This is a genomic window from Methanosarcina sp. KYL-1 (assembly GCF_024372725.1).
Classification (GTDB): Archaea; Halobacteriota; Methanosarcinia; order Methanosarcinales; family Methanosarcinaceae; genus Methanosarcina.
Genome location: NZ_VOUA01000013.1, coordinates 1 through 57,671, shown reverse-complemented (window position 1 = coordinate 57,671; position 57,671 = coordinate 1). Strand labels below are relative to the sequence as shown.

Annotated in this window: 49 protein-coding genes and 1 tRNA gene; 25 read left to right on the top strand and 25 right to left on the bottom strand. The window is 46.9% G+C overall.

All coding sequences use genetic code 11. The features are described 5' to 3' along the window. Nucleotides 1-693 precede the first annotated feature (693 nt). A complete protein-coding gene (locus FTO70_RS10270) occupies nucleotides 694-1,794 on the top strand; it encodes an inositol-3-phosphate synthase (RefSeq protein WP_255335664.1) in 1,101 nt (366 codons plus the stop codon). A 218-nt stretch (nucleotides 1,795-2,012) separates the two neighbouring features. On the opposite strand, the gene radB is transcribed toward FTO70_RS10270, so the two are convergent. Further along, nucleotides 2,013-2,669, bottom strand: a complete 657-nt coding sequence (gene radB / locus FTO70_RS10265; RefSeq protein ID WP_255335663.1) for a DNA repair and recombination protein RadB — start codon at nucleotides 2,667-2,669, stop codon at nucleotides 2,013-2,015. An 804-nt stretch (nucleotides 2,670-3,473) separates the two neighbouring features. Here radB and FTO70_RS10260 point away from each other — a divergent pair. From FTO70_RS10260 to FTO70_RS10240, 5 genes are all read left to right on the top strand, one after another. Beyond that, a complete protein-coding gene (locus FTO70_RS10260) occupies nucleotides 3,474-3,725 on the top strand; it encodes a glutaredoxin domain-containing protein (RefSeq protein WP_255335662.1) in 252 nt (83 codons plus the stop codon). Between the two features lie 95 nt (nucleotides 3,726-3,820). After that, nucleotides 3,821-6,142 carry an anaerobic ribonucleoside-triphosphate reductase gene (gene nrdD / locus FTO70_RS10255; protein ID WP_255335661.1) on the top strand — a complete coding sequence of 774 codons (2,322 nt, stop codon included), beginning with the start codon at nucleotides 3,821-3,823 and terminating at the stop codon, nucleotides 6,140-6,142. 234 nt (nucleotides 6,143-6,376) lie between these two features. Continuing rightward, entirely contained in the window at nucleotides 6,377-7,156 is a 780-nt protein-coding gene (locus FTO70_RS10250; protein WP_255335660.1) for an anaerobic ribonucleoside-triphosphate reductase activating protein, read from the top strand. 475 nt (nucleotides 7,157-7,631) lie between these two features. Further along, nucleotides 7,632-8,729, top strand: a complete 1,098-nt coding sequence (gene thiL, locus FTO70_RS10245; RefSeq protein ID WP_255335659.1) for a thiamine-phosphate kinase — start codon at nucleotides 7,632-7,634, stop codon at nucleotides 8,727-8,729. Nucleotides 8,730-8,919: 190 nt separating this feature from the next. After that, nucleotides 8,920-12,717, top strand: a complete 3,798-nt coding sequence (locus FTO70_RS10240; RefSeq protein WP_255335658.1) for an S-layer protein domain-containing protein — start codon at nucleotides 8,920-8,922, stop codon at nucleotides 12,715-12,717. Between the two features lie 151 nt (nucleotides 12,718-12,868). On the opposite strand, the gene FTO70_RS10235 is transcribed toward FTO70_RS10240, so the two are convergent. Then, nucleotides 12,869-13,390, bottom strand: coding sequence for a helix-turn-helix domain-containing protein (locus FTO70_RS10235; protein WP_255335657.1), 522 nt, complete (start codon nucleotides 13,388-13,390; stop codon nucleotides 12,869-12,871). 374 nt (nucleotides 13,391-13,764) lie between these two features. Between FTO70_RS10235 and FTO70_RS10230 the strand changes: the two genes are divergently transcribed. From FTO70_RS10230 to FTO70_RS10220, 3 genes are all read left to right on the top strand, one after another. Beyond that, entirely contained in the window at nucleotides 13,765-14,787 is a 1,023-nt protein-coding gene (locus tag FTO70_RS10230; protein WP_255335656.1) for an ABC transporter substrate-binding protein, read from the top strand. A gap of 182 nt (nucleotides 14,788-14,969) precedes the next feature. Next, entirely contained in the window at nucleotides 14,970-15,758 is a 789-nt protein-coding gene (locus FTO70_RS10225) for an ABC transporter permease (RefSeq protein WP_255335655.1), read from the top strand. A gap of 1 nt (nucleotide 15,759) precedes the next feature. Beyond that, nucleotides 15,760-16,524 carry an ABC transporter ATP-binding protein gene (locus FTO70_RS10220; protein ID WP_255335654.1) on the top strand — a complete coding sequence of 255 codons (765 nt, stop codon included), beginning with the start codon at nucleotides 15,760-15,762 and terminating at the stop codon, nucleotides 16,522-16,524. A gap of 174 nt (nucleotides 16,525-16,698) precedes the next feature. On the opposite strand, the gene FTO70_RS10215 is transcribed toward FTO70_RS10220, so the two are convergent. The 5 genes from FTO70_RS10215 to FTO70_RS10195 form a co-directional block, all read right to left on the bottom strand. Beyond that, a complete protein-coding gene (locus tag FTO70_RS10215; RefSeq protein ID WP_255335653.1) occupies nucleotides 16,699-17,127 on the bottom strand; it encodes a polymer-forming cytoskeletal protein in 429 nt (142 codons plus the stop codon). A gap of 428 nt (nucleotides 17,128-17,555) precedes the next feature. Beyond that, nucleotides 17,556-17,762, bottom strand: a complete 207-nt coding sequence (locus FTO70_RS10210) for a TRAM domain-containing protein (protein ID WP_255335652.1) — start codon at nucleotides 17,760-17,762, stop codon at nucleotides 17,556-17,558. 35 nt (nucleotides 17,763-17,797) lie between these two features. After that, nucleotides 17,798-18,007, bottom strand: a complete 210-nt coding sequence (locus FTO70_RS10205) for a TRAM domain-containing protein (RefSeq protein ID WP_255335651.1) — start codon at nucleotides 18,005-18,007, stop codon at nucleotides 17,798-17,800. Nucleotides 18,008-18,058: 51 nt separating this feature from the next. Continuing rightward, nucleotides 18,059-18,265 (bottom strand): TRAM domain-containing protein, encoded by a 207-nt coding sequence (locus tag FTO70_RS10200; protein WP_255335650.1) that lies wholly within the window; start codon nucleotides 18,263-18,265, stop codon nucleotides 18,059-18,061. 50 nt (nucleotides 18,266-18,315) lie between these two features. Then, the gene (locus tag FTO70_RS10195; RefSeq protein ID WP_255335649.1) at nucleotides 18,316-18,522 is read right to left on the bottom strand and encodes a TRAM domain-containing protein; all 207 of its coding nucleotides are present in this window, start codon (nucleotides 18,520-18,522) and stop codon (nucleotides 18,316-18,318) included. A 555-nt stretch (nucleotides 18,523-19,077) separates the two neighbouring features. Here FTO70_RS10195 and FTO70_RS10190 point away from each other — a divergent pair. Together FTO70_RS10190 and FTO70_RS10185 are read left to right on the top strand one after the other, a co-directional pair. Then, nucleotides 19,078-19,151 (top strand) — tRNA-Lys (locus FTO70_RS10190). 217 nt (nucleotides 19,152-19,368) lie between these two features. Further along, a complete protein-coding gene (locus FTO70_RS10185; protein WP_255335693.1) occupies nucleotides 19,369-19,539 on the top strand; it encodes a type II toxin-antitoxin system ParD family antitoxin in 171 nt (56 codons plus the stop codon). A gap of 315 nt (nucleotides 19,540-19,854) precedes the next feature. Here FTO70_RS10185 and FTO70_RS10180 read toward each other — a convergent pair whose 3' ends face one another. After that, nucleotides 19,855-20,889 (bottom strand): methionine synthase, encoded by a 1,035-nt coding sequence (locus FTO70_RS10180; protein ID WP_255335648.1) that lies wholly within the window; start codon nucleotides 20,887-20,889, stop codon nucleotides 19,855-19,857. A gap of 281 nt (nucleotides 20,890-21,170) precedes the next feature. Beyond that, nucleotides 21,171-22,208 (bottom strand): methionine synthase, encoded by a 1,038-nt coding sequence (locus tag FTO70_RS10175; RefSeq protein WP_255335647.1) that lies wholly within the window; start codon nucleotides 22,206-22,208, stop codon nucleotides 21,171-21,173. Between the two features lie 267 nt (nucleotides 22,209-22,475). On the opposite strand from FTO70_RS10175, the gene FTO70_RS10170 reads away from it, so the two are divergent. Further along, on the top strand, nucleotides 22,476-24,461 hold the full coding sequence (locus FTO70_RS10170; protein WP_255335646.1) for a PAS domain S-box protein: 1,986 nt from the start codon (nucleotides 22,476-22,478) through the stop codon (nucleotides 24,459-24,461). A gap of 14 nt (nucleotides 24,462-24,475) precedes the next feature. Here the strand turns inward: FTO70_RS10170 and FTO70_RS10165 are convergent, their stop codons facing one another. The 7 genes from FTO70_RS10165 to FTO70_RS10135 all read right to left on the bottom strand — a co-directional run bounded on the left by FTO70_RS10165 (nucleotide 24,476) and on the right by FTO70_RS10135 (nucleotide 33,721). Then, nucleotides 24,476-24,658, bottom strand: coding sequence for a hypothetical protein (locus FTO70_RS10165; RefSeq protein ID WP_255335645.1), 183 nt, complete (start codon nucleotides 24,656-24,658; stop codon nucleotides 24,476-24,478). Between the two features lie 344 nt (nucleotides 24,659-25,002). Continuing rightward, a complete protein-coding gene (locus FTO70_RS10160; RefSeq protein WP_255335644.1) occupies nucleotides 25,003-25,422 on the bottom strand; it encodes a hypothetical protein in 420 nt (139 codons plus the stop codon). Between the two features lie 182 nt (nucleotides 25,423-25,604). Further along, entirely contained in the window at nucleotides 25,605-25,961 is a 357-nt protein-coding gene (locus tag FTO70_RS10155) for a hypothetical protein (RefSeq protein WP_255335643.1), read from the bottom strand. Between the two features lie 338 nt (nucleotides 25,962-26,299). Next, complete coding sequence (gene argS / locus FTO70_RS10150; protein ID WP_255335642.1) at nucleotides 26,300-28,009, bottom strand: arginine--tRNA ligase; 1,710 nt, start codon at nucleotides 28,007-28,009, stop codon at nucleotides 26,300-26,302. A 353-nt stretch (nucleotides 28,010-28,362) separates the two neighbouring features. Next, nucleotides 28,363-29,610, bottom strand: coding sequence for a peptide chain release factor aRF-1 (gene prf1, locus FTO70_RS10145; RefSeq protein ID WP_255335641.1), 1,248 nt, complete (start codon nucleotides 29,608-29,610; stop codon nucleotides 28,363-28,365). 842 nt (nucleotides 29,611-30,452) lie between these two features. Continuing rightward, nucleotides 30,453-31,496, bottom strand: a complete 1,044-nt coding sequence (twy1, locus tag FTO70_RS10140) for a 4-demethylwyosine synthase TYW1 (RefSeq protein ID WP_255335640.1) — start codon at nucleotides 31,494-31,496, stop codon at nucleotides 30,453-30,455. Nucleotides 31,497-31,633: 137 nt separating this feature from the next. Further along, on the bottom strand, nucleotides 31,634-33,721 hold the full coding sequence (locus tag FTO70_RS10135; RefSeq protein WP_255335639.1) for a DNA-directed DNA polymerase II small subunit: 2,088 nt from the start codon (nucleotides 33,719-33,721) through the stop codon (nucleotides 31,634-31,636). A gap of 758 nt (nucleotides 33,722-34,479) precedes the next feature. On the opposite strand from FTO70_RS10135, the gene FTO70_RS10130 reads away from it, so the two are divergent. From FTO70_RS10130 to FTO70_RS18050, 7 genes are all read left to right on the top strand, one after another. Beyond that, complete coding sequence (locus tag FTO70_RS10130) at nucleotides 34,480-35,037, top strand: S26 family signal peptidase (RefSeq protein WP_255335638.1); 558 nt, start codon at nucleotides 34,480-34,482, stop codon at nucleotides 35,035-35,037. A 314-nt stretch (nucleotides 35,038-35,351) separates the two neighbouring features. After that, nucleotides 35,352-36,323 (top strand): tRNA dihydrouridine synthase DusB, encoded by a 972-nt coding sequence (gene dusB, locus FTO70_RS10125; RefSeq protein WP_255335637.1) that lies wholly within the window; start codon nucleotides 35,352-35,354, stop codon nucleotides 36,321-36,323. 619 nt (nucleotides 36,324-36,942) lie between these two features. Continuing rightward, nucleotides 36,943-37,491, top strand: a complete 549-nt coding sequence (locus FTO70_RS10120) for a pyruvate ferredoxin oxidoreductase subunit gamma (protein WP_255335636.1) — start codon at nucleotides 36,943-36,945, stop codon at nucleotides 37,489-37,491. Continuing rightward, nucleotides 37,488-37,748, top strand: a complete 261-nt coding sequence (gene porD, locus FTO70_RS10115; protein ID WP_255335635.1) for a pyruvate synthase subunit PorD — start codon at nucleotides 37,488-37,490, stop codon at nucleotides 37,746-37,748. Before FTO70_RS10120 ends, porD begins: the two co-directional genes overlap by 4 nt. Beyond that, the gene (gene porA / locus FTO70_RS10110; RefSeq protein WP_255335634.1) at nucleotides 37,748-38,959 is read left to right on the top strand and encodes a pyruvate synthase subunit PorA; all 1,212 of its coding nucleotides are present in this window, start codon (nucleotides 37,748-37,750) and stop codon (nucleotides 38,957-38,959) included. Before porD ends, porA begins: the two co-directional genes overlap by 1 nt. Then, nucleotides 38,956-39,846, top strand: a complete 891-nt coding sequence (porB, locus tag FTO70_RS10105) for a pyruvate synthase subunit PorB (RefSeq protein WP_255335633.1) — start codon at nucleotides 38,956-38,958, stop codon at nucleotides 39,844-39,846. Before porA ends, porB begins: the two co-directional genes overlap by 4 nt. A 233-nt stretch (nucleotides 39,847-40,079) precedes the next feature. Then, on the top strand, nucleotides 40,080-40,352 hold the full coding sequence (locus FTO70_RS18050; RefSeq protein WP_369694361.1) for a pentapeptide repeat-containing protein: 273 nt from the start codon (nucleotides 40,080-40,082) through the stop codon (nucleotides 40,350-40,352). 326 nt (nucleotides 40,353-40,678) lie between these two features. Here FTO70_RS18050 and FTO70_RS10095 read toward each other — a convergent pair whose 3' ends face one another. The 9 genes from FTO70_RS10095 to FTO70_RS10055 form a co-directional block, all read right to left on the bottom strand. After that, nucleotides 40,679-41,134: a hypothetical protein gene (locus tag FTO70_RS10095; RefSeq protein WP_255335631.1), complete on the bottom strand. Its 456-nt coding sequence runs from the start codon at nucleotides 41,132-41,134 to the stop codon at nucleotides 40,679-40,681. A 536-nt stretch (nucleotides 41,135-41,670) separates the two neighbouring features. Continuing rightward, nucleotides 41,671-42,507 carry a metal ABC transporter permease gene (locus tag FTO70_RS10090; RefSeq protein ID WP_255335630.1) on the bottom strand — a complete coding sequence of 279 codons (837 nt, stop codon included), beginning with the start codon at nucleotides 42,505-42,507 and terminating at the stop codon, nucleotides 41,671-41,673. 99 nt (nucleotides 42,508-42,606) lie between these two features. Then, nucleotides 42,607-43,371, bottom strand: a complete 765-nt coding sequence (locus FTO70_RS10085; protein WP_255335629.1) for a metal ABC transporter ATP-binding protein — start codon at nucleotides 43,369-43,371, stop codon at nucleotides 42,607-42,609. Between the two features lie 86 nt (nucleotides 43,372-43,457). Next, on the bottom strand, nucleotides 43,458-44,516 hold the full coding sequence (locus tag FTO70_RS10080) for a metal ABC transporter solute-binding protein, Zn/Mn family (protein ID WP_369694359.1): 1,059 nt from the start codon (nucleotides 44,514-44,516) through the stop codon (nucleotides 43,458-43,460). Between the two features lie 292 nt (nucleotides 44,517-44,808). After that, nucleotides 44,809-45,258, bottom strand: a complete 450-nt coding sequence (locus FTO70_RS10075) for a metal-dependent transcriptional regulator (protein WP_255335628.1) — start codon at nucleotides 45,256-45,258, stop codon at nucleotides 44,809-44,811. 119 nt (nucleotides 45,259-45,377) lie between these two features. Continuing rightward, the gene (locus FTO70_RS10070; RefSeq protein WP_255335627.1) at nucleotides 45,378-46,658 is read right to left on the bottom strand and encodes a GntP family permease; all 1,281 of its coding nucleotides are present in this window, start codon (nucleotides 46,656-46,658) and stop codon (nucleotides 45,378-45,380) included. Between the two features lie 42 nt (nucleotides 46,659-46,700). Next, nucleotides 46,701-47,210, bottom strand: a complete 510-nt coding sequence (locus tag FTO70_RS10065; RefSeq protein WP_255335626.1) for a chemotaxis protein CheW — start codon at nucleotides 47,208-47,210, stop codon at nucleotides 46,701-46,703. Between the two features lie 21 nt (nucleotides 47,211-47,231). Further along, on the bottom strand, nucleotides 47,232-49,301 hold the full coding sequence (locus FTO70_RS10060; RefSeq protein WP_255335625.1) for a methyl-accepting chemotaxis protein: 2,070 nt from the start codon (nucleotides 49,299-49,301) through the stop codon (nucleotides 47,232-47,234). Nucleotides 49,302-49,583: 282 nt separating this feature from the next. Then, on the bottom strand, nucleotides 49,584-49,994 hold the full coding sequence (locus FTO70_RS10055; protein ID WP_255335624.1) for a response regulator: 411 nt from the start codon (nucleotides 49,992-49,994) through the stop codon (nucleotides 49,584-49,586). A 1,301-nt stretch (nucleotides 49,995-51,295) separates the two neighbouring features. Between FTO70_RS10055 and FTO70_RS10050 the strand changes: the two genes are divergently transcribed. The 6 genes from FTO70_RS10050 (at nucleotide 51,296) to FTO70_RS10025 (ending at nucleotide 57,506) form a co-directional block, all read left to right on the top strand. Continuing rightward, a complete protein-coding gene (locus FTO70_RS10050) occupies nucleotides 51,296-51,664 on the top strand; it encodes a response regulator (RefSeq protein ID WP_255335623.1) in 369 nt (122 codons plus the stop codon). A gap of 12 nt (nucleotides 51,665-51,676) precedes the next feature. Beyond that, nucleotides 51,677-52,786, top strand: a complete 1,110-nt coding sequence (locus FTO70_RS10045) for a chemotaxis response regulator protein-glutamate methylesterase (RefSeq protein ID WP_255335622.1) — start codon at nucleotides 51,677-51,679, stop codon at nucleotides 52,784-52,786. 20 nt (nucleotides 52,787-52,806) lie between these two features. Next, complete coding sequence (locus tag FTO70_RS10040) at nucleotides 52,807-55,200, top strand: chemotaxis protein CheA (protein WP_255335621.1); 2,394 nt, start codon at nucleotides 52,807-52,809, stop codon at nucleotides 55,198-55,200. A 55-nt stretch (nucleotides 55,201-55,255) separates the two neighbouring features. Continuing rightward, on the top strand, nucleotides 55,256-56,188 hold the full coding sequence (locus FTO70_RS10035) for a protein-glutamate O-methyltransferase CheR (RefSeq protein ID WP_255335620.1): 933 nt from the start codon (nucleotides 55,256-55,258) through the stop codon (nucleotides 56,186-56,188). Then, a complete protein-coding gene (locus FTO70_RS10030) occupies nucleotides 56,160-56,819 on the top strand; it encodes a chemotaxis protein CheC (protein ID WP_255335619.1) in 660 nt (219 codons plus the stop codon). The genes FTO70_RS10035 and FTO70_RS10030 overlap by 29 nt, the downstream gene beginning before the upstream one ends. Nucleotides 56,820-57,014: 195 nt before the next feature. After that, a complete protein-coding gene (locus tag FTO70_RS10025; RefSeq protein ID WP_255335618.1) occupies nucleotides 57,015-57,506 on the top strand; it encodes a chemotaxis protein CheD in 492 nt (163 codons plus the stop codon). Nucleotides 57,507-57,671: the final 165 nt, after the last annotated feature.

Genomic DNA, 57,671 nt, shown 5'->3' with positions numbered 1-57,671 from the left:
CGGTTAAGGTTATATCAGGGTATAAAGTCAGGTAACCTTAAGATATAAGGTCTGTTTGTATCAGGTTATCAGTTAAAGTAGATATCAGGGATATAAGCTTCTACCGGAAAATCCTCCGGCTCTCATTTCAAACCAGGCATCAGATAAAAAACTATTCTACTTTTTCCTTCAGGATGCCTGAAGATAACGAAAGGAAACGAAATAGACCTTTTAGACCCGGACCCTTTAAGGCCCTTACCCGAAATTTGGAGAAAAATAATAAATAAGTTATCCCCTGAAAAGGAGATATGAATACAAAAAATTTGTTTAAGGAAAAAGGCGATTTTTGGATATATATAAAAATTTAGGGGGCAAATTAACTCTATATGGAAAACATATATATAATAAATTTATGGAGTAACGGTATAAATAAGAAGAGACTTAAAATCCATAGCCGGGATAAATAAAGATTCTTAATTCCGGGAATTTTGAAGCCATAAATTGGGGAACCTTAAAACCATAAATTGGGGAGCCATTAACCTGTAAATAGATCACAACCCTTAATTTCCGAAATTACGAATCCGTAAATTAAGGATCATGAGTCCGTAGATGAGGATTCACAAGAAATCCATTATTTTAAAAAATTTTCACATATAGTAGATATTTTAATTATACATAGAATAATACAGATATTCAATCGGAGAGTTAGCGCTTATGACAAAAATAAAAATAGCAATTGCAGGAATCGGGAACTGTGCAAGCTCTTTGATACAGGGCATTGAGTATTATAAAAACGAAGAAAAAGAGCCTATCGGGCTTATGCACTGGGACCTGGGCGGGTACAAACCCAACGACATTGAAGTTGTGGCTGCGTTTGATATTGATGCCCGGAAGGTGGGAAGAGACGTAGCAGAAGCCATCTTTGCCCCCCCGAATTGCACTGTGGTCTTCTGTCCTGATGTCCCGGCAACAGGCGTAAAGGTCAGGATGGGCAGGGTCCTTGACGGGGTCTCGGACCACATGAAAAACTACGGGGAAAAGTATACCTTTGTGGTCAGAGGGGAGGAGGAAGCCACAAAAGAAGCCGTCGTAAAGGAACTGCAAGATTCCGGAGCCGAAATGCTCCTCAATTATCTTCCGGTAGGTTCCGAAGCAGCCGTCCGCTTCTATGCCGAATGCGCCCTTGAAGCCGGCGTGGCCCTCATCAACAACATGCCTGTCTTCATAGCCAGCAACCCTGAATGGGCAAAGCGCTTTGAAGAAAAGAACATCCCGATCATCGGCGACGACATCAAGGCCCAGCTAGGGGCCACAATCACCCACAGGGTTCTGGCAGACCTTTTCGAAAAACGCGGCGTAAAGCTCGATCGGACCTACCAGCTGAACACAGGAGGCAACACCGACTTCCTGAACATGCTCAACAGGAGCAGGCTTGCTTCCAAGCGGGAATCGAAGACAGATGCAGTCCAGTCCGTGCTCTCCAAAAAGCTTGAACCTGAAAACATCCACATCGGGCCAAGCGATTACGTAGCCTGGCAGAAAGACAACAAGGTCTGTTTCCTCAGGATGGAGGGCAGGCTCTTCGGAGACGTGCCCATGAACCTGGAACTCAGGCTCTCCGTGGAAGACTCCCCCAACTCCGCAGGCGTGGTAATCGATGCCATACGCTGTTGCAAACTGGCCCTGGACCGGGGGATCGGGGGCGTGCTGTACTCTCCGGCCTCCTACTTCATGAAGCACCCTGCAGTCCAGTACCCTGACGCCGAAGCCTACCAGAAAACCGAAGAATTCATAGCAGGCACCAGGGAACGATAAGGCAAAAGCAAAAGAAAGCTGAAAAATTCGGATGAAAATCTCTGGCAGAAAAGAGCTTTAAAAACGACATTTAAAAATAGCTTTTAAACAGCTCTTAAATAGATTTTAAATGGATTTTAAACATCTATTTAAAACGGGAGTCCCGGAAGTTTCCGGGAAACTTTATACTTTTTTGAAACGTTATAATTTTTTAGATCTCTTTTTGCTTTCCCTTACGATCAGCGGAGCCCTTCCGCCGTGATGTTAAACTGGCAGCTTGAACCTTCCGGGCGGGAACGGTGTTTGAAGAGGACTGCACGCCGGGTCCCTTCCCCTGTGCGCTCGAACTGGATGATGGCTTTGGAGATGTGTTCAAGGGAACTGCCCCCAAGAGGGCGCACCCCTCCGCCGCCTATGTCGGCATACACCTGGTTGGTGATGAGCACGGCAAAGCCGTATTTGCGGGCCAGGGCATGCAAAAACCCGATCTGGTTTGCAAGCTCTCTGCGGCTTTTTATGCCCGTTTCCTCGCCTTCGAGCTCGAACCTGTAGTATGCGGTGGCAGAGTCCATAACCACAAGCCCTATGTTCTCACCGGCTATCCTTTCCACTTCTCTTACGGCAGCATACTGCTCTTCAAAACTCAGGGGCTCGTAAATGATGATATTCTTTGCAATTTCTTTTGCATTCTCCCCTGCAATCTGCTTGAAGCGGGCAGGGGAAAGACCTTCGGTATCGATGAAAATGACCTTCTGCCCCTGCTTTACACATTCCACGGCAAGCTGGATGCAGAGATTGGTTTTTCCGGTCCCGGCAGCCCCGAAGACCTGGGTTACGATCCCCATCTCGAAGCCTCCTCCAAGGAGCTCATCAAGGGGCTTGCAACCGGAAGACATTAATCTCTCTATGGGATGACACCTCTTTTTGCACTTGACAGAGGTATAGCATACCAAGCATATAACATTTTTTTGTAATTGAAAGCCCTCCGGAAAAAAAGAGCCGAAAAGTTGAAGAAGTAAAAAGAAGCAGGAAACCGAAACTTGAAAAATCTGAAATTCCGGGAAATAGATAAAAATAATAAAAAAGATATGGAGAATTTAGCGAAAATTTAGTAAAGCATAAATTCCCTGGATTTGAAACCCGAAGGTTTGGAAAGCTGACGAAACAAGGAATCTTATTCCCAAATCGGGCTCCGGAAAAAAGGGCCTGATAACAGGACCTGCATCCATAATGAGGGCTCCTGTTCCTGAATCTGCCTCAGGAAAGAGAGCAGGCCCCGGAGAAAAAGATCTATACGGATTTATTACCAGGTCTGGTAACAAACTAATGATAGTTGTATACAAAACTGGAATGAAAAAGCATTATTAAGTCCTAGGGCATTTAGAATATCTACGCAAAATGCAGAGAATTAGCATACCACAGAAGGAAAAAAACAAGATCTTCAGGGGCACCTTTCGGGAACGGTATGCCCTGTTCTGGTATTGCGGACACTGAAATTTGGAAAATATACGCTTATAAAAAATACACGTTTATAATACACGCTTATAGAGGGTTACTGAGGAATGGTAGGTAACCCGGGTGGGGCTTTGTTTTGTTGCTGTGATGCTCTCTGCATCGGGGCGCTCATCCCCCACACAATAAAAATAAATGTAGCATGTAAATAAAAGTTAGATATATAGTAGTATGGAGGGTCAGGAAGCATGGCAAAAATTATAGTCTACACAACGGAACGCTGTCCTAAATGCAACAAATTAAAAAAGTACCTGGAAGCAAATTCAGTGGCCTTCGAAGTCGCGGATATGGCCACCCCGGAATCCCTAACCGAACTTCGCTTCAACGGGGTCTTTACGGTAACAGCTCCTGTTTTACAGATCGATGACACCTTCTTAACCCACGAGGAACTCTTCCTCGGCGATGAAGTGAACCCGGGAAAAATCCAGGGCATCCTTTGATGCAAAACGAGCTCAAAGATTCGAAAAAGTTCTGAGTAATTCGAAAAAATTCTGAATACGTTTTGCAGATTTTACCTTTAAAACAGCGACTGAAGATGAGCAAAATGACAGGCGACACTCTCTTATCCGAGGACCAGTTATCCGACAACCAGCCAGTGCAAAAGACACTCGACGGGCTGTCTCTCTCCCCACTCCCTAAAGTAAGGACCACAGACGGCTTCATAGTCAACTGGGACAAGAACATCATTGTAAACCAGCTTCTTAAAGAGACAAAACTCAGCGAGATCTTTTACAACAAACCCGCAATCACAAAAGAAGAAGCTGTAGACATTGCAAAAGAAGCTGAAAGGATCATCCGCAGGATGAATGCAAAGTTCCTTTCAGGTCCCCTTATAAGGGAAATCGTAAACACCATCCTCCTTGAGAGGGGGCATGTCGAGTGGCGAAACATCATGACCAGGGTCGGGGCTTCCGTGTACGATGCCTATGAAATCGACACCGGGTACGGCTTTGAGGCAAACGACAACGCGAACCAGCTCAACAACGCCGAAACCTCCCACAAGAAGAAAGCCGACAAGATGTCCAAGGAACAGAACCTCCTGCTAATGCCAAAGGAACTTGCCGACCTGCACCTGAACGGGGACTTCCACATCCACGACCTGGAATACATGGGGACAAGGCCGTTTTGCCAGGACTGGGACCTCAGATATTTCTTTTACTACGGGCTCATGCCCGATGGAGTCGGGACCCAGTCAAGCGTTGCAAAACCCGCCAAAAACGCCGAAGTCGCCTTCCTCCACGCGGTAAAGGCAATGGGCTCGGCCCAGACAAACTTTGCAGGCGGACAGGGCTTCTACAACTTCCTGACATTTCTGGCTCCCTACCTTGAAGGCAAGTCCTATAAGGAAATCAAACAGCTCATGCAGATGTTTGTCTACGAAATGATGCAGATGATGTGTGCCAGGGGCGGACAGACTGTCTTCTCTTCCGTCCAGCTCTCCCCCGGCATTCCGAAACTCTGGAAAGACAAACCTGTAGTTGCAATGGGCAAGGTCTGGAACGGGGAACAGGCCCTTCTTAGGACCTACGGGGAATTTGAAAAGGAAGTCCGCCTGGGCTTTAAGGCCCTCATGGACGTGATGCTCGAAGGAGATGCCTGGGGCAAGCCTTTCAGCTTCCCGAAACCCGAAATTTCCATCGAACCGGACTTTATGGAAGAAGATGCAGAATTCAACAGGGAACACCCGGAACTTCCAACTTATAAGGAACTCTACAGGATGACCTTTGAACTGGCTGCCAAATTCGGGTCCCCGTACTTCGACAACCAGCTGCCCGAATACAGGGGTGCAGGCGAGGGGATTTCATGCTACCAGTGCTGTGCCTACCAGTTTTCCGCAAACCCGACCGATGATGATGAGTTCAACGACAAGCTCTATTTCAAGGAAGGGAAACACTTTTCCATGGGTTCCTGGATGGTCATGAGCCTTAACTGCCCCAGAGCAGCCTACAAAGCCGAAAAAGACGATGAAAAGCTCTTCAATGAACTGAAGTTCCTGATGAACAAATCCGTGGAAGTCTTCAAAGTAAAGCGGAGATGGATGACAAACCTCCTGAAAATGAACAGGATCCCCTTTGCTTCCCAGCGCCCGAAAGACCCGAATACTGGAGAAAAAGGAGCCATGGCCGTTGATTTCGACAGCCTGGTCTACACCATAGGGATTGTCGGGATAAACGAGATGGTCCAGTACCACACCGGGTACCAGATGCACGAATCTCCGAAAGCGTACAAGCTTGCCATCAGGGCGATGTTCGAGATGAAGATGCATGCCCAGAAACTCTCAGAAGAAAACGACATGGAAATTGCCCTTGCAAGGACTCCTGCTGAGACCACCGCCCAGCGCTTTGCAGTTTCCGACCTCCTGCACAAAGAGTACGCAGACAAAGCCGAGAGCACCATCAAGGGAGACCTGGACGCTGCACTGCATGATATCAACGAAACCCACGACCTGCCCGTCTACTATACGAACGGGACCCACATCCCCCCGGGAGCTAATATCTCCCTGGCAGAGAGGATCAAATACGAACATACCTTCTTCCCGGTCGTAGACGGAGGAAATATCATGCATATCTGGCTCGGGGAAGGAAAACCCGACCCTGAAGGCCTGCAGGAACTTGCCATGCACATCGCAAAAAACACCCAGACAGGTTACTTTGCCTTCACCCGGGACATGACAGTCTGTACGGACGGAGGATACGTAGCTTCAGGGATCCTGGACAGGTGCCCCAAATGCGGCTCGGAAAACGTAGAGCACCTCTCGAGGATCACAGGTTACCTGCAGCCTGTGGCCGGCTGGAACAAAGGAAAACAGCAGGAACTCCGGGACCGGAAACGATACGGTACAAGGGAACTCAGGTGAGAGTTTCCCTTAAACTTCTTTTTTATTGCTGCAAGAATGCCATAAGGACCCGAAAATTAACATAAGAAGGATCCGAAAATTAACATAAGAAGGATCCGAAAATTAACATAAGAAGGATCCGAAAATTAACATAAGAAGGATCCGAAAATTAACATAAGAAGGATCCGAAAATTAACATAAGAAGGATCCGGAAATTAACATAAGAAGGATCCGAAAATTACCTGAGAATGAATCATGAAAGTAAACTACGCAGGCACGGTCTCCCTCTCCACCCTGGACTGGCGAGGGAAAGCTGCTGTTACCATATTTTTCCGGGACTGCCCCCTTCGCTGCCCCTACTGCCAGAACCACTCCTACCTTGAAGAGCCTGGCCTTGTAGAACTCGATTTTGTGAAAGAGCAGATCAAAAATTCCGGGCCTTTTGTGAGCGCAGCCGTATTTTCGGGAGGAGAACCCCTGATGCAGGCAGCAATCGTGCCCCTCGCAGAGTTTGCAAAGGAACTGGGGCTTTTTGTGGGCATCCACACAAACGGCTGCTACCCGGAAAGGGCAGCAGAGCTGGTTGAGCGGAAACTGGTTGATAAGTTCTTCATCGACGTAAAAGCTCCCCCGAACGACCCCGGACTTTACGCAAAAGTTGCCGGCTGTGGGGGATATGGAGACGGAACCGTCAGGAAAACTCCGGAAGAGATCGCAGCAGCCGTTGCAAAAACAATAGAAACTGCAGATTCCGCCAGCCTGGAACTGGAACTCCGGACAACACTTATCCGGGACCTTATCGGAAGCAAAGAAGAGATCGAACATATAGCGGCCTGGATTTCAGAAAACGTGAAAAACAGGGAAAAAACTGTCTACGTGCTCCAGCAGGGCCTCCCAGAACACAGCCTGCAGGAAAGCCTCCGGAAAGTCAGGTCCCTGGACAGGGAAGAAATGCTCGAACTTGGGAAAACGGCAAAAGGTTTCCTGGAAAAGGTGAAAGTCCGGACGAAAGAGGATGGCGAAGAGGCTGTTTGATAGAAAAGATGGGAAAGAGGCTGTTTAATAGAAAACAACCTGATATTTTTGGCTCTGGCCTTTTCCTTCAAAATTATTCCAGTATACTTCTTTTTTGGTTATTCTGTTGGCGCTTCAAGCTTTTTTGAGCAGGCGGCTTTTGAGGCAACTTTCACCTTAGGTTCAAACTAATTTGAAGTTTACAAAAGCCTTATACATGCCTGTTGATAAAGTATGAAGCAGTTCCGAACCAGGGTGCATGGAGAAGCCAAAAAAACCTGAAGAATCCGGATAAAATCAGATGAAGTTGGATGAAGTTGGATGAAACCAATGAAAGGTTTGTCCCTTATCCAGGTTCCCTCGGTCATTAAATTTTTGCGTGTAACCTCCGGAGTTACAAAAGTTAAATAAATGATAGAAACGCAGTCCAGTAAACAAAGGGTTAGACTAGCTACCCCCACCCCTGACATCATGAAAATTTTTGAAAATTGATATTATGACGGAAAAAAAGGTATCCGCGATCGGAGAGCGCGCTCTGATCTCCCGCTTATCTGAGATTTTTAAAGCTCCTGCCGGAAAGGGAGGCAAACAGGAGAAAGGAAAGGAGGAAAGCCCGGAAGGGAAAAAGGAGAGCCCCCAGGAGCTCCTGGTGGGCCCCGGTTCCGATGACTGTGCTGTCCTTGACCTGAACGGCGAAGACTGCCTTGTCGTTACCACCGATATGCTGCACAGGACCACGGACTTTCCCGAAGGGATGACTCCCTGGCAGATTGGCTGGATGTCCGCAGCCGTAAACCTGAGCGACATCGCATCCATGGGCGCAAGGCCCACAGGGCTCCTGGTGGCAATCGGGATGCCTGCAGATACTGAGATCTCCTTTTTCGAAGAGCTTGCGAAAGGCATACAGGCCTGCGCCGAATTCTGTGAAACTCCCGTGATCGGAGGCGACCTCGACACCCACGAGGAACTGACAATCACGGGCACAGCCCTCGGCCGGGTGAAAAAAAACCAGCTCCTCCGCCGCTCCGGGGCAAAACCCGGAGACCTTGTCTGTGTGACGGGCCATACAGGCTCTGCAGGGGCTGCCCTTGAGGTTCTCCAGTCGAAACATGGGGGTATTGGACGGAAGAAGGCGAGCGAAAGCCTGATAAAAAGCCTGCTTGAGCCCGTCCCCCGCACCCACGAAGCCCAAAAACTGGCCGCCTCAGGCGCCGTCACCTCCATGATGGACACAAGCGACGGCCTTGCCATGTCCCTCCACGACCTTGCAAAAGTAAGCCGGGTAGGTTTCAAGATCCGGGAAAACTCCCTCCCCATCCTCCAGGAAGTCAGGGACTTTGCCTCAAGCCCCGAAAAAGGTCCTGAAAACGGCCCTGAAAAACTGCTGGAACTTGCCCTTTATACAGGCGGGGATTTCGAACTCCTTTTCACAATCACTCCCGAACGGCTAAAAAAAGTACAAAATATATGTAAGTTAAGTGTCATAGGAGAATGCACGAAATACGAAGAGGGGATTGTACTCGAAAGCGTCGACGGCAGAATACAACCTGTAGAGCAGAGAGGGTACCAGCAGTTAAAAGCCGAAAGCAGTTGACCGACAACTCCCGCTAAGAACTGACATTTATCGTTTAGAATATAAAAATTCAGGATAAGAAAGATAAAATTAAGAACTATTGACTGAAAAAAGTCTATAATTATCAAGAAATGTAGAATAAAATTAAAGTTAAATTTACCTGAAATTTACGCAGTATATAAATTATGCACAAGGTTCAGAAGGTTCGAGTATGAATAAAACAAAAATGAAGATAATAACAGGAATTCTATTGCTGGGGCTATTTTGCGGAGTTGCGATGGCGGCTCCCCTAATCGAAAGCTCTAACCCAACTACTGATCCTACAACCAACGTAGGTGAAACACAGGAATTCTCTATCAGCACGAATGAGACATGTAACATAACATGGTATATTGACAGCACTGTTGTAGATTCGGCAACAAATGTTGATACTGATACCTATTCAAACAACACGGCACCTGCAGGAAGCTATACAGTAAAAGCAGAAGCTGAAAACGCAAACGGAACGGTCCAGAAAGAATGGACGTGGACTGTAGAAAGCGAATCGCTCAGTATCGAAAGCTCTGACCCAGCTACTGATCCTACATCCAGCGTAGGTGAAACACAGGAATTTACAATCGATACAAACCAGCTCTGTAACATAACATGGTACATTGACGACGTTGTGGTGAAAGATTCGGCAACAAATGTTGATACTGATACCTATTCAAACAACACGGCACCTGCGGGAAGCTATACAGTAAAAGCAGAAGCTAAAAACGCAAACGGAACAGTCCCGAAAGAATGGACATGGACCGTAGATACTGTAGAAAGCGAATCACTCAGTATCGAAAGCTTTGACCCGGCTACTGATCCTAAATCTACAGTAGGTCAGACTCAGGAATTCACAATCGATACAAACCAGCTCTGTAACATAACATGGTACATTGACGACGTTGTGGTGAAAGATTCGGCAACGAATGTTGATACTGATACCTATTCAAACAACACGGCACCTGCGGGAAGCTATACAGTAAAAGCAGAAGCTGAAAACGCAAACGGAACAGTCCCGAAAGAATGGACATGGACCGTAGATACTGTAGAAAGCGAACCCGAAGATCCGGAGATCACAGAAAAATACCCAGATAAGGAAGAAGTAGAAATAACCGAAGGAGAAAAACAGGCATTCAACGTCACAACCGACCAGGAATGTACAATAAGATGGCTTGTAAACGGGGACGAAAAGAAAGAAACAGATTCCCCTGTAACAGAGGATTCCTACACTTTTGAAGAAAAGAAAGTAGGTACCTATAACATAACAGCAGAAGCCAGCAATGGAAACGGGACTGTTTCAAGTAAATGGACCCTGTACGTCCGCTCCAAATACTATTCCAGCGGCAACCGCATCTGGGAAGCAAAAAAAGGCCTGAGCACCACATATGAATGGAATCCGCAGAGCTATTCAGGGTTCTATTATGACCTGGAATCCGGCGTAGGCTCGGAAACCATGACGATTACCCTCGACGGTACCAGCAATGATCCCGGCAGGACCATTGATGACGGAAACCTCGTATACAGGACAGAGCCGGTAGCAACCGACTTTGAACACAACGACTGGGGCAAGTACTACGTGATAGGCTTTATGGCCGAGAAGTATTTTGCAGGGTATATTGACGACGAAGACGACGGAACCACTGTAGAGGGTGAAACCCTTGATGCGAACTTAATCGGAGATGGAGTGCTTGCAAAGGTGCTCATCGACAGTGACGATAAAGAATCCGCTTATACCGGTTCTTCCTTTGATCTTGAAGACGGATATGCGCTGAACATCGTGGAAGTCGATGTCAACGGGAACTCTGTCTGGGTCCAGCTCGAAAAAGACGGGGATGTGGTTGACGACGACTTCCTGAAGTCAAATAATGATTACGTCTATGAGACCGACCTTGGAGATTCGGATAACGTACCCATAATCATTGTACACTTCGGAACCGTCTTTGCAGGCCAGGAAACCAGCGCCGTATTCATAGAAGGGATCTTCCAGATCTCGGACAACTACATTGAAATCGAGGACGGAGAAGACTTTGGGAAGATGACGGTAAGCGGACTCGGAGACGATTATATTGAAATGGAAAACGATGGCTCAATCTCCCTCAGCAAAGGAAAGACCATCGACATTATGGGCAAGCTCCAGATTGTTGTTGCCGATGACGATGTCCTTCGCTTTGCCCCGATCGTGGACATGTCCGACCCCGGAACCTACGAACTGAGAGGAACGGTTTTCGATGCAAAGAAAGACACTGCGGCCCCCGAATGGACGCCCCTGAACTTCGAAGGCTTCTATTATGACATCGATGAAGGCCTGGGGACCGAAAGCCTGACGATAACAAACGACGAATTCGACCCCGATGACAGGAGTATTGATGATGGAGACCTTGAGTACAGGACCAACACGACCATGGTCGAGTTCGAACACAGTGGATGGGGCAAGTTTGAGGTCATTGGCTTCATGGCCAAGAAGTACTTTGCAGGATACCCTGAGGATGCGGTTGACGGAGAAATCAGTGACGATATCAGCATCCTCGATGACGGCTACCTCTCCGAAGTTCTGACCGACAGTGACGAGAAAGAGTCGATGTACTCCGGCTCAGCCCTTATCCTTGAAGACGGATATTCCCTCAACATCGAAGAGGTCGATATCAACGGGAACAGCGTCTGGGTCAAGCTGGAACAGGACGGGAAAGTGGTAGATGAGGATATCCTTTCTTCGGGTGATGACTACATCTACAAAGCAGACATTGGCGACGCTGAAGATGTGCCCGTAATTATTGTACACTTCGGAACAATCTTTGCTGGCGCGGAAACCAGTGCTGTCTTCACTGAAGGGATCTTCCAGATTTCGGAGGACTACACCCAGATCGAAGATGGAGAGAGCTTCGGGGAAATGGAAGTAGACAGCTTTGGCGACGGGGAAATCGTCATGAGAAACGATGGAAGCATCAGCCTTTCAAAGGACAAGACCATCAACCTCATGGGCGACGTCAAGATCAAGGTTGCCGATTCAAGCACTCTCAGGTTCTACCCCTTAGTTGAATTCGAAACCAAAGGTGGGGCCAGCAGGGAACTCAAGATCAGTATACCTGACGAAATCATTGTCGGAGATGACATTGAGATCGAAGTGACTGCCGGCGGTGACGGGGTAGAAGACGCTGCCGTAAAGCTTGACGGAAAGAGTATTGGCAAGACTGACGAGGACGGAATTGTCGAATATACTGCCTCAAGTGAAGGGACCTTTAAGGTGACCGCCGAAAAGGACGGGTACACCACCGCAAACAAGAATATCGAAGTCATTCCGCCGAAAGAGAGGATGAGCCTCAGTGTCTCTCCGGAAACAGCCTATGTGGGCGACAAGATTACGATCAAAGCCGAGAAGGCTATTGGCGGAGACGCAATTAAAGATGCGGAAATCTCCATAGACGGTACCTCCCTGGGCAAGACCGGATCTGACGGAACGGTTACCTACACCACAAAGGAAGCCGGGACAATCAAAGTCAGTGCCGTAAAAGAGGGCTTCGTCGAAGAGAGCATGAACGTACGGGTAAAGGAGTTTGAAGCTCTCTTTGAGTTCTCCAACCTGGTAATTGACCCGATAGAAGTCAGGGCCGGAAAGGAGGCCAAGATCTCAATTGACGTAGAAAACACAGGCAACGCCGCAGGGGAATATAATGTGGAGCTGGTAGTTAACGGAAGCGTTGTTGACTCCCAGAGCATTTCCCTGGACGCGGGACAAAGTACCACCGTGACTTTCACCCACGTAGAAGAAGTGCCCGGAACCTACAAAGTTGAAATCGATGACCAGGAAGCCGAATACACAGTTCTCGAAAAGAGCTCTGTGCTGCTCTACGCTCTTGGTGCCCTTATCCTGGCAATAGCAGGGGGCGCGGCCTACATGTTTACCAAAGGCGGCTGGACCGTGGCCACGCTTCAGGAGAAGGTTCAGGAACTTCTTGATTCCGTAAAACCGAAGAAGTGAAGCTGAAAAAAGTCTGAAAAAGTCTGAAAAAGGCTAAAAAAGGCTAAAAAATCAAGAAAACTTAAGATTCCCGCGTTAATTCAAAAGACGCGGGATTATTTTCTATTTTTACAAAAAACGCTTTATTTTTTAAAGTTTCATTCTTAAAGTTTCATTCCATTTTCCTGAGCGCAAGTTCGATGGCATCTACGAGGCTGTCTTTCGGGATGATGGTTGTGACCGGAATGTTCAGGATTTTTTCCACGGTGGGGCTCACGATGGGAGCGCAGACCAGGGCTTTGGCCCCGTCCCTTTCGGCATGGACGGCTGCGATAATTGCTTCTTCCATGGAGGTTGCCGAGTATTCCCTGATGGTAACAAGACGGCCTCCGATCTTCTTTTTTGTTTCCACGATGTTGTCAAGCACCGCGCGGGCCGCAATTACGGCGATAAAGTCTCCACTATCGGATTCCTTGATTTCCCGGATCGTTTTTACGATCTGGCGGAGGGTCTTGATGTTCGGGTCCCGGTTCCCGGAAAGGATCTTGTAGAGGGTGCTCGGGGGGATGTTTGCCTTTTTGGCAAAATCTACGGCAGTAAGGGAGAGGTCCTCCTTTATTACATTTGAAAGTGTTTTTTGGAACACTTCATCGGATTCGAATGCGGCTTTAACGACCTTGTCTGCAACGTTCATAGGGATTCACTCTAATCCTGAAAAACTTCAAGTGCTATAAAATTTACATTTCACAGGAATTTTCTTCCAGAATGAGAAATATTACCGGATATATTAATACATTTGGGATATAATCTCCGGGCATTTGAGAAAGTATATATAGTAAATTTGAACGAATATTGACGCATAAAGGGATATGCTCCTTGTTTTTTAACAAAATTCATTCTGTGAAAAGCAGATGGCTTTTAGAAAAACACTTTCTACAAAGCTTATTAAAAAGCTTTCCAAAAAAACCATTCAGGAAACCATTCAGGAAACCATTCAGGAAACCATTGCTTATTTAGGGAAAGTATCGGTTTATTAGTTTATCAGCTTACAGTTATCGAGGTGAAATTGTGAAAAAATCAGGCGTACTAATCCTTACCTTATTGCTCGTTGCATCTGCCTTCGTATCCGGCTGCGTATCCGATGAAGAAGGCGGAGCTGAAGAGGGCGCAGGAGAAGCTCCCGCAATTACGGAGCTGAACTTCGGGTACCAGCCGAGCACACACCAGATCGCATACATGACTGCCGCAGAGAAGGGCTGGTGGGAAGAAGACCTTGCACCTTACGGAATCGAGGAGATAAACGAGTATGAATTCCCGACAGGTGCTCCTGAAATGCAGACAATGCTTGCAGGAGACCTGGACATAGCCTATGTGGGTGCAGCTCCCGTAATCACTGCCCTCAGCCAGGGGCTTGATGCAAAGATCATCGCTGCTGTCCAGATCCAGGGCTCAAACCTCGTCCTTCGCCCGGAATTTGGGTACGAAAGCCCGCAGGACCTGAAAGGACTCAAGATTGCGACCTTCCCTACAGGTACAATTCAGGACACCCTTCTCAGGGAATGGCTTAAGGAAAACGGCCTGAACCCTGACAAAGACGTTACAATCCTCGGGATGGGACCGGGAGATGCTGTCACCGCCATTTCAGCTGGCAAGGTCGATGCCGTGTTCCTGCCCCACCCGGCCCCTGCAATCATCGAAAGTGAAGGCAACGGGCGCTCCATCGTAGCTTCGGGAGAGATGAAAGCCAACCACGCCTGCTGCGTGCTCGTGGCAAGCGGGGAAATGATCCGGGAACACCCTGAAATCGTGGAACAGGTAGTAAAGACCCATATCAGGGCAACCGAATACAACAAGGCCAACGTGGACGAAGCTGCCCAGATCTTTGCAAACAAGACCACACAGGACGTTGAAACCGTAAAGATGTCTCTTCAGGAATGGGACGGCACCTGGATTACAGACCCCGCACCGATTGAAAACTCTACTGTCGAGTATGCCAGGGTCCAGTATGAACTCGGGTACATCCAGAAGCCTCTGACAAAGGAAGAAATCTTTGACACGAGCTTCTATGAAGCAGCCGTCAGTGAAGAGTAAAGCGGGAATAAAAGCTTAAGTTGAAGGAAAAAATAAAAGCTTAAAGGGAAAAGTTCAACTGCCTCTCACTTCCAAAAGGGGCAGTTTGAACCCCAATTTGCTCTGAAAATGCTCTGAAAATTTACTCTGGAAAACTGAAATCTTCCGGAAAGATAAAAAAGTAAGAATACTTTTAAGTAGACATGAATTTCAATTTCATAAAAACAGCCGAAAAAAAAGGCATTGAAGCAATGTCAATTATTTTCGCAATTGCTATCTGGCAGTTTGCAGCCGAATGGATAGTACAGAACAAATTGCTTCTGCCAAGTTTTTATGATGTAGTACTCTCTTTTTTCGCTATCATCAAAAGCGGGCTAATTTTTACGGATACCCTGACGAGTTTACTTCACTTTGCAATTGGCATTGCCGCAGCGTTTGCGGTAGGAATTCCTCTCGGAATAGCCATGGGCTGGTTCAAAGCAGCAAACCGGGCAATCGACCCTATAATAGAAATTCTGCGTCCGATTCCCCCATTGGCCTGGATCCCTTTTGCAATCGTGTGGTTCGGGCTTACCCACCAGTCCGCAGGCTTTGTTGTGTTTGTAGGGATGGTCTTCCCCATTATAATCAACACCTACACCGGCTTTAATAATGTGCCTAAGGTCCATGTTGAAGCAGCAAAGGTCCTGGGGTGTACCCGGAATGTGGACCTCATCCGATATATTGCAATCCCCTCAGCCATGCCTTCAATCATTGCAGGGATCCGGATTGCCATGGGAGTGGGCTGGATGTGCCTGGTCGCCGCCGAAATGTTCGGGGTGAGCAACAAGGGACTCGGATACCAGATCTGGCATAACTACTACCTGCACAGGATGGACTTCGTGCTCGTGTATATGCTCCTGCTGGGGTTCATCGGGCTCTTTATAGACCGCTTCTTCAGGTATTACGTTGACACAAAGCTTCTCAGATGGAAGGCAGGAACTGTGGTATAAAATGGGCCGAGTCAGTGTAAAAAACGTTTCACGTACCTTTTCGAAAAAAGAAGACAAATCCGAGACCAGAGCCCTGGAAAACGTGAGTTTCGACGTGGAAGACGGGGAATTTATCTGCCTGCTGGGGCCTTCGGGGTGTGGGAAGACCACACTGCTCAGGATTGCGGCAGGGCTTGAGACCCAGACCTCGGGAGAAATCCTGTTGAACGGGGTCCCCATTACGGGCCCGGACCCAAAAAGAGGCATGGTCTTTCAGCAGTACTCCCTCTTTCCCTGGAGGACGGTCATCGACAACATTACCTTCGGGCTTGAGATGCAAGGGGTTAAAAAGAGCGAAGCCAGGAAACAGGTGGATAAGTACATTGAACTCGTGGGCCTGGAGCAGTTCAAAAACAGCTACCCCTACGAACTTTCAGGGGGTATGCAGCAGCGGGCAGCCATTGCAAGGGCTCTTGCCAACGAGCCTGAAGTCCTCCTGATGGACGAGCCCTTCGGAGCCTTAGACGCCCAGACCCGAAACGTCCTCCAGGACGAACTCCTGAAGATATGGGAACAAAAACACGTGACCTTCCTTTTCGTGACCCACAGCGTCGACGAAGCGGTATTCCTCTCGGACAGGATCGTGGTCATGACCTCAAGGCCAGGAAGGATAAAAGAAATCATAAAAGTGGATCTCCCCCGCCCCAGGAGCCGGACCAGTCCCGAAGCCAACAACCTGAGAGATAAGGTCCTGAAACTCCTTGAAGAAGAAAGGTTCAACAGGTGAATTTCAGGAAAAAGTAATTTCAGGAAAAAAGTAAATTTCAGGAAAAGGTAAATTTCAGGAAAAAAATAAATTACGGAAAAAAAAATGGAAAAAGAATAGCCCGAAGTGAAAAATAAAGAATATAAGGTTGAAAAGTAAAGCAAAAAGGGCTTTGATCATTCTTAATGGCCTGGATCATTCCTCAGCCCTGACAACCACTTTTGTGAGAGGCTCTACCTTTTTGACCGTTACCTTTCCTATAAGTTCAAGAGTTCCTTCTGCTTTTACAGAGGCCACTGCACAGCCCGGCCTTATGTAAACGTCACCCTTGCAAAATGCGAAGTTTATTCTGGCTCCATCCAGCATGACAAGTTCCGAAAGCGTATCAATGCTCCCGAGAATTTTTGCCCCGGAGCAGATCAGGGCACTCTGGGCTTTCACATTGCCCCGGACAATCGAACCTTTTCCAAGCTCTAGACTTCCAGTCACCCTGAGGTCTTTCCAGAAATTAACGTCCTGCCCGACAATCACATTGCCGTCCAGAATAAGATCCTCATCGAAAAAAGCTCTTTTTTCAATCACATAAGTATTGGACTGGGGATGGTACTTGATAAAACGCATCATCGGGGATCACTCCGGGTTTCTCACCCCGGGTATAAAATTCAGGGAATTTGCAGCTTATTTCTAAAAACTTTGGCAGTCAAACTCGGAAATATGATTATCTCTCTATTATATAACAGCATCGAATCTGAAAAACAATTCAAAACTAATTCAAAAACAATTCGAAACTAATTCAAAACTAATTCAAAAACAATTCGAAACTAATTCGAAAAAGATTAGAAACTAATTCGAAAACAATTCAAAACTAATTCAAAAACAATTCGAAACTAATTCTAAAGCTAATTGAAGAAACAACCAAAGAAAAAGAGTTCCCGGCAAGATCAAGTAAAGCCGGGATGCGGAATGTGTACGAAATTAACAGCAAGAGAGAACGAAAAATTATCTGAACAAATAATTTTTCAGTCTTGCTCTTTTTCGTTTTTTTGTTCTGGTCACTCAACGACGCTGGCAAAACCGTACTTGGGAAGTACTCTTTCGATCTTAATCCGGACTTCGTCACCAACTTTGGTGCCCGGGACAAAGACCACGAAGCCTTCAATACGGGCGATGCCGTCTCCCTGGCGGGCAATGTCCTGGATTGTTACATCGTAGACTTCGCCTTCTTCGATAGGGACAGAGCGACTTTCATCTTTGAACATAAAAACCATTCCAAGTTATTGGTTTCCCTTAACACTTAATCTTCTACAACGCTTGCAAATGCAAACTTGGGGAGGACTCTTTCGACTTTAATCCGGACCTCATCGCCGACTTTGGTGCCCGGGACAAAAATAACAAAGCCTTCGATACGGGCGATGCCGTCTCCCTGGCGAGCAATATCCTGAATCGTAACCTCGTAAACTTCGCCCTCTTCGATGGGCACAGAGCGACTTTCATCTCTGAACATAAAAACCATTCCTCTAATATATCAATTAACTTAATTTTCTTAAATCCGCATTTACTCGACAACGCTTGCAAATGCAAATTTGGGAAGTACTCTTTCGACCTTAATCTGAACTTCGTCGCCAACACTGGTGTTAGGGACAAAGACTACAAAACCTTCAATACGGGCAATGCCGTCTCCCTGGCGAGCAATGTCCTGGATTGTTACATCGTAGACTTCACCCTCTTCGACGGGCACAGAGCGACTTTCATCTCTGAACATAAAAACCATTCCTTTAATTTATCAATTACTTAATTTTCTTAAATCCGCACTTACTCGACAATGCTTGCAAATGCAAATTTGGGAAGTACTCTTTCAACCTTAATCTGAACTTCGTCGCCAACACTGGTGTTAGGGACAAAGACTACAAAACCTTCAATACGGGCAATGCCGTCGCCCTGGCGTGCAATGTCCTGGATTGTTACATCGTAGACTTCGCCCTCTTCGACGGGAACAGAAACATTATCTTGTTTAAACATTACATTCATTCCTTTAAATTCTATTAACCAACTTAAAAAGCCCTATGAGCCAGAAAAGTGTAAAAACAGTACTTAACAAACCAAACTTGAAAAATCAAATTTAGGAAGTAAACTTCTAATAAGTTAAAGTACACCTTCTACTTACTTTTATTAACTGATCCCCAACAGAGCTTCGGATAAGTCAATTAACTGGTCATAATCAGATTCACTTGTATATAACGTTTTGCTTTAAAACCCACTTAAAAAAGGAAATTTTAAAAGTTGGGCAAAAATTCAGGGCTACGCGCTCCGGTGTTCCACATCCAACTTAAGAAAAATATTCAGTCGTCTGGTAAATAAAATCTTAAGAAGAAAAATAGATTTTTTCAAGAAAATAAATAATTTTTTTATATATAGAATAAATTTTTTATAAACAGTTGGAGAAAATCCGGGCAAAAATAGGAAATAATAACAGAGGAAAACAAAAAGAATGAAAATTTCCGCCCCCTCTGGCGAAAACTATAAATACTGGAAATACATTATGAGAGTCGCTCATTCAATTGGAAAACAAAGCGTGGGCCCGTAGCTTAGTCAGGCAGAGCGATGGACTCTTAATCCATAGGCCGGGGGTTCAAATCCCTTCGGGCCCGCTAAATCCTTTCCAAACCTTTTTTTGAAAACTATTTCCATAAGATTTCATTATGTATAATGTTTCCCTTTTCAACTTGCTTATACACAACTCCATATATACTTCCCATAAGCACATAACTACTCATATATCATAATTCACTTACTACATAAACTACACATACCCACACATACTACACATACTAATCAATACTACATAATCATTGGAGCATGACCCTTATGCCAAAAGTAAGTGTTGAAATCCCACAGGAACTTCTGGACGACCTCAACAAGCACGTGGGAGATAATAAGAAATTCGTCAACCAGTCTGACGCTATCAGAACTGCGATTCGCAAAATGCTGGACACGATGGATGACATCGATAGAAGGCACGGCAGGCTTAAAGAGTAGAAACGGGAAAATTAAGAAATAAAAGTATGAATGGGAACAGAAAGGGGAAAGAAAGGCAGAAATCAAGCTTGAAACTAAATTGAAACTAAAAAATTATTGGAAAATGACCCCTTTATTTCCACTGTGCTTTGACATCAAGCAGCGATTTTTGAGAGAGTTTGCATGTGAGCATGGGTTCCACTGGAGTGGAAAACTTAGTAACTTCTTTTCCTGAAAAAGTCACTCTTCTGAAAAAGTCACTTTCCGGCAGAAAGCTTGAGTGCTTAAAGCCCTGTTAAGGAGACTTGAGTTCTTCAAAAAAGAATGGAATCAGGGTCAGAGGCTTTCCCTGAAATCCTTGATCCCCTGGGCCACGTTGGAAAGCAGCATGAAGGCTATCCTCTGGTTCGGCCAGGAACCCAGGCCGCAGTCCGGGCCGACGTACTTAATCAGGTTTCCGAAGCGCCTGTAAGCGATCCTGAGCCTCTTTGCGATGACTGCAGGGGTTTCCAGTTCCGTGACGATTTCCGGGAGGTACTGCGGCTCTTTCCAGACATTTGTGCAGTACTTCTCGTTAAGGATCCCTGCCAGGGTGTAGATGTCGGTCCTTGCAATTCCCACCCGCAGGAAAGAATCCGTATCTTCAAGCACTTTTTTGTCTATGAGGTCCATGTAGGAAGGCGTGCCCGCAGACTCCATCCCGATCACGTTGATGGTCGGCGTTTCGCATGCCAGGTTGTAGTAGAGCGCGGAATGGAGGTGGATTTCCACGTCAGCTCCCCACTTGCTTGCAGCTTTTGAGCTTTCGGTCAGGGCGGAAATGATTTCGTCTTCCCCGAAAGCAAGTTCCGGGTTTAACCCGATGCTTGGCTCGTCAATGGAGACCGTGGCGATCTTGAAGTGTTTTGCAGCTTTCATGGAGTTCCGGACAAATTTGTTCACACTTTTCCCAAAAAGAGAGTAGATGTCCGTATAGTGTGTACCCCCGAACTCTTTGAGGTAGAGTTCTGTCGGACCGGTAACACAGATCCGGACCTTAAGGGTCTCCCCGAACTTTTCCTTATAGGCCTTTGCAACGCTTTCTATGGCCTCAAGCTCTTCGATCCTGGCGCACTCGAGCTTCACTTCAAAGGGGCTCTCACAGCAGTTTTCGTCCCTGATGACCTTCAGGAACTGCCCGTTCATGTCCTGGTACTGGGGATAAGTAGGGACCTGGACCCCTGAATCGATTTTCTGCTGGAAGGCGTCATTGATAACCGTAAAGAGTTTCTCGTCTTCTTCTCTCGTTTTAAAGGCATTTCGGACCCATTCCTTGCTGACACCGTCAGGGAGGGGATAGCTACCGATATCGTCAAAGAGGATTTCTTCCATGCATCCTAGTAGACCTGCAAGAATTTAGCATTATTGGAAAGACTGTATTATTATAAAAAAATAGATGGGTCAGAATAACGATGAAAAACAGATAAGGGGCAAAGGTTGTAAAAAAGATAAGAAGAGGGAACAAAAAATAAAGAAATAGACAGAAGAAATAGACAGAAGAAGCAGACAGAAGAAGCAGACAGAAGAAACAGACAGAAAAAAACAGGCGAAAAGAAACAGATAGAAAGAAGCAGACAGAAAAAATAGACAGGGAAAGGAAAAATATTCCGCCCTCAGTCCTTTTTTTCCGCATTGAATGCATTGATGCCCTTTGCTGTGTTTTCAAGGAGCGCAAAAGCGAGGTCCTGGTCCGGCCAGAAAGCCAGCCCGCAGTCAGGACTTGCGTACTTTATCCGGTCTCCGAGGACAGCATAAGCTTTTTCAAGCCGCTTCGTTACGGTTTCCGGGGTTTCCATGTCCGTGACAATCTTTTGCATGTACGCCGTTTCCTTCCAGGCGTTGACATCGTATGTCTCGTTGACCGTGCCTATGAGGTTGCCAATGTCGGTCCTGGAAACCCCTAGCCTAACAAAGGTATCGGAGTCTTCAAGCACTTTTCTGTCAAAGAGGTCCAGGTAAGAGGGAGTTGCCGCGTACTCTACCCCTATCACGTTGATGGGAGTCTCGCAGACGATCTCGTACTTCAGCGGGGAGTGGAGGTGGATCTCGACATCGGCCCCCTGCTTCCGGGCATAGGTGGAAGCCAGGGTGAGCGCAGAGACGATGTCAGGATCAAAAAACTGGATCCTGTCGTTCATCCCGAGGCTAGGCTCGTCCAGGGCCACGACCTTTATTTTGAAGTTCTTTGCGGTTTTAAACGCCTGAATTATGAAACTCTCGAGGTCCAGCGCCAGGATGTGGTAGGCATCCCGAAAAGCCGTTGCCCCGAAAGCCTGGAGGTAGAGGTCGGTAGGGCCTGCCACACAAACCCGCACTTCGAGGGTTTCGCCCGTCTCCTCTTTATACAGCTTTGCAACCTCATCGATAACCTCAAGTTCCAGAATCTTCGCGTTTTCTTCTTTTAATACGTAGGGTTCATAGCAGTTCTTTTCGTCCTTGATGATGTCCAGGAACTGCCCGATCATGTCCCGGAACTGGGGATAGGTAGGGACGTGAACCCCAACATCGATTTTTTTCCGGAAAGCTTCCCTCATTAAGGAAAAGAGTTTTTCGTCCTCGTTCCGGTTTTCCGCTGCAGCTTTCACCCATTCCCTTGTCACACCCACAGGGGTGGGGAGGCTGCCTCCGTCGATAAAAGTGATGTCATGCATACCTGTTATGTAAGACAGTATGACGTATTATAAGTATTGGAATTGTTTAGAATAAAAATCAATATATAAAACCATAAACGATATATGTGAAAACCTTAAGAGTCAGCTCTTCTCACAGCAAAATTTATATCTGGAATACACAATCCGGAGCGCCAAATTTTGAAAAGAGAAGGAAAAACAAAAAACCGGGGATGTTGAATCATTAAAGGGACCGAAAAAATCAGGGTTAACAAAAAGGGTACAGTATCGGGGGAAGGTATCACACCAATGGAAAAACCTGGACAAGTTGAAAGCTGCCCACTGAAAATTCCAGATTCCCTGTTAAAAGCGAAAGGCAAGGAGAAGCTTCCGGACAGCACCGGGTTTCCAGACAATGTATCTCTTCAGAGCGGTATCCGGTTTCAGGACAGTGTATCGCTTCCGGGCAGTGTATCGCCCCCGGAATTTCTTCTCGATTATATCCCAAGCCCGGTCTTTCAAAGGGAGAGAAATGGTATTTATGTCAACTGCAATGAGAAGTTTGCCAGGCAAATAATGGGGCTTCCCAAAGGGGAGCTCATAGGAAAATCATTCACGGAATTTCAGAAACGTCTCCCTGATAGCCTTAAAGAAAGCTACCGGAGGCATGACCAGAAACTCCTCAGGGAAGGGGGAAACCAGCAATACGAAACCGAAGTCCTGTGCGCGGATGGAGTGAAACGGGACTTTATTTTCAACAAGGCAGCCTATAAAGACGGTTCAGGGAACGTGGCAGGAATTGTGGGAGTGATGGTGGACATCACCGAAAACAGGAGAAATGACGAATTTTTGCATAAAAGTGAGGAAAGGTATCGCGTTGCCATGGAACAGACAGGACATGTTGTATATGACTGCGAAACCAGAACAGGAAATGTCGAGTGGGCAGGGGCTATTAAGGAACTTACGGGATACAGCTTTGAGGAATTCAAAAAATTTGGTGTTCATGCCTGGATGGAACACATTCACCCCGAAGACCTGCCAGAAATAATTAAAAAAAAGGAAAAGTACTGGAAAAAAGGGAGGGAACAGGAAAAGTTCTGTGAAGAATACAGGATGAGGAGAAAAGACGGAAGCTATTTTTACGTGGTTGACAGCGGGATTTTCCTGAGGGATGAAAAAGGAGTGATCTCAAGAGTCATAGGGGTAAAAAAGGACATAACAGAGCAGAAATTCAGCGAGAAGAAACTGAGGGAGAGCGAAGAACGCTACCGCTCTTTCGTGCAGAACTTCAAGGGAATTGCTTTTCACCTGGATAAGGATGGGACTCCGATATTTGCAGGCGGAGATATTGAAGAAATTACAGGGTACCGTGCGGAAGAATTCATATCCGGAAACCTGAAATGGGAACAGATTATCGAGCCTGAAGACCTCCCCCGCTTCTACGAAAAAAGCGAGAGGCTCAAAACAATCCCCAACCACATCGAGAAGTGGGAATACCGCATCCGGCGCAAGAACGGAAAGATAAGGTGGGCCCACGAGATTATCCAGAACATTTCCGATGAGGCGGGTATACCGGTGATGATACAGGGTACTATCTACGACATAACGGACCGGAAAGTCGCAGAAGAAAAGCTAAGGCTTGCCGAAGAAATCCGCAAAAAAGAGATACATCACCGGATCAAGAACAACCTCCAGGTAATCTCTTCCCTGCTCGAACTCCAGTCCGACAAATTCGAAGACGAATCCGTGCTCGAAGCTTTCAGGGAAAGCCAGAACCGCGTCATTTCAATGGCAATAATCCACGAAGACCTCTACAGGAGCCCGGACCTTGAGACCCTGGATTTTGCACCTTACATCCGGAAACTGACCTCAGAACTCCTTCACTCCTACTCCGTAGGAAATGACGAAATAAGCCTGGCCCTGGACATTGAACCGGCATTTCTCAACGCCGACATTGCAGTCCCCCTGGGGATCATAGTCAACGAACTGGTCTCAAATTCCCTGAAATACGCCTTTCCCGAAGGCAGAAGAAAGGAAATAGGAATCAAACTCTCCTGCACAAAGCCACATGACTGCCCGGAACATAACGGTTCCGGAGGCGGGAAAAACCGGTACACCCTGATAATTTCAGACAGCGGGAGAGGGCTTCCCGAGGGCTTCGATTTCAGGAACTCCACCTCCCTCGGGCTCCAGCTTGTAAACACCCTTGTAGACCAGATAGACGGCAGTATCGAGCTTGAAAACAGCTGCGGAACGAAATTCACGCTCAAATTCAGGGAAGTGAGACAGAGATAATTGCAAATCCAGAATTACAGCCAGTCGAAGGCAGGAACAACTGTTATCTTCTTATCATCAATCAGGAAGGTCTCACGTTCATTTTCAGTGATTATGAACCCTTCCTTCAACCCGTAAGCATCCAGAGCCTCGACAAGACCCCGGACTTCTCTTTTCCGGGTATTTTCGTCTTTTAAACCCTTGTCCTGCTCCAGCACAACCCTTGGAAAAGCTCCAAACTCCAGATATTCGGCAAAAGCCTGAAGTTTTTCAACGGTCGTGGGCTTCCTAAGTCCCCTGAAATCCAGGTATTCACCAAAGCCCTGCCATTTTCGGAGAGCTTCTCATGCCGCTCAAGGTCTTTCTCTGTCAGGTACTCGGAACCGTAGACTTCGAGGAAACGCTCAAAATAGCTCATCGCAGTTTCGTATCCCTAATAGGACTGCGGCTTCAGGTTTTGTTTTTGCTCGGCCAGGAATTCCTCCAAAATTTCCTGAATTGTTTTAGCGGTGTTTGTGGTTTTAGAGGTTTTTAGGGGTTTTGGGTTCATACTGCCTCCTTTTCATTCAAACTTTTTCCCTTTGAGTCCTCCCACGACATCAGCAAGTTCACCATAATGTTCAGGCTCAACGTAACCTTTTTCATGAGCCCAGGGCAGGAATTTGCGGAAAAAACGCCTTGAGGTTTCAATAAAAGTTGCACTCTCCCCAACATCATTAATCAGATAATCCTCAAGGAGGTATTCGATGTCATAATCGGAGATGTACGCAAGGTCAAAAATCTGGCAGTATTCTTTATGCTCGTTCTTCTGCTTCTCTTCGTAGAGTTTCTTGTCTTCTTCATAGAGATCGTCAGGGGCACAAACATCAAGATATTCCTCGAAAAGCGAGATTAAATCTTCATAGTCCCGATGAGTCCTGGAGCTGACGCCGTCTTTCTGTTCTTTTAGAAATTCGTTGAAAGCTTCTTTTATCGTCTTCATAGCAGTTCTATAGGGTAATTGGGTTTCCGGTTTTTCAGGATTTTCCTGATTTTTGGAAGTTTTCAACCCTGCAACCTCTGATCGAAAGAAAACTAAAATTGAAAAGAGAAAAAGAAAAAGAAGAAGGAATAAAAGAAAAAAAAGGAAATTAGAGAACTGAAAGAAGGAGACTGAAAGAATCTTCAATACCTTTTCTTATATTTCCGGAGAAAACCAGTATTTTCTTCAAAAGCTTCCTGGCTGATATACTCCTTCTCGTGCGCCCATTCAAAAAACCTGTTCAGGACCCGCGAAGCTGTCCCGATGAACTTTTTGCCTCCTCCGATCTCGACCAGATAGTCATCGAGGAAATCTTCGATTTCGTGGAGCCCGATGTGCTCAGGGTCGAAAGTCCCGCAGTACTCTTTATTTTCCTGCTTGCGCCGAGCCTCGTAAAGAGACCTGTCTTCCCGCGACAGGTAGTCGTCGGCACAGGCATCCAGGAACTCCTCGAAAAGGGAAATCACATCTTCATAGTCCAGGTAGGTATCGGGTTTCAAAGAACCTTCCTGTTCACTTAAAAAATTCTGAAAAGCATCGTTTATCGTTATCATGTTATCTCTGCATAACTCTGCAGCTGGTACTGGTTCTATAGCATTATGATTCATTTAGCTATTATTTACAGTTGTTTACAGTTATTTCCAATTAGTTCCAATTAGTTCCAATTAGTTCCAATTAGTTCCAACTAGTTCCAATTAGTTCCAACTAGTTCCAATTAGTTCCAACTAGTTCCAATTGTTTCCTGAAAAAAGAAAGAGAGGAAAAAAACTGAAGAGAAAAAGAAAGGAAAAATCCCTTCCAATTTCTTTATTCTCTTTTTTACACCTTCATGCCTTTTTTACATTGACTCCGGGGCACCGATTCCAAGCGTATCGAGGGCGTTTGCAAGCACGATCCTTGCGCAGTCAACAAGGGCAAGCCTTGCAGCCCTGACCTGGGGGTCTTCGGCGACGAGGACGGGGACGAAGCGGTAGAACTGGTTGAAAGAATCGGCAAGTTCGCGGGCGTAGATGGCCAGGACGTGGGGCTTGAGTTCCTGGGCACAGAAGTCAATGATGCTGTCGAACATCGCCATCTTCTTGATGAGGTCAATTTCGCTGTCCTCGACCAGGAGGGAGGGGGAGACGGCTGCAGCCGGGTCCCAGGCAGCTTCTTCCCTGGCTTTTTCAAGGATGCTGCAGGCGCGGGCGTGGGAATACTGGATATAGGGGGCGCCCTGCTTTTCGAAGTCAAGGGCCTCTTTCCAGTTGAAGACCGTGGACTTTTCAGGAGAAACCCGCACGATATCGTAACGGACTGCGCCCATCCCGACCATCTCGGAGACTTCCTTTTTGAATTCTGCAGAGGTTTCGGGGCGGCGGGTTTCGACCTGGTCCAGGGCTGCGGCTGTGACCCTGTCAAAGAGCTCGTCAGCGCTGATGAACTGGCCCCGGCGGGTGCTCATGGAGCCTTCCGGGAGGGAGACGAACTCGAAGATAACGACTTCAGGCTCCTTGAGCCCTATTGCGTTTAAGGTGGCCCTGAGCTGGCCCGAGATAAGCTTGTGGTCGGCACCGAAAACATCGATTACCCTGTCTGCCTGGGTGGCTTTCCATTCGTGGTAAGCCAGGTCACGGGTGGTGTAGAGGGAGGTCCCGTTCGAGCGCTGGATCACCAGGGTCTTTTCAAAGCCGTAGTCTGCAAGGTCCACCACAAGGGCTCCTTTGTCGATTTTCGTCCTGCCTGTGGCTTTGATGCGCTCTACGATGTCGTGGACTGCCCCGGACTTCAGGAAGAGGGACTCTTTTACGAATTCGTCGTGGACCACATTCATGCGGAGGAGAGTCTCCTTTATCCCGGCAACTGCCAGGGAGACGGCCTCATCAAAACTCTCGATGGTCTTTACGTCCCCGGCTTCCACTTTTTCCATGAGGGCGTCGATTTCTTTTACGTACTCCGGGTTTTTCTCCAGTTCCACATTGGCCTTGATGTAGACGTCAGCAATGGCAGAGTCGGACTTTTTCGAAAGGTCCAGCTCAAAGCGCTCGCAGGCCCAGGAGACTACAGCAATCTGGCGGCCCATGTCATTGACGTAGTACTGGACCTCCACATCGTACCCTGCGCGTTTGAGGATGCGGGCCAGGGTGTCCCCTAAAATGGAGTTTCTGATGTGCCCCACATGCAGGGGTCCGTTCGGGTTTGCGGAAGTGTGCTCAAGGAGGATTTTGTCCTTAGGAGCCCCGCAGCCGAACTTCTCCTGCTCTTCCCGGACAGCAGCCACTGTCCGGTCAAGGTAGCTCCTGCCTGCCCTGAAGTTTATGTAGGGGCCGACAGCCGCCACTTCCCCGACGTAGGAGCCCTCGGGGATTTCGATTTCCGAAACGATGCGGGATGCAAGCTCTTTTGGGTTTTGTTTGTATAGGCCTGCCAGTTTGAAGGCAGCCCTGCTTGCAAGGTCGGCGTGGGGAGAGGTCTCGAAATGGAGTTCGGAATCCTCAATCTCGAACCCGGCCTTCATGATTGCGTCTTTTAAGATTGATGCAGCCTGAGCTTTGAGTTCCAGGAACAAAGAAATCACCTGTGATAAATGTGAAAGTCTACTTGATAGTTATCAACGATTATAGCTGATTGTAAATCTGATTGTAAATCTGACTGTAAATCTGACTGTAAATCTGATCGTAAATCTGACTGTAAATCTGACTGTAAATCTGATCGTAAATCTAATTCAAATAATCATCTGATTGTAAATCTGATTGTAACTCTAATTCAAATAATCATCTGATTGACAATCTGATTTGCTCTAATAAAATAAGTGATTTGATTAAAAATTATTGGATAGGGAGATAGGGAACCGAAGTCCGGACAGCTTTTTACAGCGTCTGAAACGTATCTCGCCGGAAAGAAAGAAAAAGGCAGACGGGATCAGACTCCCGTACTGTACCTAAGGATTGCGGCAATGCCTCCGAAAGCGGTCATGAGCTGGGCCCCTTCGTCGAAGTCCGTCGATACGAAGACCACCTTTGAGTTGCTCTGGTCAGCAAGCGCGGAAAGCTCGTCCACAACATCCGTGACGTCCGTGACTTCCAGGGAAGAGCCGCACTTGGGGCAGTTTCCTGCCGTGGGGGCAGCCTCCCCGGGTTTCCAGCGTCGGGTCCATTTGTTCTCGTAGCCGCAGACACTGCATTTCACGGTCACCCTTTCGGCCCGCAGGTCTTCGGAGAGGAGGAGCACGTCCACGGAACTGATCTCGAGGTTTGCCCGGACCTGGGTTTCTCCGTAAGCCACCTTGCCGGAATCGGAAATCAGCTCCTTGAAAAAGGCCTGGACGATTTTCTTCTGCCCCATGAGTTCAAGGTCCTGGAGCTTGTCCCCTGCTGCGTTCAGAAGTTCGGAAAGCCCGGACTCGTCGGTGTAAGCGGTGTCGAAAAGCCCGATGATCTTCCTCTGTAGTTCATGGTGCAGGAACTCCCCGCCTTCGAACTCTTCCTTGGTAGGAGAAGGCCCCCCGATCAGGATACCCTTTAAGTCCTTGTGGTCAACGGCCAGGAAGACCTCGCTTGCAGCGTCTCCGATCCTCTTGTAGAACTCGTGGATTGCAATGAGCCTGAGCTGCTGGAAACGGTGGGCACTCTGACCACCTTTCCTCTGCTTCCCCGGGACCGTGGAGGTCAAACGGCGGAAGGCCTGGATCCTCTTTCCTACAAGCAGCCCTACGGTTGCCTCCCTCCTGTCCAGGACCAGAAGCCCGAAGGTGCTCTTGTCCTTGAGCATGTCCTCAAGAGGCTCCAGGTAGAAGGTGGAGTCGCAGTGGTACTTATAAACGGTGATGGGTTCGGGAGGATAGATAACCTCGCTTTCCATGCTCGTCTTGTTGGCCCCGATGTCCACGGCTCCCGTGAAATAGACTACTCCGTTTTCAGGTACCTTGTCCAGGTACTTGAGCCTGGAGAGCAGAGACTCAATAGCCCCCTGCACATTCGTCTTTGTTAGCTTGGATTTGATGTTTGCAGCCTGCCCGTGTTCATCTTTCAGCTGGTTGGTGACATCAAAGATCTGCTTATCAGGCGGGATGTAAAGAGAGATTAACTCGGTACTCCTGCCCCTCTTGTCCCTGAGGCCCTCAAGCTTCTTTTTGAATTCGTATTTTTCATGTGCGGATTGTTCAGTCATTTCAGAAATTCCCCGATGAAGAAAGTAATATGATAGTAGTATTTTGATTCGCGAATTTTTGATTGGTGAGTCTCGGTTAGTGAATTTGATCTCGGTTAGTGAATTTTAGTTCGATTAATTCAAATATATAAATGTGAAATTTTTGTAAATTAGATTATTTGTAAATTTAATTATTCAGTTACTCACTCGGCCAGCATCCGGGTTAGTATTCAGGATAAACGGAGGATAGGTAACAACAGGCCACACAGTGAGTTCCCGTCTCGCCCGAAATCCAGGCATAAAAACCGAGTCGAATGCTAAAGAACCCCTGGGTAGGAAGCACGCCTGCCGGAGACAAACGCTCCTGCATGCCGCTAAAAAAGCCTGCAACAATGCTGCGCAAACCCGCAAGGTTCCGCACCCTTTTGATAGCACTAGATATGAGACATACTCTACTCAAACTGTGTAATTACTGGTTGTGTGATTGGATTAAGCCTTATTGAATTGATTAGACTGGACCTAATTGGATTGATTAGATCGGGTTTATTAATTTGTTTCTTATAAACTGTGTCCTTATCAGGTTAAATCTGCACTGGCCCCTCTAAGGTCATATCCTTATTGAAACTTGGGTTTATATTTGTTTCTATCTAAGGACTTAGATAATATATTCAGCAAATCATAAAAGTATTGTCCTTAAAACGTTTTCCTGAAAATTGTCTTTATCTATTCTCTGCTCCGTATTTCCGTAAAAAACTCGAAAAAAAACAAGATTCTAAAAAACAAGATTCTAAAAAAGGGAATCTGAAAAGGAATCTGAAAAAGGGAATCTGAAAAAGGGAATCTGAAAAAGGGAATCTCATAAATCAGGGATTCCTTTTGACAGGGGACTTTTTCCCGTTCTTTGAAAGCAGGACCACCCGGCTGATTTCGGACTCGTCCGCGATTTCATAGCCAAGGTGCTTTGCAAGCTCTTTTGAAAATTCCAGGACTTCGGAGTGGGTGGGCATGGCGGAGCGGTCAAGGCGCAGCCGCGAAAAGCCGAGGTGCATGTAGGCCTTGATCTCCACAAAGTCAGGAGAGGCTATTTTGATGAGTTCGGCATAGCCTTCGGGGTTGAACATGTTCACGCCCTTGACCAGCGTCGTCCGGATGACAGTCCTCGAGCTTTTCTCTCTCATAAGGGCCAGGGACTCGTTTATCCTGTTCCAGAGCTCGGGGGATTTAGGCTGGCAGACCTTCAGGTAGGTCTCAAGGTCAGGAGCGTCCAGACTCATGTAGAGCTGGGAGGGGGAAATTTTTGCAAACATCGAGGGTACAGTCCCGTTAGTGACCAGGAAAGTGGTAAAGCCCCGCTTTTCGTATTCCTCGATGAGTCCGGGGAGGTAAGGGTAAAAAGTCGGCTCTCCCGAGAGGGAGATTGCAACATTGTTGGGCTCGTTGCCCTCAAGCCAGCGTTCCCGAAGCGCATTAGGGGAGCCGCCGAAACCCGTGATCAGCTTTTTCTGGCAGGCAATGCTTTCTTCCACGATTTTTTCTGGAGAGTCCCATTCCCCCGGGGCAGGGACAGGTACCTCAGTGGGACGCCAGCAAAAGAGGCAGCGCTGGTTGCATATCAGGGTAGGGGTCATCTGGAGGCAGCGGTGGGAAGCAACCCCGTAGAATTTTCCCTTGTAGCAGAAACCCTGGCCGTTCATGGCATGCCTGAGCCAGAGGCAGGTCTTGACAGCCGAATGGCGGCCTGCAAGAGCATAGCCCTGTTTTTTCAGGAGGGTCTCAAAATCCGGGATGTCGAAGGGAAGAGATTCCTGATCTTCAGCCCCCTTTTTTCCCAGGTTTTCTTCCAGGTTTTCTTCCTGCACCTCCGGGAAATCTTCCCCGGAATTTTCCTTTTGATCTTCCAGCGGCATTTCCCGACTATTAAATGCTCGTGGTATATATAAGGATCGGAAAATAATTTTGGAGAATTTTTTGGAGAAACGGCCGGGAACGCATCAAAACCAATAATACAAAAAGAGAATCAAAAACCGGGTATCGGGTCCAGAACTCAATCAAAAGCCAGGATTTTCACATCAAAATCCGCAAGATCCACCACGGGTACCCTGGCCGGCACGGGCATAAGGTTTACACGCTTCTGGAATTCGGTCTGGCCCTGCCAGGTCCCTGAGTTGACAAGGAGGACGTTTTTATAGCGCTGGACGCCCAGGGTGTGCACGTGGCCTGTGTGGATGATGTCCGGGACCTGGTCGATCACAAAATAATCTTTTTTCTCTGGAGAGATTGAGACCCTGCTCCCGTACATGGGGGCAAGGTGCCTGCGCTTAACCATCTCAAGGACGGCCCCTGCAGGTTCATGGTAAGAGACACCGGGTACGCTCGCCACCAGGTCGTCAATGGAACGGCCGTGGTAGATCAGGATGCTGACCCCGTCCAGGTCCACAAGGGCAGGGTTTCCGACAAAGGTGACGTTTTCCGGGAAATAGGCCCGGATTTTTTCCGGAAGGGAGGGCTGGGGCTCGGCCTGGCGGACTGCATCGTGGTTGCCGGGGCTTATGATCACACGGATGTGCCCGGGAACTTCCCTGAAGTATTCCCCGGCTTTTTTATACTGCTCGTAGACGTCCTGGATATCCAGTTCCATTTCCTGGTCAGGGTAGATCCCGACCCCGTCCACAAGGTCTCCTGCAACCACAAGGTAACGGATCTCGGATGCAATCTCCCGCATGGCTTCGGAGTCCGATTCCCCTTTCAGGAAATCCAGGAAATCGAGCCAGGATTCCTCGAGGAACTGAGAACTGCCCACATGCACATCCGAAATAAGCACGGCTTTCCCGTGGCTGCCGGTCCGGCGCTGCACGCTGTTCGGGACGTCGGGCTGGATTAGCTTTGTGGCAATCATCAGGTTTCCGTCATTGGTTACAGAGCCTGCAGCCCCGATTACCTCATCTAAGAGGACCCTGGAAGCCAGTTCAAAGAGCTCCTTGTCACTGTTCCGCACAAGGACGGAGAAAGAGCCTGTGGGGTCTTCCAGAGACAGGATTTTGTGCCCGTTGCTGGTGTTGCTTATATCGGAGACCATCCCGATAATCGCGATCTCCTCCTGTTTCCCATCCCCTCCCCGGCGGAAGCTCCTCCTCTTCAGGCTTTCGATGGGCCGAGAATTGATCCTGCTCCGGATGATCTCGGAGAGCCTGCTGTACCTGTCCCTGAAGTACTGTACAAACTGCATATACTCCCCCACACAGGTGGAATGCCCGGTTATGTCCGAAAGCACGGTCACGGGGTTTCTGCCTGAAATGTGCCTGACCCCTTCTGAAGGAGAACCTGACCTGGAAACCTGCGAAGAAACCGGAGAATTAAATGGAGAAGCCCGGCCCGGAGTGGAAAAGAACTGGTCAGCTCTGGAAGCCTGGCCTGAAGCAGGGAAGAGAAGCGAATTCCCGCGCCCCCCGGGAGAAGAAACAGGCCTATCCGCAGCCCCGGAAGATAAGGAAGATGAAATCGGGTCAGGTACGTCCTCCTCATAAGAAAGAGGGTCCGGGACTGATTCGGGACCAGAGGAAGGATCCGGGGAAAGATCAGGAGAATCAGGAGAATCAGGAGAAAGGTCTAAAGAGTGATCCTCAACAGTGCCCGGATAGGGGGCTGAATAGAAGCCCGGATGGGAGTCAGAATGGGAGTCAGAATGGGAGTCAGAATGAGAGTCAAGATGAGGGTCCGGCAAGGGGTCGAAAACATGAGGAGGGACCGCATCAGGCTCGGAAGAAAATTCCTCAGGCTCAGGAGATTCATGGAATTCAGAGGTTTTATCGAACTCAGCAGAGGACCTATCGAGTTCAGAAGACCTATGGTGCTCAGAAGATCTATTGGGCTCAGAAGATCTATTGGGCTCAGTGGAAAATGAATCAGGACCTTCTCTCCCATTTAGGGGAACGGAATTTAAAGGGTTTGAAGCTGCAAAACCCTCAAGATCAACGTGTTCGGCCTCAATTACGAAAACAGAATCATCAACTGTTGAAAGGACGTATTCGAGGAGGCGCTGAGGGGCATCACTTGATTTGATGAGTTCTGCGGCTCTTGGACTTATCTGATACCCTTCCTCTGTAACCGCCCTTATGATATCGATTTCATTCATAATTTAGACCTTATTGGACCTGAAGGCTTAAAGGCAAAGACCTGTTCAAAATATAAAAATTAATCAGATACAAAATAATGTAATACTACGAAGAATAATTTTATTAAGTTTGGATCAACAGAGCTGATCCTGAGATATTTGCTGTACCTCACAATAATACTTAAGAGCTTCTGACTTAAGAAGTTCTGATAGCTTTTAATGTTATCTTATAGGTTCCAATAATTCCGATAAATTCCGATAATTCCGATAGATTCTGATATTTTCTAGTTTTCGATAGCTTCCCAGCTTCCCGCAGGCTGCAGGTTTTTGATTGTAGGCCATAATTTTGGTCGATTTTCAGTAATTTCTGTCGATTATTTAGAAAGAAACTATAAAAATATCATAACTTGATGAATAAATTGAATATTAATATAGGATAAAAACAAATCATAATAAGACAAATTGTAACAAGAAAGCAGTAAAAGCAAAATGTCACACCAAATATCACAGCAAATGTTAAAGCAAATATCACAGCAAATGTTAAAGCAAATATCACAGCAAATGTTAAAGCAAATATCACAGCAAATATTATAGAGAATTGTGCATAAGTTAAAGGGAGCAAGGTGGGGCTCGTACAAAATTATAAATTACATTAGATTATGAGTTCGGATGGACAAAACAGGCTAAGATCAAACATATATACAGATTATATATACGGATTCCGGACCTGAGAAGACCGAATGAAATATAATACAGCATTAAAAGAATAAAGACTGATTATGAGCGGAACTAATACGGAAAATAGTGCCCGGGAGGAAGAAAACTTCTGGGTTTCCCTTGGGAAGGACATGCTGTCGGTTATAGCTGTCCTGATCACCTTTATGGTCCTATCCAAGCTGGCCTTCGGGCTCTGGACTCCCATGGTTGCAGTGGAATCCGGGAGCATGGAGCCCCACATGCAGGTAGGGGACATCATTTTTATCAAGAACATAGATAGGGTTAACCTCGTCACCAATGAGGAAGGGGCAAGTTCAGGTTATATGTCGTTTGGGGACTATGGAGATGTGATCCTCTATCGCCCCTACGGACAGGAAGGTGTAACTCCGATCATCCACAGGGCCATGTACTATGTGGAGGCCGGACAGCCCATGTGGGAAAACGGGCCCATTGCCCCTTACTCCGGGTACATAACCAAAGGGGACAATCCCGTAACAAACAAACACTTTGACCAGGAAGGGCAGATAAGCTACCATGTACCCGTAAAAGAGGAATGGGTCATTGGGACCGCACAGTACAGGATTCCTTACGCTGGCCATGTGAGACTGCTTTTTTCATAAGCTGTTTCATGTGCTGCTTCATGTGCTGCTCATATGTCCTTTACTTTTTTTCAGATTTCAATTTCCCACCCGGATACTTCCACCCTCTGATTTTTTAATTTTCAGGACTGATTTGTTCATTTTCCGGATTCGCACTCATTGCAAAGTTTTATGCGAAATCTTTTTGAATACTCAATAAATCAGAGTAATATCAAAACGTTGAAATATATCACAACTTGAAGTGCCCGCTAAAATAGAAACTATTAAAACAGAGACGTAAAACAGAGAACAGGGACGTTTCAAAAAATCGCCAAAAATAGGGCAAACACGGAAAAATGAAGCTCAAGAAATTAAAAATTGGCAGGACAGAACTTCCGGGAAACCTTCTTCTTGCACCCATGGCAGACGTGACGAACCTGGCTTTCAGGCTGCTCTGCAGGAGCTACGGGGCCGACCTCACGTACACGGAGATGATCAGCGCAGATGCCCTGATAAATGAAAACCGAAAAGCCGTCCTCAAGGGGCTGGCTTCCAGGGAAGACAGGCCTTTTGGGGTCCAGCTTGTTGGAAGCTCGCCGGAGAAACTGCGGGAAGCTGCACTCTTTGTGGAAGAAGAGTTCAGGCCCGAAGTAATCGACGTAAACCTGGGCTGTCCTTCAAAACGTATCACAGGGACAGGCTGCGGCTCGGCCCTTCTCCGCTCCCCGGAACTTGTCTATGGGATAATATCGGAGCTTACAGGCACTCTGAATACCCCTGTGAGTGCAAAGATCCGTATCTTGAAAAGTGAGGAAAAGACCCTTGAAATTGCCCGCCTGATAGAAAAGGCCGGGGCTTCGGCCCTGACCGTGCACGGCAGGACTGCAGAGCAGATGTACTCCGGAAACTCAGACCTTGCCCGCATAAGGGCTGTAAAAAATGCACTTTCGATTCCCGTGATTGCAAATGGGGATATCAGGGACGAGGAGTCTGCGGAAAAGACCCTGGAATTCACGGGCTGCGACGGGCTCATGGTCGGACGTGCGGCAATGGGAACTCCTTTTATCTTCAGGCGGATCAGGCACTACCTGGAGACCGGGGAAAAGCTGGAGATTGACCCGCAGGCCCAGCAGTCCGGGGATTTTGAAGCTTATATAACCTTACTTGAGGAGCACGGGCTTCTCCCTTCCATCAATCTGCGGATGCATGCCCAGTGGTTTACAAAAGGGTTGCATGGCTCGCGGCATTTCAGGGAAAAGATTAACAACCTGGAAGATGGAAAGTCCATAGTTGAGTTGATGAAAATTTCCTTTCCGGAAAAAATCTAAAATATATATTATTTTCAGGAGAGAATTTGTCTACGGCGAAAATAAGAAAAAACATACATGGGAAAAAGGTTAACCTGAAGACCGGAAATGAAATACATCTAAAAAATAATTTTTATTTAGAAATATTTAAATATGACTTTCTAAACTTCACCGAAAAACTAATAATAAACTACACTATTATCCATGAACATCGGGCATTATACGGCGTGAACATATAATTGAAAATATACTTAAGATCGGTTTCAATAGTAATTATGAATGAGCGATTATAATAAGTAAATATTAGATTTTCAGGTTAACAATAGCTGTCCTGAAAATGTTGAAACTATATGCATTTGCCGGTTGTGTCCGCACAAAGCTCCAGATGCCTCATCCTGTATCGGATGCGGGGTTGAGTCTTACCAGCGTTGAAACTTACCAGCGTTGAAATTGACCGGACATCTGCCAGCATCAGGATAATTGAATTATTCCAGTGTGACCGACAGCAATGTGACCCTACAGACTGCCGGAATATCACCGAAAAACAGTAAAACCACCAAAAAGCAAAACCACCAAAAAGTAAAGATTCACCGAAAAACGGAAAAATACTAAGAAAATTGCGTTTAAGAGGAGAACCCAGATGAAGGAAATCAGAATACACGGCAGAGGAGGCCAGGGTTCTGTCACTGCAGCTGAGATGCTTTCTGTAGCAGCTTTTGAAGACGGGAAATTCAGCCAGGCTTTCCCCGCCTTCGGAGTTGAGCGCAGAGGTGCCCCTGTGCAGGCGTTCACCAGAATCAGTGACAATCCCATAAGGCTTCGTAGCCAGATCTATACACCTGATTACGTTATCGTCCAGGATGCAACCCTGCTTGAAACTGTCGACGTTGCAAGCGGGATAAAAGATGACGGAATCATAATCATCAACACAAAGGAAACGCCGGAAGACCTCAAGCTTGATACAAATGCAAAGGTCATGACCGTAGACGCTACAAACGTGGCTATGGACATCATAGGCCGCCCGATCGTGAACACTGTCCTCCTGGGTGCTTTTGCAGGCGCAACCGGGGAGATTAATGTGGAATCTATCAAAAAAGCCGTAAAGGACCGCTTTACAGGCAAAGTGGCCGAAAAGAATGCCGAAGCTATTCAGAAAGCCTATGAACTGATCAGGGGAGAAGAAGCATGAAGATCACAATTGGCGGAGTCTGCGAACCGGGCTCGACCCTGGTAAACAAAACCGGAGGCTGGAGAAACTTCCGTCCCGTCTATATTTACGAAAAATGCACCAAATGCGGGATCTGCGAAATAGTGTGCCCTGATATGTCCATTCTTCCGCGGGAAGACGGCTTTTTCGAGTACAACTATGACTTCTGCAAGGGCTGCGGCATCTGTGCAAACGAATGCCCTGCAGATGCGATTGAAATGGTCCTGGAGGAAAAATAATGCCTCTCAATGCAGCTGACAAAGCTAAAATGGTGGTCGTTGAAGGTTCCTATGCGGTTGCACATGCTGCAAAGGTCAGCCGTCCAAATGTGATTTCCGCATACCCGATCACCCCCCAGACCCATATCGTTGAGGACTTATCCCAGTTTATGGCGGACGGGGAAATCCCGAACTGCGAGTACATCAACGTGGAATCCGAATTCTCGGCAATCTCGGCCCTTGTGGGCGCCTCAGCCGTTGGGGCAAGGACATATTCCGCAACCACTTCCCAGGGTCTTTTGCTCATGCACGAGGTGCTCTTCAATGCCGCCGGGATGAGGCTTCCAATCATCATGACCGTGGCAAACAGGGCAGTAAGCGCCCCGATCAACATCTGGAACGACCACCAGGACGCAATTGCCCAGAGGGACACCGGCTGGCTCCAGCTCTATGCCGAAGACGTCCAGGAAGCCGCAGACATGGTCCCCCAGATATTCAAGATCGCAGAGGACAAGGATGTGCTCCTGCCGGGCATGGCCTGCATGGACGGGTTCATCCTCTCCCACGTCTACGAACCTGTGGTGCTGCTTGAGCAGGACCTGACCGACGAGTTCCTGCCGACATATGAGCCGGAACAGGTGCTTGACCCCAAAAACCCGCTGACTTTCGGGGCATTTGCCGACCCCTCCACCTACACGGAATTCAGGTACCTGCAGGAGAAAGCAATGCAGGCAGCCCTTCCGAAGATTGAGGCCGTTTCAAAGGAGTTCGCAGAAATCTTTGGCAGGGACCACGGTGGGCTTGTCGACGGCTACTATCTCGAAGATGCCGAGATCGTGCTCATGTCCATGGGCTCCCTTGTGGGCACCCTCAAGGACGTTGTGGACGAGTACAGGGCAAAAGGCGAAAAGATCGGCATCCTGAAAGTGAGGTCTTTCAGGCCCTTCCCGAAAGAGCAGATCAGGAAAGGCATTTCAAAAGCAAATGTTGTGGTTGTGCTTGACAAGAACATCTCCATCGGGACCAACGAAGGCGCCCTCTTTACGGAGACCAAGTCCTGCATGTACAACAGCAGGTGCGATATCCCGATTATCGGCTACACCCTGAACCACGGCGGCCGCGACGTGCGCGTGGAGCTTGTCAGCAAGATCATCGAAGAAGCAAAGAAGGTCGCAAAGTCCGGAGTTACGGTTGAAAGCCAGTTTGCTGATGTCAAGGAGGAGTTGCTATGAGTAAATCCGCACCGAAAACCTACCTTGCCCCGGGACACAGAGGCTGTGCAGGCTGCTGTGACGCCCTTGCCGCAAAGTTCATGCTCATGGGCGCAGGCCCGGACTGCATCATCATTAACCCTACAGGCTGCCTGGAAGTCATGACCACACCCTTCCCGGAATCCGCCTGGCAGGTCCCCTGGATCCACTCTCTCTTCGAAAACGGAGGTGCAGTGGCATCAGGTGTCGAGGCTGCCTTAAAAGCCCTCGGCAGAAAGGAAGGCACCAAAGTCATCGGAGTCGGCGGAGACGGCTCGACAATGGACATAGGGATCCGGTCCCTCTCAGGCGCTTTTGAGCGGGGCCATGACATTACCTACGTCTGCGTGGACAACGAAGCCTACATGAACACCGGGATCCAGAGAAGCTCCGGAACCCCCTTCGACGCCTCCACAACGACAAGCCCCGCAGGCAAAGTCTCCTTCGGAAACCCGCGCCCGAAGAAGGACATGCCCGCCATCATGGTCGCCCACGGCGCCCCGTACGTGGCCACAACCTCAATCGGCTTCCCAAGGGACATGATCAGGAAAGTAAAGAAAGCCACCGAAACTGTGGGCCCTGCATACATCCACGCCCACGCCCCCTGTCCCACCGGCTGGGGCTTCGACGGCTCAAAGACCATCGAGCTTGCAAAACTCGCAGTCGAGACCTGCCTCTGGCCCATGTACGAGATGGAAAACGGAGAGCTCACCCAGGTAAGAAAGGTCAAGGACCCAAAGCCCGTCGAGGAATACCTCAGGGCTCAGAAGCGGTTCAAACACCTCTTCACCATGGAAGGCGGCGAAGAAGAAATCGCAAAAATCCAGGCTGCTGCAGACTGGAACATAAAACATTACGGACTTCAGTGAAAACTGAAGTTCCTTTTTTTCTTTTGTTTTTTGAGCTCTTTTTTCGGGTCTGGACTTTTTTGCTTGATTTTTGATTTTCAAGTATCGGTTTTTGTTCTAATGTTGCTATTTTTTCCGAGTTCCCGGTTGTAAGATTTCGGTTTTGTGCTGATAGCCAGGACAGTGCTAATGGTGTATTCCGGACTGTCTTGTCCCGCACCTTCGGTGCGGCTGGAGCAAGATAAGGATCAGAAATAAAAGATTTAATCAAAAAATCAAAGGAACCAGGAAAAGACTTTTGTGTAGAAGGGGCAGGCATCTGCGTAGAAGACACCGTTTTTAAAGACACCGTTTTTAAAGACACCGTTTTTAAAGACACCGTTTTTAAAGACACCGTTTTTAAAGACACCGTTTTTAAAGACACCGTTTTTAAAGACACCGTTTTTAAAGACACCGTTTTTAAAGAAATCGTTTTTAAAGAAATCGTTTTTAAAGACACCGTTTTTCACAGATGCCTTGCATGCTAAATATCTTTTACTAAATATAATACTAAGGGTGTACTGAAATTTCTTACTAGATTCCAGAAGTGCCACGAATTATTGAAACAGTCAGGAGTTTCCACATCAGACCACTGTAATCAGACCACTGTATAGCCTTTAAACTCAGAGGCGCCGAGGTTCTAATAGACGACTTTTTTCTCAATTTCCAGTTAAAGAGCAAGGCGAGCAGCTCCGGACCTATTTTGGAAAAGAAGAAATGTATAAAATGGGAAAAAAGTATAGGAAGATTTTAAAAATTTTAAAAATCTACAAAAATTTTAAAAAATTATAGAAGAAAGTACGTTGTCGGCTGATCAAATGTCAGCCAACGGCAGCTGCCTTCTAAGGTCAGGCAAATACCCTTCTCTGTGTAATGCTATTTTGTAGTCACTGACCGCTTTACAGATTTTGTGAGTGTATTTTAAGCAGTCGCTGCCCACATCCCCTTTGAATAAGAGTTTCTCCGTTTTCTCCATAAACTCAGGATAAACGAACACAAATTCTTCTTTAGTGTGCAGGAACAGGGCTGAAAAATCCCTGTGGATGCCCATGCTTCTTTTCAGCAGTTCGACGTTTAAATGGTCCTCAGACAGATAGTTCGTGAATTTTACAAAAGTATAAAAGTCTGCGATGTTCTGGTTTAAGGAGTTTAAAATCGAATGTAAAACGTTGTCAGTTTCCGGAAGAGGCATATCCGGAAGATTCAGGTTTTCACCATCGAAAATTTCGTTTTCTTCTATGTTTTGATCCCGGGTTGTTTCACGGTCCATTTTATCACCCTGGTGTGATGTTTTTTTGTTTTTTTCGTTTTAAGGTGGTGGTTGGAAGTTTCCGTTTTATCCTCTTTTTGAGAGGTCCAGTCACTTTACCCGTTTTTGAGGTGGCTTTGTGTGTGGGTGCACACGCTGATAGTACAATGCTGACAGCACATATGTTGACGGGACATATGTTTACCTGTCAGGTGGTTTTTTGACAGTACACATGTGACTTATAGGTGACCTTGTAAGTACATGTGCTGATATTTACGTGTTTATAATTGTTTTGTTTTTGTTTTTTTTGTTTGTTTTCAGGTCAGCTACTTCCCCCACTTGAAGAGGTGGGTAATCGTTTTTCCCAGTGGTGTCTTTAGATTCCGTTTTTTTCCCTGGTCGCCTCAATCGTGGAAGTTATGTAAAGTAAACTGGAGTAAATCCAAAAGCTTCTTGCGGCTCACTCTATATAAAATCTTTGTTGTATAATTTTATCAAAATGTCCCCTTCAGTCCATAAATACTCTTATAAAAAACACAAATTCACAAAAATGAGCTTCAGGGACTGTTTTTAGCCCCGGAAACTCCTCTTCCGTCAAGCATCTCCATCCCGACGGCTACCAGCCCGTACACGAAACTCAGCACCAGGATGATTGTTGCCCCTGAAGGGACGTCCAGGGCATAGGACAGGCCGATGCCTGTGACACTGATCACGCCTCCGAAGAGGATGGAGATCAACATCATCTGTTTCAGGTTGTGGGTGAATTTGCGGCTCAGGGTGGCGGGGATGGTCAGGAGGGCTATGACCAGGATGATCCCGACTACCTTGATCAGGACGACTATAGTGAGGGCGATTATGCAGAGCAGGAGGAGATAGAGCTTCTGGGTCGGGACGCCCTGTACGGTAGTGAACTCTTCGTCGAAGCAGAGGGCAAGGAATTCCTTGTAGAAAAGGTAAACTGCGCCCACGATGACCGCGTCTAAGGCAAGCATCAGGTAGAGGTCAAAACGGGGCACGGTCAGGATGTTTCCGAAGAGGTAGGTCATGAGGTCAGGGGCATAGCCCGGAGTCAGGTAGACGAAGATGATCCCGAGAGCCATCCCCAGGGACCAGAGGATGCCGATTGCACTGTCTTCCGGGATTTTGGATTTCTTGCTCACCGTACCCATGACCAGGGCCGATAAAAGGCTGAAGGGAACAACGCCGAACATGGGGTTGATCCCCAGATAATAGCCGAGGCCTATCCCCCCAAACGAAGCATGGGCTATCCCGCCGCTTATGAAGACGATCTTTTTTACCACCACATAGACGCCTATTATCCCGCAGGCGATGCTGGCGAGGACTGCGGCGGCGAGGGCGTTCTGGATGAAGCTGTACTGCAGAAGTTCAAACATTTTTCATTTCTCCTTGTCAGGATCAGTTCCGGGGCCGAGTTTTCAAATTCTCCTGTTCAGGATCGGTTTCCAGGATTATTATTTCAGAATCATCCGGAATCAGGAATTCCCGTTATGCCGCTCAAGCACCCTGTGAGGTACCCCGTGGGCGATCAGTTCTACCGGGCACTGGTAGGTAGCTTCAAGGTCCTCAACCGGGATTTCCCTGGAATTGTGGTAGTGAAGCTTGCGGTTTAAGCAGGCGATCCGGTCCACGTAGACCGAAACTGCGCTCAGGTCGTGGGTAACCATAATAACCGCCATATCTTTTTTAAGCCGGTCCAGAAGGCGGTAGAGTTCGTCCTGCATGTGGGGGTCAAGCCCGGAGTTGGGCTCGTCCAGGAGCAGGAGTTTGGGGTTTGTGGCAAGGGCCCGGGCAATAAAGACCCTCTGCCTCTGCCCGCCTGAGAGCTGCCCTATCTGCCGGTCCTTATACTGGAACATCTCCACGGTCTTTAAGGCTTCTTCAGCAGCCTTTTTATCTTCCTCACTGTATTTCTTCAGGAAGCCCGTGTGGCTCATCCGCCCTGTAAGGACCACTTCCCAGACACTTATTGGGAAATCAAAGTCAAAACGCTTGTACTGGGGCACATAGCCCACAAGGTCCCTGCTCTTTTCAGGAGGTTTTCCAAAAAGCTTCACGCTTCCCCTGTATGGCTTTAAAAGCCCCAGGAGTACTTTCAGGAAGGTGGTTTTTCCTCCCCCGTTTGGCCCGATGATCCCGAGCAGCCCTGCGGGTTCTGCAAGTTCCAGGTTCACGGACTCCAGGATCACCTGGTTTCCATAGCGCACCCAGACGTCTTTAATTTCTACGACCTTCTCCATTGCCTTTCATTCCACCTATCGTTTTTATTCTCATCCCGGCTTATGCTATTTTGATATTTAACCGAAAACTCAAAACTTCAACGACCTTAAACGAGGTTCCTGGCGAAGATATCGGACACTTCGTCCATATTTGCAATATAATCTTTTGCAAGTGGGTCCACAACCACCACTTCTCCTCCGATCTCCTCAGCCACAGCTTCCGCGCTCCGTGTGCTGAACTGGGCCTGGATAAAGATGACTTTGACATTCTTCTCCTTTGCAACGCTAATCAGCCGGGTCAGGTCCTGTGCACTCGGTTCTTTTCCTTCAATTTCTATCGGAATCATATTCAGCCCGTAATCGGCGGCAAAATAGCCCCAGGACGGGTGAAAGACCATGAAGCTCCTTTCCTTGCGCCCCTCCAGCTTTGCCCTTATCCTCGCATCCAGAGCATCCAGTTCTTCCAGGTAAGCGTCCCTGTTTGCGGCATAATAAGCTTCATTCTCAGGGTCGACCTCCACAAGCCCCTCATAGATGTTCTGGACCATTATCTTCGCATTTGCAGGGGATGTCCAGATGTGGGGGTCAAGGCCTTCGTGGGCGTGCTCTTCCCCTTCAGCTCCGGGCTCACCTTCAAGGTCGCCTTCAAGCTCTTCGGCATACCCTTCTCCCGACCCTTCGGCATGCACATCGCCTTCTTCGTCCCCATGGTTGTGAGCAGCCAGTTCCCTGAGTTCGATCCCTTTCGAGCAGTCCACAACCAGCATTTCACTGTTGACGGCCTCGATCTTGTCCATCCAGACTTCCTCAAAGGGCAGGCCAGCACCGACGATAGCGTACATCCGGGCTTCGCTCACTTCCCTGAGCTGCCCGGCTGAGGGTTCATGGGTGGCAGGGCTTGCCCCGGGAGGGATCATGACAACGGCCTTTACCCGGTCCCCTCCGACCTTTTCTACAAATTCAGCCTGGGGAAGGACACTTACAGCAACAATAATAGGTTCTTCCACTACACCCGCTTCAGTCCCGTTTCCGGCCCCTTCGTCACCCTGGTTTTCCCCAGGGCCCGTGCAGCCGCTGGCAAAAAGGCTTAGACCAATAACCAAAAGCACTAAAACAGGTAGAATTTTCAGCTTCATGCTTCCGAATCCCATTCTCTTCATCTTCATTTTTACACCAATCCCGTTTTTAGCAATCCCTTTTTTGGCAGTTCGTTTTTAGTAGCCCGTTTTTTAGTAGCCCGACTTTCAGCAATATCCAAAATATTTCAGTGATTTTGGAACAAGACAAATTTGGCAAAGACAAGTTTGGCATATACCCAACTTTTTGGAGTATTCTAGCTTATTTTTGGAGTATACCCAAATTTTTGAATCGCGAGTTTGTTTACGTGATTGTTTACCTGTTTTTTTGCCTGCTTGTTTGCTTTTCAGCTGCGCTGTAAAGGTTCATTCATGCCGGTATTCAACTGTGATGTTCCTCATGGAAACATTTCTCGTGGGTTATCTCTCCACATACCCCGACCATCGGATGGCCCATCGCGCTGCAGATTTTGTTAACCGCATCCCTGGAAACGAAAGCCTCAAGACGGGAAACCTCGGAACATGCCTCTTCCGTTGAGAGGCCATAATGAGTTAAAAGAAGGCTCAAGATCCTGTGCCGCCTGACAAGGAATTCCGCATATACTTCCCCCAGCTCCGTCAAATCCACGCCCTTGTAGGGCACATGGTTCAGGTAACCTGCCCCTGCAAGTTCATTCAAGGTCTTGCTTGTGGTTGAGGGATCAACCTTCAGACTGGAGGAGATCTCGGTAGTCTTGACTGTGCCTCCTTTTTCCAGAATGAACTTAAGGTAATCCACTTTTCTCGGCGAGAGTTCCAGGCCTGTAAACTCCGGACAGCTCTGTTCATTCATATAGAGAAATTCAAATAACGGGTATTTATTTGTTTGCCATATACCAAATTATAAAATATTATTTGAGATGTGGCAAAAAATAACCAGAAAGGGACCAGAAAAAAGACCAGAACACAGTTTCAGTAGAAGAAAACGTAGGCTCCACAGACCAGCAGGAAGCTTACCCCTCCCATCAGAGCTCCCCCCAGCGTGTAAGCCCTAAAGACCTGAGGGGGTTCCAGTTCAGCCAGTTCCCCGAAAATCCAGAAGAAAGGGTCGTTGACGTGGGAAAATACGAAAGTGCCTGAGGCCATTGCAAGTATGAGAATTTCCACAGGAAGTCCAAGCTCCGGAACCAGGGGCATCAGGAGGGAAGGGGCAACAAGCATGGTCACGACCCTTGAACCCTGCACGGTTTGGAAAGCTGCAGCAACAAGAAACGGCACAAGTATATGGGGCATGTTCAGCTGCATGAAGAGCTGCCCCAGGGCCTGGCCTACCCCTGTCAGGGCAAGGGTTGCGCCAAGTGCCCCGCCTCCGCAGAGGTCGAGAAGGACAACTCCACCTCTTCTTACGGCTTTTTCTACGAGGGCCCTGAGCTCGGCAGCTCCCAGTCCCCTGCCGGAGAAAAGGGAGAGAAGGACACCTATCAGGAGAGCTACATTAGGGTCCCCGAGGAAGGCTAGAAGGGAAGGAGGGTGCTCAAAACCTGCCTGTGAAAGGATAAGGAGGAGCGGGAAAAAAACCGGGCCATAGGCTTCAAGCCTGTGAGGTTTGCCGAATTCCGGCATTATCTGCTCACCTGCGCCTGAAAAGCCGGTAGCTTCTGCTCCAGTGAACCTTCTGGCATAGAGGTAGCCTGCAATAGAAGTGGGAAGGGCAATAAAAAATCCCATGATGATGAGCATATCCGTATTTGCAGAAAGCTCCCCTGCTGCCGAAAGTATCACAGGGGAAGGGTAGACGAGGTTAAAAGAGGCAAGGGCACCCAGTGCAAGTGCAGTTGCAGTGGAAATGGAGGGGTTATGAAGTTTGGATGAAAGCTCTTTTGCTATCGGGACAAAGATGACATAGGCCAGGATGCAGCACATCACGGGCACCGAGAAAAGAAAACCCAGAAAATTCAGGGAAAGCAGGGGATTCCTGGAAAAACGCATGATGTCATCGGCGATTACGGACATACCCCCGGTCCGCTGGAGCAAGAGCCCGATAACGCTCCCGCAGGTGATGATGACCGCAAAATGGGAAAAGACCCTGCCCATGCCTGCAGTTACCGCTTCCACTGCACCCAGGGGCTGCCCTGCGAGGATCCCTGTGAGAATGGATACGGAAACAAGGCTCAAAAAAGGGTGAAACCTGAACCTGGCGGTAAAGAGCAGGATGCAGACAAGGGCAAAAAGGAAGATAAGGATCGGGTTCATCTTAAGGAAAAGTTTCTATTCACATATAAAATCATATTTCTCTTACATTTCTCCGGATGAAGCCAGTTGCCCGAGTTCATCGACTTCTTCTTCTCCAAGCACCTTTGCAAGGTTTAAGAGAATGAGAAGCCTGTCCCCTACCTTCCCGACTCCGTTTAAGTATTCGGAATTTATTTTTGACTTGATCATTTCCGGGGTGGGTTCAATGCATAAAAGAGGCAGCCTCATAACCTGTCTTACGGAATTCACGAGCATGCCGATGATGGTGTCGCCTACTTCCACTATAACGATCCGGGAGAGCTCATCACTCTCCTTCGGGCTGAATCCCAGGCGGGTATTCAGGTCGATCACGACAACGATTTTTCCCCGCAGGTTGATGAGCCCATTTACACATTCAGGAGCCTGGGGGATTCGGGTGATCTTCGGAGAGGGAAGAATTTCGGAGACCTGCATGATATCGACCCCGAACTCTTCTCCCGAAAGCTCAAAGACCACTAACTGAAGCCCTTCCTCCGAAACCCCTGTTTCCTGCTTTGATGTCTCGCCAAACATGTCAATACCCCTCAACAGGCCTCAAACGGATGTTTTTTCCGAACCGTTTTCGGAATCCCCGATCCGGAACTTTTCCGTAGCTTTCTTCATCCGTTCTCCGAGCAAAGAGAGGTCACTGGCCATACTGGCAAGCTCGGACATGGACGCACTCTGTTCTTCAAGTGCAGCTGCAGCTTCCTGGGTCCCTGCTGCGGACTGTTCCGATATTGAGGATATATCCTCCAGGGTGGAAGTTATCTCTTCAATGGATGCGGACTGTTCCTCTGTTGCGGCAGCAACGTCCTCGATCATATTCGTAATGTCGTTGATCGTAGAGACAATCCCCCTGACCATCTCAAGGGCCCCGTTTACGGAATCTGAACCGACCCTGACATCGCCTTTGCTGGCTTCTATGCACTCTACCGTGTTGCTGATGCTAATCCTGATTTCCTCGATCAGCCTTGAAATATTCTTTGCCGCACCCCCGGACTCTTCGGCAAGTTTGCGGACCTCATCGGCCACGACAGAAAAGCCTTTGCCGTGCTCGCCAGCCCTTGCCGCCTCAATTGCGGCATTGAGCGCAAGCATATTGGTCTGGTCGGCAATCCGGGTAATAAGCGCCACGATCTCATTGATCTGCTGGGATTTGGAGTCCAGGTCTTTAATCACAACTTCAGTCTCACCCACAGAAGACTTAATGCGGTCCATTTTTGTCAGGACTTCCCTGGAAACTTCCCCAATATTGTTAACTGTGTCATTCACCAGGTTCGTATTTTTGGAAACTTTCTGGGTATTGTCCGCAACTTCCTGAATGTTGTGAGTCATGTCCTGCATGGCATGGGTTATGTCGACTATTTTTGAGGTCTGTACTTCTGCCCCGTGAGAAATTTCCGTCGCCGTATCCGAAATCTTTCTTGAGGCCGATGCCACCTCCTCGGAAGAGGCAGACATTTCCTCCGAAAGCGTGGCAAGATGGAGCGAACCGTCCTGAATTTCCCGGATAAGCCGCCTCAGGTTTTCAACCATGCCCTTAAAGGCTTCCGAGAGAAGGGCAATTTCACTCCTTGAGGTTCCTTCAATCTCAACCGTGAGGTCCCCTTTAGAAATACTCTCAGCAGCGTTAAGTAATTCGTAAATCGGCTTTCTGTAGAGGTCCAGAATAACATAAACGAGGATTGCACCGATAAAAATCGACAGGAGAGTGACAAGAAGGATCTTATCGACAGATTCCCTGATCAGAGCGTCCAATTGATCTTTCTGATCGGCACTGGCAGATGCAGCGATTTCTTCTACCTGTGAGGCTATGACATCCATATTTTTCTGGGAAGCAGCTTTTCTTTCTTCCAGGACTACCAGCCGCCCGAAATCTGCACTAATTTTCTCTGTCTCAGAAATCATCATTTCTACACGATCAATATTTTCCTGCTTTTCCAGGCGTAAACTCAAGTTATCAAGGTGCTCAATGACATCCCCCGAAATCTGATCATAATTCTCAGCGTGCTGGTGGTCTCCGGTGATAATATAGCTCTGATATTCATTTTTGCCCTGCAGCATCATTATCCTGATTTCCTGAGTGTCCTCAGCATTAGACAATTTTTTCAGAAGGACTTCATCTGCAGCCCCTTTTTCACCGTATTGTTTATACTGGGCCATCTGGTCCAGATAGACCTCTTCGATCACCCCGAACATTTCTGCCCTTTTTACAACAAACTCGCTTTCTATGGCAGCCTGTTCATCTTCTGCCTTAACATAATCGTCAAATGATGCCCTGTAATCACTGGAAGCCTTCAGGACAGCCTCCATTCGGTCTCTATTTACCTCGTCGAGATAACCGGTGTATATTTCTCTGGATATCGCTGCCTGTGTTGGCACAAGATCAAGATGATAGTACACTGTATCCCGGTACGCAGGGTCTCCGTAAATAATATACCTTTCCTCTGCTTGCACGGCCCCCTGCATATTATTCATAATATAGGTCATGTTTTCAATGGCCCGGGTTTTCTTCTCAACATTATTCATGCCGTCGTAACCCGTGTACCCAACAAAAAAGATCAAAACAAGGAGAAGAGCAAATCCTATCACCAGATGCCCTATTTTTGTGTTTTTAAACATCTTTTTTCACCTTTGCCTCCAAAATGTCCGCCTTTAACTAACTTCCACCCGATAATCAAATTGCCACTCTGCACGCGACGTGCGCTGAGAAAAGGAAACTGACGGAAATAAATGTAAATTTCATAAATGTAATCTTGTCCGAATTTCCTAACAGGTATTAGTTATAGAAGTTCATAAATTTTCTGATACTCTGATGGTTCGGAGTTTATTATGATTCAGAGCTTATCCGATTCAGAGCTTATCCGATTCAGAGCTTACTTCGGAACTCAAGAAGGCCCGGGCTCAACCCGTTAGAAATTCTTCAATTTGAGACCTGAAAATGCCGAAGTTTATAGGTTTCGACAGGACAGCAAGACATCCCGCTTCAAGGAACTGTCTTTCACTTTCAGGATCAGTATACCCTGTTACTGCAACAACCCTGATTTTCTGGGTTTCAGGCCTATTCTTTATTCTTTTGAGAAACTCAAGGCCGTTCATCTTAGGAAGTTCCATATCCAGCAGGATCAGGTCTATTTTGGCCCCTTCAAGAACTTCCAGAGCTTCCAGGCCGTTTTTTGCTTTTTTTGGCTCATATCCAAAAGATTTCAGCAGATCCGCCTCAATCGTAAGGTTAAGTAAATTATCCTCAACGAGCAGGATTTCAGGCATATGAATCAACTCTCTTGAGTGTTTTACAAACCTTTTTTCAAACACAGTGATTCCCTAGAGAGGATCCTTGCTGGCGGGGCTGAAAAGGAGATCAGTTTTAAAGGACTGTTTAACAGCCATTTTAACAGATCCATTTAACCAGGTCGCATCGCTACAGATCTGTCAACCAGAGCACCAGTACATTCTCCGTAAAGTACCCACCCAATCAACTCTCCAGATTAATTAACTGCTTCAAACAGGATAATCCACAGGATAATCCACAGGATAATCCACAGTTTAATCCACAGTTTAAGCAACTTACAGACCACAGATTTTTCTGTGAGTGAGCTTAAAACCGGAGAGCTTTCCTCTGGGTTCTGCGTTTCATTAGTAACACTGCAGTTTTCGATTAATAAGATAGTTTTCGACTGGAATATTTTCTACTATATTAGCTGATAAGTTTTAGCTGATAAGTTAGCTGATAAGAACTTTAATGGTATGAACTGAGATACCACAATGGAGGGATTCAGCAAAAGCTAACAGATTTCCCCAACTTATAAGGTAACATATGAACTAAAACAAATATAAAGTTATTTATTAAGCCCTATTTCACTACTTTAATTTACCTGGAAACAAAATAGCCATCAGTTGGACTTAAACTCTGGCTCTAACATTCACAGAGAACTGGCTCTAAGATTCACAGAGAATTATTAAAATGGTTAAATTAGTCACATGCCTGATTATATAATTTCGTATTTAAACAAATAAAACTATTATCCAGTTATTTTTAATAATAATTTTTAATAAATAATCTAAGATATTATTACATATAAAAAAATCATTAAAAAAGCATAATATAGTAAGTGTCGTATATAAGATTCCCAAGCAATATTCCCAGGCAAGGAATTGAATTTTAGAGAGATAACGTGCTGGTTAAATAAAATTGACTCCGACATTTATAGTAGGGGGTCGAGAAAATTTAAAGTGACAATATGAAAAAGTCACCTTGGAACGTTTCACATCACACGGGTATATCACTCAGGTAAACTTCATGGACTGTAAACTTCATGGACTGTAAACTTCATGGACTGAAGTCAAAAAATCCAGGTTGTCAATTCTGTCAATTTATGGTTGTTTTTCTCACTTGCAGAGCCCTTATCCATTAAATTGCAATTGCAATTTTTGTAAAGAACGTTTCATAAAGACGTTTTGTGAACATGCTTGTTAAAAATTCATTCCTTAAAGAAAAATAAGTAGTAAACAGTAGTAAATAAAATGAAATAGTAAAAATGGCAAAATAGTAGTGCTGTTTGTCATTTTATGCTATTTGCCACTTGCTTTACGAAATCGTAAAAGAAGGGAACGACATGGCAAGAATTATGATCGTGGACGATGCCGAATTTATGCGAATGGTGATCAAGGATATCCTGTTAAAGCACGGACACGAAGTGGTAGCTGAAGCGGCAAGGGGGGAGGAAGCAATTTTCAAATATCTGGAAGTAAGGCCGGATATCGTGCTTATGGACATCATTATGCCGGACATGGAAGGGACCGAAACATTGCAAAGGCTGCTTAACATGGATCCAGAAGCAAAAGTGGTGATGTGCTCCTCTCTTGGACAGCAGTCCGTGGTAACAAAATCCATAAAAATAGGCGCACAGGACTTCATAGTAAAACCCTTTGAACCTTCCAGAATACTGGACGTAATTGCAAGGATTGCTGACCAAAATAACTAAAGAAGTGCTTCGATGACCATCCGCGCACTTGTAGTCGACGACTCCGCTTTGATCCGCAAAGTCCTTTCTGATATACTGGACAAAGATCCCAAAATCGAAGTCATCGGAACAGCGATCAATGGAAAGGACGCCCTTGAAAAAATTGAAAATTCCAGGCCCGACATCGTGCTTCTTGACAACGTGATGCCGGTACTTGATGGCCTGAAAACCCTTGCCCGAATCATGAAAGAATACCCGACCCCCGTAGTCATGGTTTCGGCCCTTGGGGAAAAGGCCGAAGAAATCACCCTGACTGCATTCGAATACGGGGCCGTGGACGTTATTGAAAAGCCAGGGGGAATCCTCAGCCATAGCATTCCGGAAATGGCTGAAGAAATTTGCAAAAAAGTGAGAGCGGCAGCAAAAGCCAACCTTGGCAATCTGGGATGCATGTGTGATCCCGAAAGCAACAAGCCGGAAAAAATTGAAAAAGAGGAAGGAAAAACGAGGGGAAGTGTCTCTCCGGTAAAAAATGTCCTGGCTATAGGAGCGTCCACAGGGGGTCCAAGAGCCCTTGAAAAACTTATAAGTGCGCTTCCTGCCAGCCTTCCGGCTGCAGTTCTTGTTGTGCAGCATATGCCTCCGGGCTTTACTGCATCCTTTTCAAAAAGGCTTGATGCGAAGTCCTCCCTCAGGGTAAGGGAGGCAAAAGAGGGAGATGAGGTAGAAGAAGGAGTCGTGCTCGTGGCTCCGGGAGATTACCACATGGAAATTGTCAGGAAGATGATAAACGGGCTTCAAAGAGAGGTTGTCCACCTCAACCGGGGCCCGAAGGAACTGGGGACCAGGCCTTCCGTTAACGTCCTTTTCAGGTCAATTGCCCCTATTTACGGGCCGAGGATTATTTCTTTGATCCTGACAGGAATGAACTGTGATGGGGCCGAGGGGGCCGAGGAAATAAAAAAAATGGGAGGAAAGGTAATCGCAGAAGCTCGGAGTTCATGTGTGGTTTACGGCATGCCCGGAGAAATAGTAAGAAGAAAACTTGCGGACCTGGTACTCCCTCTGGACAGGATGGCTGCAGAACTCCTGAACATAATGGAGCAAACTTCTCCCCCTTTACTGCAAAAAACCGATGACTGATAAGCAAGCAGGAAACGATTATGGATCTGTCAAAGTACATGGGCATTTTCAGGGCAGAAGCCGAAACAAAACTCAAGGAACTAAGTGATTCCCTGCTGGTACTTGAGCAAGACCCTGAAAACATAGAGCACATAAACATAATGTTCAGGTCAGCCCACACTTTGAAAGGCATGGCTGCAACGATGGGGTTCAGGCAGATAGTCGAGCTCACCCATGAAATGGAGAGCCTTGTGGACAGGCTCAGAACAGGCCAGCTCAAACTTGATGAGCCCATGACTGATCTTCTCTTTGAATGCCTTGACGCTCTGGAAAGCCTTGTTGAAAGTACCTGCAAAAATATGGCATGTAAACCAGGCGAAAATAAAGCCGAAAAAATAGAGGGAAGGGGGAACGGAAGTGGATTAGACAGCGGAATTCCCCCCGAAACTGCCAGGGTTTTAAATGCCCTAAGGGCACTAACCACCAAAACTGCAGGAACCCTCCCCGAAGAAAAAGCAAGTGGCATGGTACACGGGGAAGAGTTACAGAGGGAAGGTTCACCCCTATCTTCAGCTGCAGAAGAGGAAACTCCTGCGTTAAAAGATTCCTCAAAAGAAGAAAATTATCCTGTGAGAAATTATCCTGCAAAGAAGCCTGAACTTTCAGAAACTGAGCGGGAATTGATAAAAGAAGCGGAAAAGGAAGGATCGAAGGTATTTCTAGCCCACGTTGCCCTGGAAGAGACCTGCCTCATGAAAACTGCCCGTTCGGCCCTGGTAATACGCAAACTTTCGGAAAACGGGAACATTATCAAAACTATACCAGCTCTCGAGGACCTGGAAAATGAGAAGTTCGGCTTTGACTTTGAAATAATCTTTTCAACAAAAAAAGATGAAGCCACCATAAAAAAGGAAATTGGCAGAATCATCGAAGTAAAAAATCTAATTCTCAATTCTCTGGGTTCTGGACTTGAAAAAAGCCCTGAAGATGCTCCATCTGAAGAAGTTGAAAGGGAAGCTGAAAGGGAAGTTGAAAGGGAAGCTGAAAGGGGAGTTGAAAGGGAAGCTGAAAGGGGAGTTGAAAGGGAAGCTGAAAGGGGAGTTGAAAGGGGAGTTGAAAGGGGAGTTGAAAGGGGAGTTGAAAGGGGAGTTGAAAGGGGAGTTGAAAGGGGAGTTGAAAGGGAAGCTGAAAGGGGAGTTGAAAGGGAAGCTGAAAGGGGAGTTGGAAAGGAAACTGAAAGAAGTGAAAAAAATGTCTTTGTTTTTCCCAGGCCCGGTCCGAAGATCAAGAGCGTCCAGAGTGTGAGGGTCAGTACGGATCAGCTTGATAAGCTCATGAACCTGGCAGGCGAACTTGTGATCTCCAGAAGCAGGATCAGTCAGTTAACCCGAGACCGGGAATCCAAGGAGCTGGATGCCGCACTTTCGGAATTCCAGAAACTCACAAAGGAGATACAGGAGGAAGTGATAGAGGCAAGGATGGTGCCTCTTGACCAGGTTTTTAATATGTTTCCCAGAATGGTAAGGGACCTTGCAAAGGAAGAAAATAAAAAAATCGATTTTATAATCAGGGGAAAAGAAATCAAGCTTGATAGAACTGTTCTGGATGAAATTGGAGACCCTCTGGTGCACCTGCTGAGAAACGCGGTGGATCACGGAATCGAAAGTCCGGAAAAGCGCCTGGAACTTGGAAAAAATGAGACCGGAACGATAATGCTCACTGCTTTGCGGCAGGAAAACCATGTCCTGATCAAAATTGAAGACGACGGGCAGGGAATGGACACGGCAAATCTCCGAAAAGCTGCAGTAGAAAAGAAAATTATCTCGGGGGAAGAGGCCGAGCAGTTCTCGGAAAGGGAGGCATTGCAGTTAATCTTTGCGCATGGCTTCAGCACCGCCAGCAGGGTTACGGACATCTCGGGGAGGGGCGTGGGAATGGACGTTGTGAAAAACCGGGTGGAGCACCTCGGAGGTTCCGTAAGAATCGAATCAAACCCCAAAATAGGTTCAAGGTTCGTGCTGAAACTGCCCTTAACCATCGCCCTGTACCAGGCCATGCTGGTAGAAGTAGGGGAAGAAAAATACGCTATTCCCTTCATCAACATAATAAAGAACGTCGAGGTCGGCAGAGAAGAACTCCGGCACATAAGGGGTGAAGAAGTTCTTATATCAGGTGAAAAGGTGTTGCCCCTCCTGAGGCTGCGCCGGCTGTTTCAACTGCCTCCGGATTCGGAAAAGGAAAGGCTCACTGTTGTCATAGCGGAAAAAGCAGGACAGCCCATAGGGATTGTTGTGGATAAACTGCTGGGAAAACAGGAAGTCATAATAAAAAACTTTAAAAGCAGACTTGTGGAGAAGACCGGAGGGTTTGCAGGAGCAACAATTCTGGGCGACGGAAATGTGGTACTGATCCTTGACATCAACACCCTCATTTGAAAATAGAAGAAACTGAACAGAAGAAACTGAACAGAAGAAATAAAATGTGGATGAAATGAATACTGGACCTGATGGAAAAAGGAACATTGCTGAAAAAGGTAACAGCACTGGGAAAAGCTCTGTAGAGGATCTTTTTGAGGAGGACCCGGGTTTTGAAGTGTTAAAGCAGGTGATCACGAAAAACACAGGCTTTAACTGTAACCAGTATAAGGAATCTCATTTCAGGCGTAGAATTAACGTACGGGTGAGGGCCACCAATTCCGGCAGCTATGCAGAGTACCTCAAAGTCCTGAAAAAAGACCCTGAAGAATACAGGCACCTGATTGAGGCCCTGACCGTTAATGTCAGTGAGTTTTTCCGCAATCCTGAAACCTACAGGATAATAGAAGAAGAAATCCTGCCGTCTGTGATCAAATCCAAATCAGAAGCAATGATAAAATCAATCCGGATCTGGAGTGCGGGTTGTGCCTCGGGAGAAGAGGCTTATTCCTTTGCCATCTTGCTGCATGAAATTTTAAATAAAGACTTTGATAAATACAGGATCAGCATCATTGGAACGGATATTGACACTTTAAGCCTTGAAAAAGCCAGGAAAGGTATCTACAACGAAAGTGTGATGAAAAACGTGGATACAAGCACAAGGGAACTTTATTTTACAAAAAAAGGTGAAAAATACCAGATTTCCGAGCAGCTGAAAAAAATCGCCCATTTTAAGCAGCATGACCTGATTTCCGGGTCCGGAATGAGCCATTTTGACATTATTATCTGCCGGAATGTCATGATATATTTTAAAAAAGAAATCCAGGAACACCTTCACATTAACTTTTATCGAGCTCTGAACACCGGAGGATATTTCATAATAGGAAAAGCAGAAACACTTCTGGGGACCGCAAATAACCTCTTTAAACCCTACAACACAAGAGAGCGTCTTTACATAAAGGGAACTTCAGGGGATATACATGGGACAGGAAATAAGGAATCTAAGTGAACTAAGGAATTTAAGCGACTTTGAATACGGAGCGCTGAAAGAAATAGGAAATATAGGGGTTGGAAATTCGGCAACCTCCCTTTCAAGACTGGTCCACAACAGCGTCCAAACCAGAATCCTGAACACCAGGCTTGAATTAATAGAAAATGTACCAAAGGTAACGGGCATTTCAGATTTCCCTTTTGTAGGGACGTTCGTGCATATTGAAAAAGAGCTGAATGGATATATCCTGGTCTTTTTCTCGGAAGACAGCGCCAGAGCTCTCTGCCAGACCCTTTCCGTAAATGAAGGGAAAAATCTCTCCTTAGAGACAAATAAACCTTTGTTCGAAGAAGTAAGCCACATCCTGGCCGGGACATTTATAAGTACTCTTGACAATTTTTTACATATAGACGCCTCAATTTCAACACCCTATACAGCATATGACATGTTCAGCTCGATCCTGAACTACGTACTTACGGAAATGAGTTGTAAAGCGGATTTCGCTCTCATATTTGATGCAGAGTTTCTTGTAAAGGAAAAAAAGATCAATGGGAACTTTGTCACCCTACTTGACCCCGCTTCTCTTGATTACGTGTTAAAGAAAGTCAATGATATTATTAATGGTATGGATATTAATTATATGGATTGAAAGAAAAGAATGTGAAATTTATCAAATAACTGGATACATTTTATGGAAAGTAAATAATTATTAGAAATGCATGATAAATTATTGTATAGAACTATTTAAGAATCATAAATTCCTAATTACTCAAGGACAGACATTATTGATTTTCCAAAAGAGTTGATTAATGAACTAATCCATACCCCGGGAGGGGTTTGCAAGGTGACAGATTCCAGCCTGATTCTTGTGGGAACAGGGGACTATGCAGTAGCCAGAAGCCCTGTAAAATTAAAGGCCTCCGGACTTGGTTCCTGTGTAGGGATAACACTCTATGACCGGGAAACAAAGGTAGGAGGCCTCATCCACGTCATGCTTCCGAGCATAAAGGAAGCTTGTTTGAAGGCTAATCCGGCTAGTAATCCTGCCAAGTTTGCAGATTCGGGAATTGAGCACCTTTTGGAAGAAGTAGTAAAGATAGGGGCCTGCAGAAAACGGCTCGAAGCAAAGGTAGTGGGTGGGGCAAGCATGTTCTCAACCACACATCTGAACATAGGCGAAAGAAACACAAAGTTGGCAAAAAAGACCCTGGAAGAACTGGGAGTAGCTATCGTTGCCGAAGACACAGGCAAAAATTACGGACGTACAATAACCTTCGACATATCTACAGGCGACCTCCTAGTAAAGACTGTTCTTGAGGGCAACAAAATTATCTGATTTGTCTTTCCTGAAGGATATATCCCTAATTTATTTCCCTGAGTCTTTTATCTGAGTCTTTTATCTGAGTCTTTTATCTGAGTCTTTTATCTGAGTCTTTTATCTGAGTCTTTTATCTGAGTCTTTTATCTGAGTCTTTTATCTGAGTCTTTTATCTGAGTCTTT

Excerpts from the sequence above, each read along its gene's own strand:
- FTO70_RS10270 (WP_255335664.1), top strand. The coding sequence starts at position 694 with ATGACAAAAATAAAAATAGCAATTGCAGGAATCGGGAACTGTGCAAGC.
- radB (WP_255335663.1), bottom strand. The coding sequence starts at position 2,669 with ATGTCTTCCGGTTGCAAGCCCCTTGATGAGCTCCTTGGAGGAGGCTTC.
- FTO70_RS10260 (WP_255335662.1), top strand. The coding sequence starts at position 3,474 with ATGGCAAAAATTATAGTCTACACAACGGAACGCTGTCCTAAATGCAAC.
- nrdD (WP_255335661.1), top strand. The coding sequence starts at position 3,821 with ATGAGCAAAATGACAGGCGACACTCTCTTATCCGAGGACCAGTTATCC.
- FTO70_RS10250 (WP_255335660.1), top strand. The coding sequence starts at position 6,377 with ATGAAAGTAAACTACGCAGGCACGGTCTCCCTCTCCACCCTGGACTGG.
- thiL (WP_255335659.1), top strand. The coding sequence starts at position 7,632 with ATGACGGAAAAAAAGGTATCCGCGATCGGAGAGCGCGCTCTGATCTCC.
- FTO70_RS10240 (WP_255335658.1), top strand. The coding sequence starts at position 8,920 with ATGAATAAAACAAAAATGAAGATAATAACAGGAATTCTATTGCTGGGG.
- FTO70_RS10235 (WP_255335657.1), bottom strand. The coding sequence starts at position 13,390 with ATGAACGTTGCAGACAAGGTCGTTAAAGCCGCATTCGAATCCGATGAA.
- FTO70_RS10225 (WP_255335655.1), top strand. The coding sequence starts at position 14,970 with ATGAATTTCAATTTCATAAAAACAGCCGAAAAAAAAGGCATTGAAGCA.
- FTO70_RS10220 (WP_255335654.1), top strand. The coding sequence starts at position 15,760 with ATGGGCCGAGTCAGTGTAAAAAACGTTTCACGTACCTTTTCGAAAAAA.
- FTO70_RS10215 (WP_255335653.1), bottom strand. The coding sequence starts at position 17,127 with ATGATGCGTTTTATCAAGTACCATCCCCAGTCCAATACTTATGTGATT.
- FTO70_RS10210 (WP_255335652.1), bottom strand. The coding sequence starts at position 17,762 with ATGTTCAAAGATGAAAGTCGCTCTGTCCCTATCGAAGAAGGCGAAGTC.
- FTO70_RS10205 (WP_255335651.1), bottom strand. The coding sequence starts at position 18,007 with ATGTTCAGAGATGAAAGTCGCTCTGTGCCCATCGAAGAGGGCGAAGTT.
- FTO70_RS10200 (WP_255335650.1), bottom strand. The coding sequence starts at position 18,265 with ATGTTCAGAGATGAAAGTCGCTCTGTGCCCGTCGAAGAGGGTGAAGTC.
- FTO70_RS10195 (WP_255335649.1), bottom strand. The coding sequence starts at position 18,522 with ATGTTTAAACAAGATAATGTTTCTGTTCCCGTCGAAGAGGGCGAAGTC.
- FTO70_RS10185 (WP_255335693.1), top strand. The coding sequence starts at position 19,369 with ATGCCAAAAGTAAGTGTTGAAATCCCACAGGAACTTCTGGACGACCTC.
- FTO70_RS10180 (WP_255335648.1), bottom strand. The coding sequence starts at position 20,889 with ATGGAAGAAATCCTCTTTGACGATATCGGTAGCTATCCCCTCCCTGAC.
- FTO70_RS10175 (WP_255335647.1), bottom strand. The coding sequence starts at position 22,208 with ATGCATGACATCACTTTTATCGACGGAGGCAGCCTCCCCACCCCTGTG.
- FTO70_RS10170 (WP_255335646.1), top strand. The coding sequence starts at position 22,476 with ATGGAAAAACCTGGACAAGTTGAAAGCTGCCCACTGAAAATTCCAGAT.
- FTO70_RS10160 (WP_255335644.1), bottom strand. The coding sequence starts at position 25,422 with ATGAAGACGATAAAAGAAGCTTTCAACGAATTTCTAAAAGAACAGAAA.
- prf1 (WP_255335641.1), bottom strand. The coding sequence starts at position 29,610 with ATGACTGAACAATCCGCACATGAAAAATACGAATTCAAAAAGAAGCTT.
- twy1 (WP_255335640.1), bottom strand. The coding sequence starts at position 31,496 with ATGCCGCTGGAAGATCAAAAGGAAAATTCCGGGGAAGATTTCCCGGAG.
- FTO70_RS10135 (WP_255335639.1), bottom strand. The coding sequence starts at position 33,721 with ATGAATGAAATCGATATCATAAGGGCGGTTACAGAGGAAGGGTATCAG.
- FTO70_RS10130 (WP_255335638.1), top strand. The coding sequence starts at position 34,480 with ATGAGCGGAACTAATACGGAAAATAGTGCCCGGGAGGAAGAAAACTTC.
- dusB (WP_255335637.1), top strand. The coding sequence starts at position 35,352 with ATGAAGCTCAAGAAATTAAAAATTGGCAGGACAGAACTTCCGGGAAAC.
- FTO70_RS10120 (WP_255335636.1), top strand. The coding sequence starts at position 36,943 with ATGAAGGAAATCAGAATACACGGCAGAGGAGGCCAGGGTTCTGTCACT.
- porD (WP_255335635.1), top strand. The coding sequence starts at position 37,488 with ATGAAGATCACAATTGGCGGAGTCTGCGAACCGGGCTCGACCCTGGTA.
- porA (WP_255335634.1), top strand. The coding sequence starts at position 37,748 with ATGCCTCTCAATGCAGCTGACAAAGCTAAAATGGTGGTCGTTGAAGGT.
- porB (WP_255335633.1), top strand. The coding sequence starts at position 38,956 with ATGAGTAAATCCGCACCGAAAACCTACCTTGCCCCGGGACACAGAGGC.
- FTO70_RS10095 (WP_255335631.1), bottom strand. The coding sequence starts at position 41,134 with ATGGACCGTGAAACAACCCGGGATCAAAACATAGAAGAAAACGAAATT.
- FTO70_RS10090 (WP_255335630.1), bottom strand. The coding sequence starts at position 42,507 with ATGTTTGAACTTCTGCAGTACAGCTTCATCCAGAACGCCCTCGCCGCC.
- FTO70_RS10085 (WP_255335629.1), bottom strand. The coding sequence starts at position 43,371 with ATGGAGAAGGTCGTAGAAATTAAAGACGTCTGGGTGCGCTATGGAAAC.
- FTO70_RS10080 (WP_369694359.1), bottom strand. The coding sequence starts at position 44,516 with ATGAAGATGAAGAGAATGGGATTCGGAAGCATGAAGCTGAAAATTCTA.
- FTO70_RS10075 (WP_255335628.1), bottom strand. The coding sequence starts at position 45,258 with ATGAATGAACAGAGCTGTCCGGAGTTTACAGGCCTGGAACTCTCGCCG.
- FTO70_RS10070 (WP_255335627.1), bottom strand. The coding sequence starts at position 46,658 with ATGAACCCGATCCTTATCTTCCTTTTTGCCCTTGTCTGCATCCTGCTC.
- FTO70_RS10065 (WP_255335626.1), bottom strand. The coding sequence starts at position 47,210 with ATGTTTGGCGAGACATCAAAGCAGGAAACAGGGGTTTCGGAGGAAGGG.
- FTO70_RS10060 (WP_255335625.1), bottom strand. The coding sequence starts at position 49,301 with ATGTTTAAAAACACAAAAATAGGGCATCTGGTGATAGGATTTGCTCTT.
- FTO70_RS10050 (WP_255335623.1), top strand. The coding sequence starts at position 51,296 with ATGGCAAGAATTATGATCGTGGACGATGCCGAATTTATGCGAATGGTG.
- FTO70_RS10045 (WP_255335622.1), top strand. The coding sequence starts at position 51,677 with ATGACCATCCGCGCACTTGTAGTCGACGACTCCGCTTTGATCCGCAAA.
- FTO70_RS10040 (WP_255335621.1), top strand. The coding sequence starts at position 52,807 with ATGGATCTGTCAAAGTACATGGGCATTTTCAGGGCAGAAGCCGAAACA.
- FTO70_RS10035 (WP_255335620.1), top strand. The coding sequence starts at position 55,256 with ATGAATACTGGACCTGATGGAAAAAGGAACATTGCTGAAAAAGGTAAC.
- FTO70_RS10030 (WP_255335619.1), top strand. The coding sequence starts at position 56,160 with ATGGGACAGGAAATAAGGAATCTAAGTGAACTAAGGAATTTAAGCGAC.